This is a genomic window from Desulfohalobium retbaense DSM 5692 (assembly GCF_000024325.1).
GTDB classification, from domain to species: domain Bacteria; phylum Desulfobacterota; class Desulfovibrionia; order Desulfovibrionales; family Desulfohalobiaceae; genus Desulfohalobium; species Desulfohalobium retbaense.
In genome coordinates this window covers 2,150,970-2,208,640 of the sequence record NC_013223.1, presented here as the reverse complement: position 1 = coordinate 2,208,640, position 57,671 = coordinate 2,150,970, and the positions used below count along the sequence as shown (strand labels likewise).

Annotated in this window: 48 protein-coding genes and 1 tRNA gene (2 of these 49 cut by a window edge); 34 read left to right on the top strand and 15 right to left on the bottom strand. The window is 58.2% G+C overall.

The genetic code is table 11. The annotated features are described in order from the left end of the window. Positions 1-1,103: the 3' portion of an ATP-binding cassette domain-containing protein gene (locus DRET_RS13090; RefSeq protein WP_015752354.1), read on the top strand. It extends 322 nt beyond the left edge of the window; 1,103 of the gene's 1,425 nt are visible here — the last part of the coding sequence; its start codon lies beyond the left edge, outside the window; the stop codon is at positions 1,101-1,103. Positions 1,104-1,204: 101 nt separating this feature from the next. After that, a tRNA-Ser gene (locus DRET_RS09615) sits at positions 1,205-1,296 on the top strand. Positions 1,297-1,397: 101 nt separating this feature from the next. Here DRET_RS09615 and DRET_RS13085 read toward each other — a convergent pair. Next, a complete protein-coding gene (locus DRET_RS13085) occupies positions 1,398-2,807 on the bottom strand; it encodes a cell envelope integrity TolA family protein (protein ID WP_015752353.1) in 1,410 nt (469 codons plus the stop codon). 365 nt (positions 2,808-3,172) lie between these two features. On the opposite strand from DRET_RS13085, the gene DRET_RS09605 reads away from it, so the two are divergent. After that, positions 3,173-3,649 carry a hydrogenase maturation protease gene (locus DRET_RS09605; RefSeq protein ID WP_015752351.1) on the top strand — a complete coding sequence of 159 codons (477 nt, stop codon included), beginning with the start codon at positions 3,173-3,175 and terminating at the stop codon, positions 3,647-3,649. A gap of 156 nt (positions 3,650-3,805) precedes the next feature. Here DRET_RS09605 and DRET_RS09600 read toward each other — a convergent pair whose 3' ends face one another. Beyond that, positions 3,806-4,270 carry a CBS domain-containing protein gene (locus DRET_RS09600; protein ID WP_015752350.1) on the bottom strand — a complete coding sequence of 155 codons (465 nt, stop codon included), beginning with the start codon at positions 4,268-4,270 and terminating at the stop codon, positions 3,806-3,808. Between the two features lie 194 nt (positions 4,271-4,464). Between DRET_RS09600 and DRET_RS09595 the strand changes: the two genes are divergently transcribed. From DRET_RS09595 to DRET_RS09450, 30 genes are all read left to right on the top strand, one after another. Further along, positions 4,465-5,127, top strand: a complete 663-nt coding sequence (locus DRET_RS09595; protein WP_015752349.1) for a protein-L-isoaspartate(D-aspartate) O-methyltransferase — start codon at positions 4,465-4,467, stop codon at positions 5,125-5,127. A 202-nt stretch (positions 5,128-5,329) separates the two neighbouring features. Next, a complete protein-coding gene (locus DRET_RS09590; protein WP_052293295.1) occupies positions 5,330-6,157 on the top strand; it encodes a DUF368 domain-containing protein in 828 nt (275 codons plus the stop codon). After that, entirely contained in the window at positions 6,150-7,040 is an 891-nt protein-coding gene (locus DRET_RS09585) for an Mrp/NBP35 family ATP-binding protein (protein ID WP_015752347.1), read from the top strand. The genes DRET_RS09590 and DRET_RS09585 overlap by 8 nt, the downstream gene beginning before the upstream one ends. Positions 7,041-7,155: 115 nt before the next feature. Further along, positions 7,156-7,755: a lytic transglycosylase domain-containing protein gene (locus tag DRET_RS09580; RefSeq protein ID WP_015752346.1), complete on the top strand. Its 600-nt coding sequence runs from the start codon at positions 7,156-7,158 to the stop codon at positions 7,753-7,755. Next, positions 7,736-8,296, top strand: coding sequence for a CDP-diacylglycerol--glycerol-3-phosphate 3-phosphatidyltransferase (pgsA, locus tag DRET_RS09575; protein WP_015752345.1), 561 nt, complete (start codon positions 7,736-7,738; stop codon positions 8,294-8,296). The genes DRET_RS09580 and pgsA overlap by 20 nt, the downstream gene beginning before the upstream one ends. A 48-nt stretch (positions 8,297-8,344) precedes the next feature. Beyond that, positions 8,345-9,427 carry a type IV pilus twitching motility protein PilT gene (locus DRET_RS09570; RefSeq protein ID WP_015752344.1) on the top strand — a complete coding sequence of 361 codons (1,083 nt, stop codon included), beginning with the start codon at positions 8,345-8,347 and terminating at the stop codon, positions 9,425-9,427. A 2-nt stretch (positions 9,428-9,429) separates the two neighbouring features. Beyond that, entirely contained in the window at positions 9,430-10,611 is a 1,182-nt protein-coding gene (locus DRET_RS09565; protein WP_015752343.1) for a type IV pilus twitching motility protein PilT, read from the top strand. Between the two features lie 64 nt (positions 10,612-10,675). Then, positions 10,676-11,323, top strand: a complete 648-nt coding sequence (locus DRET_RS09560) for a zinc-ribbon domain-containing protein (RefSeq protein ID WP_015752342.1) — start codon at positions 10,676-10,678, stop codon at positions 11,321-11,323. Continuing rightward, a complete protein-coding gene (locus DRET_RS09555; protein ID WP_015752341.1) occupies positions 11,320-11,577 on the top strand; it encodes a hypothetical protein in 258 nt (85 codons plus the stop codon). Before DRET_RS09560 ends, DRET_RS09555 begins: the two co-directional genes overlap by 4 nt. Before the next feature lie 237 nt (positions 11,578-11,814). Continuing rightward, on the top strand, positions 11,815-12,171 hold the full coding sequence (locus DRET_RS09550) for an FtsB family cell division protein (RefSeq protein WP_083777224.1): 357 nt from the start codon (positions 11,815-11,817) through the stop codon (positions 12,169-12,171). After that, positions 12,161-13,075, top strand: coding sequence for a tetratricopeptide repeat protein (locus tag DRET_RS09545; RefSeq protein WP_015752339.1), 915 nt, complete (start codon positions 12,161-12,163; stop codon positions 13,073-13,075). The genes DRET_RS09550 and DRET_RS09545 overlap by 11 nt, the downstream gene beginning before the upstream one ends. Positions 13,076-13,127: 52 nt before the next feature. Beyond that, the gene (locus tag DRET_RS09540) at positions 13,128-13,928 is read left to right on the top strand and encodes a hypothetical protein (RefSeq protein WP_015752338.1); all 801 of its coding nucleotides are present in this window, start codon (positions 13,128-13,130) and stop codon (positions 13,926-13,928) included. Then, positions 13,916-14,920: a class 1 fructose-bisphosphatase gene (fbp, locus tag DRET_RS09535; RefSeq protein ID WP_015752337.1), complete on the top strand. Its 1,005-nt coding sequence runs from the start codon at positions 13,916-13,918 to the stop codon at positions 14,918-14,920. The genes DRET_RS09540 and fbp overlap by 13 nt, the downstream gene beginning before the upstream one ends. After that, positions 14,920-16,005: a tRNA (adenosine(37)-N6)-threonylcarbamoyltransferase complex transferase subunit TsaD gene (gene tsaD / locus DRET_RS09530; protein ID WP_015752336.1), complete on the top strand. Its 1,086-nt coding sequence runs from the start codon at positions 14,920-14,922 to the stop codon at positions 16,003-16,005. Before fbp ends, tsaD begins: the two co-directional genes overlap by 1 nt. Before the next feature lie 113 nt (positions 16,006-16,118). Beyond that, on the top strand, positions 16,119-16,439 hold the full coding sequence (gene trxA, locus DRET_RS09525; RefSeq protein WP_015752335.1) for a thioredoxin: 321 nt from the start codon (positions 16,119-16,121) through the stop codon (positions 16,437-16,439). Between the two features lie 2 nt (positions 16,440-16,441). Continuing rightward, complete coding sequence (trxB, locus tag DRET_RS09520; protein ID WP_015752334.1) at positions 16,442-17,374, top strand: thioredoxin-disulfide reductase; 933 nt, start codon at positions 16,442-16,444, stop codon at positions 17,372-17,374. After that, positions 17,364-18,098 carry an outer membrane protein assembly factor BamD gene (locus DRET_RS09515; RefSeq protein ID WP_015752333.1) on the top strand — a complete coding sequence of 245 codons (735 nt, stop codon included), beginning with the start codon at positions 17,364-17,366 and terminating at the stop codon, positions 18,096-18,098. Before trxB ends, DRET_RS09515 begins: the two co-directional genes overlap by 11 nt. A 565-nt stretch (positions 18,099-18,663) precedes the next feature. Continuing rightward, positions 18,664-19,530: a hypothetical protein gene (locus DRET_RS09510; RefSeq protein ID WP_015752332.1), complete on the top strand. Its 867-nt coding sequence runs from the start codon at positions 18,664-18,666 to the stop codon at positions 19,528-19,530. Continuing rightward, a complete protein-coding gene (gene fusA / locus DRET_RS09505; RefSeq protein ID WP_015752331.1) occupies positions 19,527-21,575 on the top strand; it encodes an elongation factor G in 2,049 nt (682 codons plus the stop codon). Before DRET_RS09510 ends, fusA begins: the two co-directional genes overlap by 4 nt. Positions 21,576-21,999: 424 nt before the next feature. Then, positions 22,000-22,833 (top strand): trehalose-phosphatase, encoded by an 834-nt coding sequence (gene otsB, locus DRET_RS09500; RefSeq protein WP_015752330.1) that lies wholly within the window; start codon positions 22,000-22,002, stop codon positions 22,831-22,833. Positions 22,834-22,938: 105 nt separating this feature from the next. Next, the gene (locus DRET_RS09495) at positions 22,939-24,426 is read left to right on the top strand and encodes an alpha,alpha-trehalose-phosphate synthase (UDP-forming) (protein ID WP_015752329.1); all 1,488 of its coding nucleotides are present in this window, start codon (positions 22,939-22,941) and stop codon (positions 24,424-24,426) included. Then, entirely contained in the window at positions 24,423-25,241 is an 819-nt protein-coding gene (gene rsmA, locus DRET_RS09490; protein WP_015752328.1) for a 16S rRNA (adenine(1518)-N(6)/adenine(1519)-N(6))-dimethyltransferase RsmA, read from the top strand. The genes DRET_RS09495 and rsmA overlap by 4 nt, the downstream gene beginning before the upstream one ends. Before the next feature lie 748 nt (positions 25,242-25,989). Beyond that, the gene (locus DRET_RS09485; RefSeq protein WP_015752327.1) at positions 25,990-26,262 is read left to right on the top strand and encodes an HU family DNA-binding protein; all 273 of its coding nucleotides are present in this window, start codon (positions 25,990-25,992) and stop codon (positions 26,260-26,262) included. Between the two features lie 15 nt (positions 26,263-26,277). Next, positions 26,278-26,451 (top strand): hypothetical protein, encoded by a 174-nt coding sequence (locus DRET_RS13835; RefSeq protein WP_015752326.1) that lies wholly within the window; start codon positions 26,278-26,280, stop codon positions 26,449-26,451. Between the two features lie 149 nt (positions 26,452-26,600). Then, positions 26,601-26,801: a 30S ribosomal protein S21 gene (gene rpsU / locus DRET_RS09480; RefSeq protein ID WP_015752325.1), complete on the top strand. Its 201-nt coding sequence runs from the start codon at positions 26,601-26,603 to the stop codon at positions 26,799-26,801. A 582-nt stretch (positions 26,802-27,383) separates the two neighbouring features. Then, entirely contained in the window at positions 27,384-29,687 is a 2,304-nt protein-coding gene (locus tag DRET_RS09475; RefSeq protein WP_015752324.1) for an endonuclease MutS2, read from the top strand. A gap of 516 nt (positions 29,688-30,203) precedes the next feature. Beyond that, positions 30,204-31,925 carry a DNA primase gene (gene dnaG, locus DRET_RS09470; RefSeq protein ID WP_015752322.1) on the top strand — a complete coding sequence of 574 codons (1,722 nt, stop codon included), beginning with the start codon at positions 30,204-30,206 and terminating at the stop codon, positions 31,923-31,925. Then, a complete protein-coding gene (gene rpoD / locus DRET_RS09465; RefSeq protein WP_015752321.1) occupies positions 31,918-33,681 on the top strand; it encodes an RNA polymerase sigma factor RpoD in 1,764 nt (587 codons plus the stop codon). The genes dnaG and rpoD overlap by 8 nt, the downstream gene beginning before the upstream one ends. Positions 33,682-34,410: 729 nt before the next feature. Next, entirely contained in the window at positions 34,411-34,689 is a 279-nt protein-coding gene (locus DRET_RS09455) for a hypothetical protein (protein ID WP_015752319.1), read from the top strand. Next, positions 34,658-35,011, top strand: coding sequence for a helix-turn-helix domain-containing protein (locus tag DRET_RS09450; protein ID WP_015752318.1), 354 nt, complete (start codon positions 34,658-34,660; stop codon positions 35,009-35,011). The genes DRET_RS09455 and DRET_RS09450 overlap by 32 nt, the downstream gene beginning before the upstream one ends. A gap of 503 nt (positions 35,012-35,514) precedes the next feature. On the opposite strand, the gene DRET_RS09445 is transcribed toward DRET_RS09450, so the two are convergent. The 3 genes from DRET_RS09445 to DRET_RS09440 all read right to left on the bottom strand — a co-directional run bounded on the left by DRET_RS09445 (position 35,515) and on the right by DRET_RS09440 (position 38,314). Then, positions 35,515-36,189: a thermonuclease family protein gene (locus tag DRET_RS09445; protein WP_015752316.1), complete on the bottom strand. Its 675-nt coding sequence runs from the start codon at positions 36,187-36,189 to the stop codon at positions 35,515-35,517. Positions 36,190-36,353: 164 nt separating this feature from the next. Beyond that, the gene (locus tag DRET_RS13445) at positions 36,354-36,869 is read right to left on the bottom strand and encodes an REP-associated tyrosine transposase (RefSeq protein WP_015752315.1); all 516 of its coding nucleotides are present in this window, start codon (positions 36,867-36,869) and stop codon (positions 36,354-36,356) included. Between the two features lie 338 nt (positions 36,870-37,207). Beyond that, on the bottom strand, positions 37,208-38,314 hold the full coding sequence (locus tag DRET_RS09440; protein WP_015752314.1) for a tRNA adenylyltransferase: 1,107 nt from the start codon (positions 38,312-38,314) through the stop codon (positions 37,208-37,210). 898 nt (positions 38,315-39,212) lie between these two features. Here DRET_RS09440 and DRET_RS09435 point away from each other — a divergent pair. Continuing rightward, positions 39,213-40,235 (top strand): nucleotidyltransferase family protein, encoded by a 1,023-nt coding sequence (locus DRET_RS09435; RefSeq protein ID WP_015752313.1) that lies wholly within the window; start codon positions 39,213-39,215, stop codon positions 40,233-40,235. A gap of 841 nt (positions 40,236-41,076) precedes the next feature. Here DRET_RS09435 and DRET_RS09430 read toward each other — a convergent pair. The 10 genes from DRET_RS09430 to sfsA all read right to left on the bottom strand — a co-directional run. Further along, the gene (locus tag DRET_RS09430) at positions 41,077-42,327 is read right to left on the bottom strand and encodes a cytochrome-c peroxidase (RefSeq protein WP_015752312.1); all 1,251 of its coding nucleotides are present in this window, start codon (positions 42,325-42,327) and stop codon (positions 41,077-41,079) included. A gap of 1,185 nt (positions 42,328-43,512) precedes the next feature. After that, positions 43,513-44,379 carry a FixH family protein gene (locus tag DRET_RS13080; protein ID WP_015752311.1) on the bottom strand — a complete coding sequence of 289 codons (867 nt, stop codon included), beginning with the start codon at positions 44,377-44,379 and terminating at the stop codon, positions 43,513-43,515. A gap of 178 nt (positions 44,380-44,557) precedes the next feature. Next, positions 44,558-45,988, bottom strand: a complete 1,431-nt coding sequence (locus DRET_RS09420) for an outer membrane homotrimeric porin (protein WP_015752310.1) — start codon at positions 45,986-45,988, stop codon at positions 44,558-44,560. A gap of 142 nt (positions 45,989-46,130) precedes the next feature. Further along, positions 46,131-47,789 carry an FG-GAP-like repeat-containing protein gene (locus tag DRET_RS09415; RefSeq protein WP_015752309.1) on the bottom strand — a complete coding sequence of 553 codons (1,659 nt, stop codon included), beginning with the start codon at positions 47,787-47,789 and terminating at the stop codon, positions 46,131-46,133. A gap of 1,228 nt (positions 47,790-49,017) precedes the next feature. Continuing rightward, positions 49,018-50,700: a LysM peptidoglycan-binding domain-containing protein gene (locus tag DRET_RS09410; RefSeq protein ID WP_015752308.1), complete on the bottom strand. Its 1,683-nt coding sequence runs from the start codon at positions 50,698-50,700 to the stop codon at positions 49,018-49,020. 704 nt (positions 50,701-51,404) lie between these two features. Beyond that, entirely contained in the window at positions 51,405-52,574 is a 1,170-nt protein-coding gene (locus DRET_RS09405; protein ID WP_015752307.1) for a Fic family protein, read from the bottom strand. Between the two features lie 1,067 nt (positions 52,575-53,641). Further along, the gene (locus tag DRET_RS09400) at positions 53,642-53,956 is read right to left on the bottom strand and encodes an IscA/HesB family protein (RefSeq protein ID WP_015752306.1); all 315 of its coding nucleotides are present in this window, start codon (positions 53,954-53,956) and stop codon (positions 53,642-53,644) included. Between the two features lie 644 nt (positions 53,957-54,600). Next, positions 54,601-54,906 (bottom strand): IscA/HesB family protein, encoded by a 306-nt coding sequence (locus DRET_RS09395; protein WP_015752305.1) that lies wholly within the window; start codon positions 54,904-54,906, stop codon positions 54,601-54,603. 97 nt (positions 54,907-55,003) lie between these two features. After that, positions 55,004-57,517, bottom strand: a complete 2,514-nt coding sequence (locus DRET_RS09390; RefSeq protein WP_015752304.1) for a heavy metal translocating P-type ATPase — start codon at positions 57,515-57,517, stop codon at positions 55,004-55,006. 114 nt (positions 57,518-57,631) lie between these two features. Further along, positions 57,632-57,671: the 3' end of a DNA/RNA nuclease SfsA gene (gene sfsA, locus DRET_RS09385; RefSeq protein WP_015752303.1), read on the bottom strand. The gene runs 659 nt beyond the window's last position; the window shows 40 of its 699 coding nt (coding positions 660-699); its start codon lies off the right edge, out of view; it ends in the stop codon at positions 57,632-57,634.

The following is a 57,671-nucleotide window of genomic DNA, read 5'->3' as shown; positions in this document are numbered from 1 at the left end:
GGGAAGTGGTTGCCACCGGGCTCACGAACACCCCGTTTGTATACGTCCCTTTGTCTGAGGCCGACGCAATGCAGGTCTGGACCACCCTGGAGAGGTTCGGGCTGCAGGAGTTGGCCGAGCGTTCATTTGCCGGACTTTCGCAGGGGCAGCAGTGGCAGGTCCTTCTGGCCAGAGCCATGAGCGGTGGGCCGCGATTTTTGTTCCTGGACGAATGCACCTCGGGTCTTGATGGGCCATCGCGGGATCTGTTCTGGCAGGCCCTGCACACGGCGGTGCAACTGGGGGCCCATGCGTTATTGGCCACACCGCAGCCATGGGCTTGTCCGGAATGGATCGGGCGGACAATCACCCTGGATCAGGGGCGCATCATCGCTGGCCCGATGCGACAGACTGCCGAACAAGGGGCTGCAGCAAAACCGGGTGCATCTGCTGGGGCAACGACGGGGGAGCCGACGAATTCCCGTGTGCTGGTCCGCTTGAGCGGGGCCCGGGTCCGGCACGAGGGCAGGGATCTGCTGGGACCCGTCTCTTTGGCCATCCGGGCGGGCACGGTCTGGGCGGTGCGAGGACCCAACGGCGCCGGCAAGACGACATTGCTGCGACTTGTCAGCGGCGACGCCCCGCCATATGCCGGGCAGGGGCGAGAATACCCCTGTTTGCCGGCCCAAAGCGACAGGGCCAGACGCGAGACCCGAATCCGAGCGGTTTTTCCCGATCAACGGATCGAGCTGTTTGTCCGCAACCTCCCAGCCGGCGCTATTGCCGGGCACAACGCGGGAGAAACCCGGCAGTTGTGGTGCCGCTTCGGCTTGCAGGGACTCGAGGAGCGACCGTTTGCGCATTTGTCCTCAGGCCAACAGCAAAGGGTTCTTCTGACCAGGGCCTTGGCCGGAGCCCCGTCCCTGCTCGTTCTGGACGAGCCTTTCACGGCCTTGGATGCCTGGGGGCGGGCTGTCTGCCGCGAGGTGGTCCAGGAGCATATCGCCCGCAACGTCGCAGTCGTGTACAGCGCCCACGCTGAGGCCGATTGTTTTGCCGGGACCGATCACGTCCTGTGGGTCTCGGGGGGAAGAGTCCGTGATTCCGGCTTGCAATCGCGATGACCTCGCTTGAGGGAGGCCATCTCGGCCTGTCTTTCGTGCCTGACTCCTGCGCAGGCACCCTTGTCAGGAGAGCCTATTTACGCTAAGCACAAGCTCTTCACGGAGAGGTGGCCGAGTCCGGCTAAAGGCGGCGGTCTTGAAAACCGCAGACGGGGCGACCCGTCCGGGGGTTCGAATCCCTCCCTCTCCGCCACAACGACCACAAGGGGTTGGAGCCAGTTTGGCTCCAACCCCTTTTTCTATGCTGAGCATGGCGGATACGGTTGCGGAAGGCGGTGGTCTTGCAATCGTTTGTCATGAGGTGCCTGACGAATCCTGATCCGAGTGAGTCAACCAGGTGATGGCCGCGTCCAGGCGGCGGGGGGCACTGGCATCGTTGCCCCAGGGCAACAGCGTGATCTGCTCGGACTCAGCCTCGAGTCGCGGCCGCAACCGGGCGGTGCATGACGAGGCCTCTGCCGGCGGGAGCATCCAGGCCACCGGGGCGGACAGGCCGGCCCCCGTGGGGCACTCGTGAGGACAGGGCGCGTCAGGATCCACCTGGACCAGGACCCGCTTGACCTGGCGGGCCAGGCCAGCGGCCCGAAAACACGCCGGACAGACGCTCGGTTCGGTCCACAAGCAGATGTGCGCATTGCCGCCGGGATGCGTTTGGCGCACTGTTTTCATGGTTTGCAAAAGGTTGCGGGCTTGGCGCATGGTCCCGGGCAGCTCCTTGCCGTGGTGCCAACTCTGCTGGTTAACAGCACAGACCCGGAGGCCTTGGCTGGCCAGAAGGTGGGCCAGGGCCAACGAGCGGTTCCGGGTCCGCATGGCTACCAGGACCAGGGGGCGCTGCCGGGCCTGAGCCATATTGAAGACCTGGGCCGGAAGTTCGGTCTGCCCGTAGCGCACGGTTATTGCTGTCTGCGGCGGCTCGATCCGGTTGGGAAATTCCGCGGGTCCCTCTTCCGGGAGCCAGATGAACCGGGAGACATCGTCGTCGCTGGGGATAAAGGTCACTGAGCCCTGGATCGGTTCGTCGGTCAAAAAGGCGGGGCCGTAGGTGTAAATGTGTTTGGCAAAGGGCTTCAGGGTCCGCAGCAATCCGGTCTGGCTGTCGTAGAGAATGAGTCTGCCCCAGGTCTCTCGCCCATCAATAATACTCACCCGCCGTTTGCCGATGGTGCTGTAATGCCCGGCGTAATCTTTCGGCCGGTACTCTTTGGCCGCCAGGGCCTGGAGTCCCCGGGCTTCCGCACCGTGTTTGAGGCGGTCGCCGTGTTCATTTTTGACGACGACGCCTGTGGCGCTTTTGGGGAGCGGGGCCGTGTCGGCAGGCGGTGAGGCAGAAACAGGCGGAGCCGGTTCGGGCTCGCTCTGTGCTGGTTCGGCCGCAGCGATGTCCTTGGAGGCAGGGGGCGGCGGTGGCGTAGACCGGGGACTGGTCTTTGGCGACTCCGGCGCAAGGTCCGGTTTTTCCGGGGGAGGTGGTTTATCCGGCGGCTCAGGAGGGGGCTTCGGCGGTGCTTTCTCTGCCGCAGAGGGCTCTGGGGGCTGTGGCTGTTCGGTCCGCGCTGCCTGGGGTGCCGCCACCGGATCGACGAGGTCCATTTCCAGAAGCGGGCGCACGGAAGGCTGGGGCGTCAGCTCAACCCCGAAGAGCAGCACAGTGAGCAACCCGGCATGGAGGCCGAGGGAAAGTACGATGCACAGGAGGCGCATGGCCGCCTTCTCCTGTCCGGCGTCGCAGCGGGCCGGAAATTGGTCGAATCCGGGCTGGGCAAGGCCGGATTCGGCGGGTTGCTGCCCCAGCGGCCACGGGAATCGTGGTTCGGCTGAGGCACGGATTGACAGAGAGAGTCTACGCCGCTGGAGGCTGTTCGTCCATGGCCTCGGCCCAAGCCGTGGTCCTGCTCTGGACATTTGGGCTGACAGCGAATATGCCCGGATCCAAAGCCGTGCGGTCCTTTCCCCTGCCAGGGCATGCCTGAAGGCGGGAGGCGAACTGGGACGCGCGAGTTGCACCGGTTCCCAGGCCCGGCATGCAATGGGCCATACTGAACCTGCTTAGCTTATCGGGAGGGTGTATGTCAGAGCGAATCCTGGTCTTGGGGATGGGCGATGTCCTGCGCCAAGACGCCGGAGTCGGGGTGCACGCGCTCGAAACTCTCTATCGGGAAGGCTGGCCTGAGGAGGTGGTCTTTGCCGACGACAACGGTTTTTCGTTTCAGGAATTCGGAGCGTTGAAGGATTTTTCGGCGGTCCTGGTCCTCGACAGTTTCCAGGGCGGTCATGAGCCGGGGACCGTCTACCGGCTGGGTGAAGAGGATCTCGACGCCGGCTGGGGCGACGGGGTGTCCTGGTCTCGGGAGGATGTCCTGCACTGCTTGTACACCGCGGAACTCATGGGGCAAAAGCCTCAATTCTGTCTGCTCGGCATGGAGCCGTCGGGCTCGGATTGGGGGACCTCCCTGTCCGAGACACTCCGGGGCCATTTCCCGGCCTTTGTCGACCACGCCCGGGAAGAATTGCAGCGTTTTTTGCCGCAGCACCGGGACAGCTGAAACCGCAGCCTCCCAGCCGTCTGGTGCTGGTCGTCCACTCTGCGAGATGCGGAATTGATCACCAGCCAAAGCACGGGGGCTCGTTCCGGCAGCGCCTCGCGGCTGGCCGTGTTGCCCCGCCGGCCGGAAAATTTCCGGTCCGGCGGGGAGGTTCATTCAGGGTGTCCGCTGGGTGGGGGTGAACTCGGTGCTGCCGTCCGCGTCAAGGCTGTCCATGAGCTGCATGGTCAATTTGAGGAAATCCGCCTCGGTCAGGATGCCGACCAGGATTTCTCCTTCCACGACCGGCAGGCAGCCGTATTTGTGTTTGTAGAGGATTTCCGCTGCATCGCGCAGTGAGGTATCCGGGGTGACGGTCTTGACGTCGGTGCGTTTGATGGCCTCAATGGGAATGCTGGCGTCCAGCTCGGCCTGTGTGGAGTGGTCGACCTCCGCCAGTTTGGACACCGTGGCCTCAAGGATATCGCGATGCGTGACCAGGCCGCGGAAATGATTGTCCTCGTCGACGATGGGGATATGCCGGATACGGCCGAGTTGCATGATTGAACGTGCCAGGTAGAGGTCGTCCGAATCCCGCATGGCATACGGGTCGGGAGTCATGACATCGCGCACTTTCCACATAGTTGGCTCCTTGACGAAGAGATGAGAGGTGTCTTTCCTGACAGGGGCTGCCCCAGACGGGTCAGCCGGGATGGGGCCTCAGAGCGGTCCTTTCCTTTCGGACCGCTTCGGACCGGATGCTCCCGGCGCCTTGGGGCGGGCGGGAGCCTACTTTGCAAAAAACCGCATTTTTCCGGAGGCTGTCAAGGTTCTCCATGAATTCTGAATCTTCCCTTATCCCCGATCAACGCCGGTGCCGGGAGCGCATGGTGCGTGAACACCTCCTGGCCCGCGGTGTGGACGACCCGCGGGTCGTGGCGGCCATGTCCACCGTGCGCCGCCATCTTTTTGTGGACGAGGCCCTTCAAGGACAGGCCTACGGGCCGAACGCGCTGCCGATCGGCTGCGGGCAGACCATTTCTCAGCCTTATGTCGTGGGCATGATGACCATGTATCTTCAGGTCCAGTCCGGTCACAGAGTCCTGGAGATCGGGACCGGATCGGCCTATCAGGCGGCCGTTTTGGCGGAGATGGGAGCGGATGTTTTTTCCGTGGAGCGGATACGGCCTTTGTACCGCAATGCCTGGCGTCGGCTGCAGGCCCTGGGGTACCATCGGGTCCGGTTGAAGCTGGACGACGGCACGATGGGATGGCCTGAAGAGGCCCCATTTGATCGCATCCTGGTCACAGCCGGAGGACCGGAGATTCCTGTGCCGCTGTTGTCCCAACTCACCGACCAGGGCGTCATGCTTGTCCCAGTGGGCATCGGAAAGCGTCAGCAGCGTCTGGTCCGGCTTCGCAAAGACGAGGGCAAGGTGTTCAAGCAGGAACTCGGCAATGTCTCCTTTGTGGATCTGGTGGGGTCGCATGGGTGGTGATGCGAGGCAGTAGCCTCCCCGGTTCGGCAATTGCGCCCGCGTCCTGGGAAAAGAGCGTGAGCGGTGCCCCCAGCCAAGTGCGGGACTGTGACTTCAATAATTTTTGGGATTGAGAGTATCCATTTTGAGTGCAAACCGGAAAACGACCGCCAAGACCGCCTCGCTGCTTCCCTATGCCGGCACAGTCTGCAAGGGGTTTCTGATGGGCAGCGCTGATATCGTCCCCGGTGTCTCCGGGGGAACGATGGCCTTTATCACCGGGATCTACGAACGGTTGCTCAGCGCTCTGGCGGCTTTTGATTTCCGGTTCGTGCGCCTGCTTGCCGCGCGCCGTTTCCGCCAGGCCGCGGCCCATGTCCAACTCGATTTTCTTATCGCGCTCGGACTGGGAGTGGGGGGCGCTGTGGTTTCCATGGCTGGCCTGCTGCATACCCTGCTCCAGACCCACCGGGTTCTGGTCTTCGCCTTCTTTTTTGGGCTGGTCGTGGCCTCGGCCTGGGTGATCGGCGGACGTATCGTTGGCTGGCGGCGCAGCGTGGTGGCGACCCTGTTGCTGGGGATCATCGGGGGGTGGCTCGTGACCGGGCTGGTCCCGGTGGACGCCTCGCACGCGTGGCTGGCGGTGTTCTTCAGCGGAGCAGTGGCGATTTCCGCCATGCTCATGCCGGGGGTCAGCGGCGCGTTTCTGCTTTTGGTGCTGGGCCAATATGAATTTATCACCGGTCTGTTACGCGATCCATTCCGGCTCGAAGCCCTCCAGGGACTGGGCGCCTTTGCGCTTGGCTGTCTGTGCGGTATAGCTGTTTTTTCCCGGTTGCTGCGTTGGTGGCTGCGCCGTTTCCCGGCTGTGGCCCTGGCCTTTTTGACCGGTTTCATGCTCGGAGCTGTGCGGACCCTGTGGCCGTGGGCCGCGCCGGGCGCTGCAGATGTGTCCCTGAGCGTGATCGTTGTGTGTATGGGCGCAGGATTTGCCCTTGTAGTCAGTATTGCGCGTTTGGCGCATGGGAAGGAGAACAAGCAACATGAGTGAAACGGAACAATCGTGCGGCAGCTGCTCCAGCAAGCAGCAGGGGGGCGGGGCGAATCAGGCCCTGCAGGATCAGCTCATCGCCTCCACTTTGGACAAGATCAAATACAAGCTCTTCGTCATGTCCGGCAAGGGCGGGGTGGGAAAAAGCTCCGTGGCCGTCAATCTTGCGGCCGGACTGGCCCAACTCGGCTATAAGGTCGGGCTGATGGACGTGGACATCCACGGCCCGTCGGTTCCCCACCTCCTCGGGCTCAAGGGGCAGCTGGATATCGAACGGGGCCGGCTGCTGCAGCCCAAACGGTTCAACGACAACCTCGGCGTGGTTTCCATGCAGTCTCTGCTCCAGGACGACAACCAGGCCATCCTCTGGCGGGGGCCGATGAAAACGTCGGCCATCCGGCAGTTTATTTCCGATGTCCAGTGGGGCGAACTCGACTTCCTGGTCATCGACTCCCCGCCCGGGACCGGTGACGAGCCGATGACTGTCTTGCGGACCATTCCAGACGCCCTGTCGGTGGTGGTCACCACGCCGCAGCAGGTCTCGTTGACCGATGTGCGCAAGGCCTTGAATTTCTTGCAGCACGCCAAAGCCAATATCCTCGGGCTGGTCGAGAATATGAGCGGGCTGGTCTGCCCCCACTGCAGTCAGGAGATCGACCTTTTCGCCAAAGGTGGCGGTCGGGAACTGGCCGAGAGCCAGCATGTCCCCTTCCTCGGTGAAGTGCCTCTGGATCCGGCCAGTGTCGTGGCCGGCGACCTGGGCACGCCGGTGGTGCTCATGGACGAGGACCTGCCGAGCAAGCGCGCCTTTCAACGCCTCTCCGCCACTGTGGCCGAAGCAGCTCAGAACAGCCTCGAAGCTGTCTCTGTGCAGGGCCAATAGGGCTGCAAGGCCGGGGTGGCGGCTTTTCTCTGCCCTGGCCTTGCTTTCTTCAGGCAGTCCTGGCACTAAGAGACAAGGATTATTCTGAGAACGCCTCCTCGAGGAGCTGACAGATATGCGTTCGATTGTGCGCTGTATCCTTGCGGTGTGTTGTGCCGCCCTGCTGGGGGGGCCTCCCCTTCCGGCCCACAGCGGGTCCATATATTACTATCGCGATGAACAGGGCGTGACCCATTTCACCGATCTCCCCTCCTCGAACAAGTTCAAGCTCTATTCCCTGTTCGCCTCCAAAACGGGCGCCGACCGGACCGAAATTCTGGGGCTGGTCCGGAAATTCAGCCGCTTGCACGACGTGGACCACCATCTCATTCAGGCTGTGCTGGAAACGGAATCCGATTATCGGCCTCAAGCCGTGTCCACGGCCGGAGCACAGGGATTGATGCAGATCATGCCCGAGACGCAGCAGGATCTGGGGCTCATGGATCCTTTCGAACCTGCGGCCAATATTGAAGCTGGGGTACGGTATTTCAAGGGGTTGTTGGGCCAGTTCAGCGAACTCCCCCTGGCCCTGGCCGCATATAATGCCGGCCCGCAACGGGTGCGCCGTTATGATGGTATCCCCCCGTACAAGGAAACCCAACGGTATGTGCGTAAAGTGATGTCCCGCTACCAGGAACTCAAAGCCGGAAACGACCATGTTCAATCTCGCGAATAATCTGACCCTACTGCGTATCCTGACCGTCCCATTTCTCGTCGTGCTTTTGTATTTTCCAGGGCGAGGCGTCTGTGTGCTGGCCATGCTCCTGTTTGTCCTGGCCTCGTTGACGGATTTGTTCGACGGGTTGATCGCCCGCCGCTACAATCTGGTGACCACGATGGGCAAATTTCTGGATCCTCTGGCGGATAAACTGCTCATTGTCTCTGTTCTGGTCATGTTGGCCTGGCTGCATTGGCTGCCGGCCTGGATGGCGGTGGTCGTCATCTGCCGCGAACTGACGGTTACCGGTCTGCGGGCCATTGCCGTGGAACAGGGGACGGTCATTGCTGCGGACCGCTTCGGAAAATTGAAGACCATCGTCCAGATTGTCGCCCTCTGCCCGCTGTTGCTGCACTATACCTGGTGGGGGTTTGATCCCCAGCCGCTGGGCATGGGGCTCATGTGGGCCGCGGTCGTATTGACCGTTTTTTCCGGAGCGAATTATCTGCGCAATTTTTTTAAGAGCATGCGGGAGTCCGGGCAACTCGGGGCCGCTTGATGCCCGCCCATTCGTGATGCCGCTGGTGTGCAGCCTTGAGGAGGTGAAATGGCTCAAATCGATGCTTTTTTCAAAATGATGAACGAGTTGGGTGCGTCGGATCTGCACCTGTCGACCGGGTCCCAGCCGATCATCCGTCTTCAGGGCGAATTGCAGCGGATCAAATTCAAAACCCTGGAAAACGAAGAGCTGCGCAAGATGCTCTTCGAGATTACTCCTGAGCCGAAGATCAAAGAATTTGAAGAAACCGGGGACGTGGACTTCGCCTATGAAGTCCCGAACACCGCCCGCTACCGGGTCAATTTTTTCCGCCAGCGCCTGGGCGTGGGGGCGGTCTTCCGGGAAATCCCCCAGGAGATCTTGAGCATTGATGACCTCGGGTTGCCGCAGGTGTTGAAGAATCTCGCTGAACTGCCCAAGGGACTGGTCCTGGTCACCGGGCCGACCGGCAGCGGGAAGTCGACGACCCTGGCCGCGATCATCGACTACGCCAACCGCAACCGCCGCGATCACATCCTGACCATCGAAGACCCCATCGAATTTGTCCACCGGCCCATCAATTGCCTTATCAACCAGCGTGAAGTCGGACGGGATACCCTCAGCTTCAAATCCGCCCTGCGGGGCGCTCTGCGTGAAGACCCGGACATCATTCTGGTCGGCGAATTGCGGGATCTGGAGACCATCGAGCTGGCCCTGGAAGCCGCTGAAACAGGCCACCTTGTTTTCGGGACCTTGCACACCATTTCCGCGCCCAAGACCGTCGACCGGATCATCGAGGTCTTCCCCGGCGAGCACCAGGGGCAGATCCGTTCCAGTCTGGCCGACTCCCTGCGGGCCATCGTGGCCCAGAATCTGTTCAAGCGTGTCGATGTCAAAGGCCGAGTGGCGACCCTGGAAGTCCTGATCGCCACCCCGGCGGTGCGCAACCTCATTCGGGAAAACAAGATCTTTCAGCTCAATTCCGTGATTGAGACGGGGCGGAAATTCGGGATGCAATCCCTGGACGACGCCATTATGGAGCAGCTCAAACTCGGTCGTATCGATCCGGCAGCGGCCTACAACAAGGCCGTCAACAAGGACAAATTCAGGCCGTTTTTGACCGAGTCACCAGAAGATTTCACCGAGGTGTAGTCATGCTCAGGGCCCAACTCGACACGATCATTTCCCAAGCCATCGCCTATGCCCCTGACACGTCGGATATCCTCTTCACCGTGGGCAAGCCGCCGCAGGCCGAAGTCTACGGCTCGCTGACGGATATCCCCTTGCGGCCCAGCCTGGGTCCGCTTTTGCCCTTTCAGGTCGAGGAGATCGCGACCTGCATGATCGGGGACAATCTGCGGTTGTACACCGATCTGGTGCGCACCGGCTCCTGCGATTTGGCCTACGCCATCCGCGGCCAAGGGCGGTTCAGGGTCAATATTTTCCATCAGCAGGGCAATCTGGCCGTGGTCATGCGCAGGCTGCCCCACGACGTCCCGACCATCCAGGAAATGGGATTGCCGGAAATCTTTTACGAAGTCGCCCAGGAAAAATACGGCCTGGTGCTGGTCACCGGGGCCACAGGCACCGGAAAAACAACCTCTCTGGCAGCGCTGGTCAACGAGATCAACGCCACCATGCCGGGGCATATCCTGACCCTTGAAGATCCGGTGGAATATGTCCATCCCCACCAGCGCGGCACCGTCAATCAACGGGAACTCGGGGTGGACTTCGCGACCTTTGCCTCCGGGTTGCGGGCGGCGCTGCGTCAGGCGCCCAAAGTCATCCTGGTCGGGGAAATACGGGACCGGGAGACCGTGGGCATTGCCATGGATGCGGCCGAGACGGGCCACCTGGTCCTGGGGACCCTGCACACCAGCGACACCGGGCAGACCATCAATCGTATGATCGGTATGTTTGAACTCAGCGAGGAACGTCTGGTCCGGGGACGGCTGGCCGAGAGTCTGAAATTCGTCATCTCCCAGCGTTTGATGCCCCGCCAGGACGGGCGGGGCCGGGTGGCGGCTTTCGAAGTGCTGCGCCGCAGCCTGCGTATCCGCGATCTGATCATCAACGGGGAAGATGAGGAGCGCACCTTTGCTTCCGTGGTCGGCAGCAGTGAGGCGGTGGGGATGTTCAGCTTCGAGAAGTCGTTGCTAGATCTCTACCGCCGGGGCCTCATTTCCGAGGATGTCGCTTTGCTGCACGCCTCGGACAAATCGAGGCTGAAAAAACTCATCGACCGGATCAAATCAGAGCGGGGCGAGCGAGTCACGGACATCGATGGTCTCGAGCTGGACCTGGATTACGAGCAAAACGTGTTGAACGGCCCCTGATACCTCTGCGGCCCCAAGGCGAGTTCCTGGGGCCGTTCCCACTGTCACTCATTGGGGAGAGACCATGCAGGTTGAATGCGGACAATGCGGTCGGGAGATCAATCTTCCCGACGAGAAATTGCCTCAGGCGCCACGGTTCAAGTTTACGTGTCCGTCGTGTGGCAATAAGGTGGTGGTCGAACGGTCCGAGCCGGTGAGTGGAACGGAGCAGCCCCAAGAGGACGAGTTTTCCCCTGCGCCCGAACCTGATCTGCCCCCATTGCCGGCTGAGGACGAATATTTTCCGCCCGGCGCCGAGGTGCTCTTTGCCTTTGTTCAGGACAGCCGCTGGGCCGAAGCGGTGGAAATGTTCGCCAAGGAAAACGGTTTGTATCTGAGCCGCACGGATTCCGCCGAGCAGGGGGTGCTCAAACTGCGCTATACCGCCTACCGGGCGGTGGTTATTGAACAGGGAGCGGAATCTGCCGAGCTGCTCAACGAACTCGGCCGCGTGCAGGGCGTGACCCGCCGGCAGACCCTGTGCGTGCTGATAACCCCCGAAACGGCCAGTTTTGATCCCCAACACGCCTTTTTCCGCGGTGTGGATTGCTGCCTGAAACGGGAGGAGGCGGCCGAGGCCCCGACCCTGCTGGTTCAGGCCTACGAAGCTTTCCTGCGGCGCCTTGAGCCTTGGAAGGCAGCGGAGAAACAGCTGGAGGCGGCGAAGGTATGAGGAAAATCTACCAGGCCCGTCTGCAATTTTGTCTGCAGACTATCCTGGAATTGGAGCCGCAACTCGCGGAACTCGAACTCGATGAAGAACTGCAGGCCGATTTCCGGGAACTCAAGGAATTGATGCACAGGGTCCGGCGGCGGGAACTCAACGAAGACGAAGTGGTGCGGGTGGAAGAGGCGACGACAGTTTTTCTGGAAGAATTGCAGGATATCCTGGGGAGCTGGCCCTCTTTGGGTCCCCATTGCCACTGACCGGAGCCTCGGCCATCCCCCGGTGACAGACAGCGGCATAATGGGCCACACCCCATTTATGGATGCTGGGTGCGCTGCGGCCCTGGAGTATTTTGTGCTGGCCCCGAAGGTGTTGAGCGGGCTGCGAAGCCAGTATTTGCCAATACGCACGCCCCGGGGCGGTCGCGTTACCCTCGGTCGAGCTGAAGGTTTCGAGCCGAAGAAGACGGCGGGGGATGAATCGGTTAGAGGACGGTGATGGCGACAAAGGAGGCGACGACTCGAACCGGAGCGGAAGCGACCCCGATGCGTTGGAAAATCGGCGTCATTGCGGTCCTCGCAGTGAACGCGGCCTTGGCCTACACGCTGTGGACGGGTGACAACGGCATCATCCACTACCGGGATATGCGGCACAAACAGCAGACCCTCGAGAACCGGATCAGCGCTGTGCAGCAAGAAAACCGGCGCTTGAGCCGGGAGATCCGCCTTTTGCAGGAAAACAGCCGCTATCTCGCCTATACCCTGCGCGCCGAAGGGCGGTACGTCCATCCAGACGAAGTGTTGTATGTATTTCCCAGGCAAGCGCCCGACCGGGAGGATGCTCATGGACAATAAGATTTCGTGGTATGAAGAAATCCTCGCTTTGGAACCCCATTCCAAACTTTTTTATTCTTTGGCGGTTTTGTATCGCGACGCCGGCCAGCCGGAGAAGGCATTGACCGTGTTGGCCGACGGGTTGCAGAATCACCCTGAACATTTTCCGGCCCGCCTGCTCCAAGCGCAATTGTACTGGGAGCAGGACCGTCAGGATGAGGCGGCCCGAAGCTTGGAGCCGGTGCTGGACAACCTGGAGCGCACGCCGTGTTTGTGGCCGTTATGGGCGCAAGCCTGCGGCGAGGAAAACGCGTCCACCGCCCTTGCCCTGGCCGGTGCCGTCGTCCAGAAACAGGCAGGCAGCCTGGAAGCGGTGCTCCGGGCCGGACTGGACGCCGTGACCGAGCCCGCTGGACCTGCACCGTCGCCCCAGGAGCAAACGTCGCCGGAGAATGCGGACAATGCCGGGGCGCAGGAAGCGGTGGTCGAGGCCCCTTCGGCCGAGGAGGATTCTCCGGCTGCGCCCTCGGAGTCTCCCGCTGACTCGCAGAAGGCGACAGGCCCTGATGCGGATCCCGAATGGCCGGATGTCTCCTGGCCTGAGGAGACACCAGCGGCGGAGGAGCCGGATCCATTCGAGGAAGCCTATGATTCGGAGCGTGCCCCGGTGCGGACCAAGACGATGGCCGCGATTCTGGCTCAACAAGGGGAGTGCGCTGAGGCCGAGGCCATTTATAGCGATCTTTTGCAGCGGACATCAGACCCTGGCGAGCGTGAGGAACTGACCCGCCGGTTGGAGGAAGTCCGTCGCCAACGCCAGGAGAGCCAGGAACAGCAGGACAGTCAGGACCTTTTGAGCACCCTGCAGCACTTGGCCCAGCGTCTGGAGGCCCGCGGTTCGGAACCCGAGGAAAAACCGGAATAGCCGGGTGCTTGAGATCCCGGTTACAATGAAAAGCGTGGGGGGAGGCCCTTTGGTGCGTTCAATTCTTCTTTGCAGTCTCAGTGTCGCGGTTTTGGCCCTTATGGCCGGCTGCTCGACGTGGAACAAGACCGTGGAAACCACTCACGGCGTCTATAAATCGTATGTCAATGTCGATCCGGAGATCGATCTGGACAAAGAGGCGGACTGTGCCCCGAGTGAACGGGTACTGGCCCAGGCCTTCACCCCGGTCGACGCCCAACTCCACCAGGTGTTGCGGCAGATGGAAACCCAGGAGTCGTTTCCCTCAGACGATTGGCTCGCCTCCCAGATGGACCGGTTTTCCTGGCTCAACGGCATCGTGGTCATCGATCGCCAAGGGGAGGTCGTGCACCGTTATCCCGAGCAGCCGATCAAACAGATCACTACCGATTTCGTGCGCAATGACCAGGGCGATTGGGCGGAACGGCAGAATCGGCTGCTGGTCCAGCGCAATCCGTTGGGGGCCGAGTGCTGTCTGACGCAGCCGTTTTTCAAAGACAACGTCTGGCAAGGGCTTATCGTGGCCCATTTTGACCCGCGTAGTCTCGCCGGACAGAGCCCGTTGTCGACCCGATTGCTGTTTTTTACGCCCCAGGAATTGCTCTGGGCCGGTCCAGCCCTGACCCCGGAAGCGGTCCTGTCCCCGTCGTGGCAGGAGATATTGGCTGACAATGTGGCCGGTGAACTGGAGCACAACGGGCGTGAGATCGTGTGGACGGCCCGGTATATCGGTCCAGACCCGGTGTTGTATGCGGTGACCTCCCGAGACCAAGCCACTGCCCAAGCTGAGGAGACGGCCTCATGCGACAAGTAACCGTTACCGAACATCTCCTTGTGCACCAAAAAGAGTCCCCCATGGCCACCGGGCGGTTCACCCGCCTGCTCAATGAACTCATTTTGGCCGCCAAAATCATCTCCAGGGAAGTGAACAAGGCCGGACTGGTCAACGCCCTGGGGGCGACAGGGGATGTCAACGTCCAGGGCGAGCAGGTCCAAAGGCTCGACGAGTTTGCCAACAAGGTGCTCATCCACCGCATGGAGCGCGCGGGTATCCTCTGCGCTATGGTTTCCGAGGAAAACGCCGATGTGATCCCCATCCCGAGTCAATTCGCCATCGGTGACTATATCCTGGTCTTTGACCCCCTCGACGGCTCCTCCAACATCGACGTCAACGTGAGCATCGGGACGATTTTTTCCATCTACCGGCGGCGCTCAGGCGGTGGTGATCCCTGTGTCGAAGATGTGTTGCAGCGGGGCACCGAACAGGTGGCCGCCGGCTATTTCCTGTACGGCTCCTCGACTATGCTGGTCTACACCACCGGACGCGGCGTGCACGGCTTTACTCTGGACCCGAGCGTCGGCGAATTTCTGCTCAGCCATCCGGATATCGAGATCCCGCGGATGGGGAAGGTCTATTCCGTCAACGAGGCCTACTGGCCGCATTGGGACGAACAGACCCGGGCAGTGGTTACGGCATTGAAGGACCCGGACAATGCCTTCGGCGGGGCGAGCCTGCGCTATATCGGGTCGTTGGTCGCTGATTTCCACCGGACGCTTTTTTACGGTGGCATGTTTTTATACCCCAAGGATTATCGCAACCCCAAAAAGCCCAAGGGCAAGTTGCGTCTGCTGTGCGAAGCGGCGCCGCTGGCGATGGTCGTTGAACAGGCCGGCGGCATGGCCACCGATGGGGTGCGCCGGATCCTGGATATCGAGCCCGAAGAACTCCACGACCGGGTGCCGCTTTTTATCGGCTCCAAACGCAATGTGGTCCTGGCCCAACAGATTTTGGACCAAGGGACGTGATGCGCGTTCTGGGCATTGAGACCTCTTGCGACGAAACCGGCCTGGCCGTGGTTGAGGAGGGGCAGCTGATCGCCCAGGAACTGGCCACGCAAGGGGCGATGCACTCGGTTTTCGGGGGGGTGGTTCCGGAACTGGCCTCCCGGGAACACCTCCGGGTCCTGGACCCGTTATGGCAGTCCTTGTTGCAGCGCACCGGCCTGGCCCCGGAGGATTTCGACGTTGTGGCCGTGGCTCGCGGCCCCGGACTTTTGGGCAGTCTGCTGGTCGGTCTCGGCTTTGCCAAAGGGCTGGCCCTGGCGACTGGGGCGCGGCTGATTGGGGTCAACCATCTGCTGGGACACCTCCTGGCCCCGGGACTGGAGCGGGAGTTGTGTTTCCCCAGTCTCGGGGTGCTTGTTTCGGGCGGGCATTCGCAATTGTATGCCCTCAACAGCCCGACAGAGGCCACGATGCTCGGCTCGACCCTGGATGACGCGGCGGGTGAAGCCTTTGACAAGCTGGCGAAACTCCTTAATCTTCCGTATCCCGGCGGCAAGCACATCGATGAGTTGGGAGCGCTTGGTGTCCCGGATCCGGAACTTTTGCCCATCCCCTACGTGGACAACCGCAATCTGGATTTCAGTTTCAGCGGGTTGAAGACGGCGGCGGCCCAGCACATCCAGCGCCACCCGGACCTGCGGCTGCCCGCTATGCCCGACGTGGACGAGGTGACCGAAATCGGGCGGCAGCGGCCCGAGCTGAGCCGGCTGTGTGCTTCGTTCAACCACGCCGTGGCCCGCGCCCTGTGCATCAAGGCCAAGCGGGCCCTGGAGCGGGGCCCTCAGGCCCGGCAACTGATCGTGGCCGGAGGGGTGGCGGCCAACAGCGCAGTGCGACGGGAGATGGCTTCCCTGGCCCAGGAGATGGGTGTTGAACTTGTCTTGCCGTCGCTGTCCTTGTGTACGGATAATGCGGCGATGGTGGCCTATACCGGAGCCTTGTTCGCTGAGGCCGGACTGGGGCATGATCTCGATCTCGAAGCGGTCCCGCGGGGGCGGCAACTGCCTTGGGATTATTGTCGATTCCCGAACGCCGAAGCGAGTTGACAGGGCCGCATAACGACCCTAATTTGAATGCATTGCTTAGCTGACAGGTGTATTTGGTGTTCGAGTTAATGCGAGAAAGCCCATTGTGGGCAAAGAGCGAAAAGGAGATACCCATGGCCAATCAAGTGACTGATGCCAATTTTGAAAGTGAAGTGCTCCAGTGCGATCTGCCGGTCCTGGTGGATTTTTGGGCCCCGTGGTGCGGTCCCTGCCGCGCAATCGCTCCGGTTATCGAGGAGTTGGCCAAAGAATACACCGGTCGCGTGAAGATCATGAAGATGAACGTGGACGAAAATCCGACTTCGCCGAACAAGTACGGAATCCGGGCTATCCCGACGTTGATTCTGTTCAAAAATGGTGAAGTTGTGGAACAATTGACCGGTGCGGTTTCCAAGGCCAGCATCAAGGATCTTCTGAGCGAAAAGGCCCTGTAGGAATGCAAATATATGATGCCACTGTGATCGGTGGTGGCCCGGCCGGCATGACGGCACTGTTGTACCTCATGCGGGCCGGGCTGCAATGCGCCTGGGTGGAAGCCATGGCTCCCGGCGGCCAGGTGTTGCGCACCGAGCAAATCGACAACTATCCTGGTTTTCCGGAGGGAATCAAAGGCTACGAATTGGCCGATCTCTTCGCCAAGCATTTGGAACGGTTCTCCTATGACAGCTACACTGAGGAGGTGACCGGACTGGAGACGAACGGAGACGGCGTGCACACGATCCGTTTTCGAGACGACACCATCCAGTCCAAAACGCTTATCCTCTGTTCCGGAGCTGAATATAAGCGTCTGGGCCTGCCCCGCGAAGAGGAAATGACCGGCCGGGGTGTCTCCTATTGCGCACTGTGCGACGGGCAGTTCTTCAAAGACCAGACCGTGGCCTGTATCGGCGGCGGGAATACTGCCCTCGAAGACGCCTTGTATCTCTCCAAGCTGGCCCAAAAGGTCTATCTGATCCACAGGCGCTGCGATTTCCGGGGTTGCCAGTTCAATCAGGACCGGGTGCGGCAGGCTCCGAATGTGGAGATCCTGCTCGACACGGTGCCCACAGAACTGCTGGGCAGCGACGAGATCCATGGGTTACGGGTCCAGAACGTCAAGACCGAACAAACCCGCGATCTGGACGTCCAAGGGGTGTTCATCTTTGTCGGCACCCAGCCTTTGTCCGGATATGTCTCGGAAAATATCACCTGCGATCAGGCGGGATTCGTCGTTACCGATGCCGAGATGCGGACCAACGTGCCCGGCGTCTTTGCGGCCGGGGACGTGCGTTCCAAATTATGCCGCCAGGTTTCAACCGCTGTTGGCGATGGGGCTACCGCCGCCCACGCTGCCGGCCTTTACGTGGAAGAAATGAACAATGGGCAATAAAAAGACGTTGCTGACCGCTTTGCTGCTCCTGTTTCTCTGGGGCAGCATGGGTTGTGGCACGGTGGATTACTTCTTCTTGAAGCCTCCGGAAGACACAGCCCAGGAATTGGCTGAAGCCGGCCGGGCGGCTATGGCTGAGAAGGATTACGACGCGGCGATTGAGTATTTTACCAAACTCAAGGAACGCTACCCGTTTAGTCCCTATACACCCGACGCGGAACTCGCCCTGGGCGACGCCTATTTTCTGGACGAACAATACAAGGCCGCAGTGGACACTTATAAGGAGTTCGAGTCCTTACATCCACGGCACAAGGCCATTCCCCATGTTCTGTTCCAGATAGGCTTGGCGAATTTCAAGCAATTTGATTCCATCGACCGGCCGCAGACCAATATGGAAGAGGCATTGCAGTATTTTCGCCGTGTTCAGCAGGGATTTCCTGAAACCCCGTATGCCGAGAAGGCGGGTGACTATATCACTCAATGCCGCCGTTACCAGGCCGAGCACGAATTGTTCGTGGCGGATTTTTATTGGCGCCGAGAGGATTTTGGAGCAGCCTGGAAACGCTACGCCTATGTCGCTGAGGAATTTGCCGAACTGCCGAAAATCCAGGACTACGCCCGGGATCGACAGGAGATCGCCTATTTGCGCTACCAGCAGCATCGCTCGCAGACCAAGCGGGAAGAGGAGCAGGGCAGCTGGAAGCAGTGGTTCGATTGGCTCTAACAGCTCGTCACCACTGGTGCGAGGTGACACAGCGGGTGACCTTTCCCAGGCGGACACACGGAGTGATTCTTCGGTACCATCTTCTCTTCTTACCTGCAGACATTTCGGATTTCTGGCGGCATTGAGTTGTCGGATTCCGGCGATATCTCTATGGGATATAAAAAAGCGGCCTCGTGCCGCTTTTTTATATCCCGTGACCGGGCTGTATTGAACTAGGCTGAACCGGATTGGGGTGTGCTTGGGGCTCCGATTCCGGAATTTTGCCTCGGCCTGGAAAAAGGCGCGAGGTGTGGTTTGGGGTTGGGGGCTCGATCGTTCGGCGTTGCGCGTAGCGAAAGCTCCGATTGCTCACGGGCGCAGGAACTTTCCAGACCGGTGGCAAAATCCCGGAACCGGATTGGGGTGTGCTTGGGGCTCCGATTCCGGAATTTTGCCTCGGCCTGGAAAAGGGCGTGGAATACAGTTTTGTGCTTGAGGCTCGATCTGTTCGGCAAAAATTAGGCTCGGGAATACAGGTAGCGCACCACGTGCGTGGTGCGCTGGGACAAACGAGAAAGGACATGGTATGCAGTGGGGCACAGTACTAGAGCCGTACCTGGTTCCAGACACGCTTTTCGGGCAGGCGTATGAAGCGGTTGGCGATGTCCGCCGTTCCTGGCTCAAGACCCAGATCGCCAGACTCTATTCCTGGTATGGCCGTGGGCCTTGTGACGCAGGGTACAGGGAACGAAGGCACGCCGAAGGATTCATGACCTGCGTTTCGTGGCAGCCTCCGCAATGGGGGGTGGTTTGCCTGGACGCTTCTGTGCAGTCCCCGGCTGTGCTCCTCAGCGCAGTTGTGCCCCTGATCATGACCGGCTGTCCAGAAGTGGTCGTCATCCGCCATACGGATGCGGACTGGCCGGCTTCCCTGTTGGCCGCGTTGGAACTTGCCGGCATCGAATACGTGGCCGGAGTGCCGGCCTCATTTGCGATCCAGGAGACACTCCCTGCTGGGCCCGGAACAGTGGTCAGCGTCGGTGAGCAGGGGCGAGTGGCGGCACAGACAATCCAGAGCGTGTCGCCCGGGTGCCGGGGTGTTGATCACCCGGATCCGAAGCGGCTCGGCCTGTGGAATAGGGAGCAAGCCTCCTGGAATACAGAGGCGCTCAGTTGGATGTATGCCGGCTTGTCCCTTGATGTCTGGGGTCGGCCGGTGGATGATCTGTCCTGGGCAACGCCCCTTGAAGGATCCTGGGAAATGTTTTGCGCCCGGTCCTATGACGGGGTCTTCGTCCCCGAGGACCGGATGCGATCGGCCATGGCGCCGGGACGTCTGGTACTGACACCGGGATTTGAATATTGTTGGTGCGATCCGGAACTCGAGCTGGCAAGCCTGGGCCACAGGAGTCTGGCGTGGGCCGATACGCAGGCGACAGGAGAGGGCATATGAGCAAAGCGGCGGAAAAATATCTCCACAGAGTGCGCAATATCGGGATCATTGCCCATATCGACGCCGGCAAGACGACCCTGACGGAACGGATTCTTTACTATACCAAGCGGATCCACCGCATGGGAGAGGTCCACGAGGGAACGGCCACCATGGACTACATGCCCGAAGAACAGGAGCGGGGCATCACCATTACTTCGGCGTTCACCTCCTGTCAGTGGCAGGATAAGCAGATCAATATCATCGACACCCCCGGGCATGTGGATTTCACCATCGAGGTCGAGCGGAGTCTGCGGGTGTTGGACGGAGCTATCGGCGTCTTTTGCGCCGTGGGTGGGGTGGAACCCCAGAGCGAAACCGTTTGGCACCAGTCGGAGCGCTACCGGGTGCCCAAACTGGCCTTTGTGAACAAGATGGATCGCCTTGGCGCCGATTTCGAGGCGGTCTTGGAGGCCATGCGCGAACGCCTCGGGGCCCGTCCTTTGGCCCTGCAATTGCCCGAGGGGCAAGGCCGCGAATTTCAGGGAATTATCGATCTGATGCGCTGGGAATTTCTGGAATTCGACATCGAGAGCAAGGGGGAGACCTTTGCGCATAAGCCGTTGACCGCCGAACAGGAAGAACGGGCCCGCGCTTGGTGGGAGGCCCTGGTGGAGGCGGCTGCCGAAGAGGACGAAGCGGTCTTTGAGGCCTACGTCGAAGGCCAGCCGGTGGACACGGAAGCTGTGAAGCGGGCTCTGCGGTCGTTGACGCTCTCGCAAAAGGCGGTACCCGTCTATCTGGGGTCGGCCCTGAAATATATCGGGGTGCAGCCGGTGCTGGACGGCATCCGGGATTATCTGCCCAGTCCGCTGGACGTGCCCCCGGCCCAGGGGCTGGACCCGGAAACGCAGCATCCTAAAAGTTTTCCTGTCGCTGCGGAGAGCCCACTCTCGGCCCTGGTTTTTAAGGTAACGATGGAAACCGGCCGTAAACTTGTTCTGGCGCGGTTGTATTCCGGGGCTATCGAGCCCGGTGAGACCTTGTACAATGCGACCCAGCACATCGAAGAGCGCGCAGCACGGCTGTTCACCCTCCATGCCGGGCACAAGGACAAGCTGTCCCAGGCCCGGGCCGGAGAAATCGTGGCACTGGCCGGAATGCGCCAGACCCGCACCGGGGACACGCTCTGCCGACGGAGCGATCCGCTGGTGCTGGAACAGATCAGCGCCTACCGCCCAGTGCTCTCCCTGGCTTTGGAGGCCCGGACGACAAAGGATGAGGAAAAGCTGCTGGAAGCCCTCGACAAACTGCTCCAGGAAGATCCGACCCTGTTTTTACAGCGTGAGGAGGACACGGAACAGATTATTCTCTCGGGGATGGGCGAGTTGCACCTGGAGGTTGTCCTGGAGCGGTTGCGCCGAGAATACCATGTCGAATTGCGGGCCGGTAAACCGCAGGTGGTCTATCAGGAAACAATCGGCCAGCCAGCTGCGGCCACGGGGGTTTTTGACCGCGAGTTGGGTGAAAAGCCCCATTTCGGCCAGGTGGAGGTCCGTGTGGAACCGCGCCGGACCCGGCAAAGCGACAACGATATTGTCTTTACCCTCAACAGCGACGGCCTGCCGGAAAAGTGGCTTGATGCGGCCGCCAAAGGGGTTGAGGACGCCCTGCAAAGCGGGGTGGTGCTTGGGTATCCAGTGCACGGCGTCCGGGTGCAGGTCACCGGAATGCAGCACGGTCCGAACGGGTCTGAGGCCGGCTGTCACATGGCCGCGGTCAGCGCGGTCAAACAGGCCCTGGAAGCCGCCAATGCGAAGCTCATGGAGCCGATCATGTGGGTCGAGGTCTTTGTCCCCGAAGATTTTGTCGGCGATGTTGTGGCCCTTTTCGGCAGCAAGGGAGGCAAAATCGAGAACATGTTCGACCGCGGTGGACAGAAGGTGGTTCAGGCCTACAGCCCCCTGCGGTCGCTGTTCGGATTTTCCACGGATCTGCGCTCCTCGACCCAAGGCCGGGCGACGTTTGTGATGCGTTTCGATCGTTTCGATGTGCTTGAGAAGAATTGATGGATTGGGGGATTGGGGGATTGGGGAATTGAGGAATTGAAGGATTGAGGGATTGAGGGATTGGGGAATTGGGGGATTGAGGAATTCAAGAAGTGAACGATTAAAGAATTAAAGAAGTGGAAGATGGAAGGGCTGAAAAGGAGTGGGCTTGGGCAATGATTATCAGTTCAAAGGCCGGTGGCTATAGAGTTTGAACTTGAAAGCAGTGCCTGGTGTAAGCTATTGATGTAAAGTCTTTTGTGTGCAGTAGGAGTTCTTTTTGTCTGATTCTTTAAAAAAGGAATCGGGTATTTTAAGGTACGTATTATATGTTGCGAAGTTTTCTTCCTGTTCGAGGCTTTCAATCCTTCAATTCTTCAATTTTCTAATCTCTTAACCCCTCAATTCCTAGATCTTTCAATTCTATTACTGCAGAGCATCTGTCATGTCCGACACCCGAGAACGCGATATACATACATGGGGCAACTGGGGCCAGGGGCCTTCTTTCTGGCGACGCGTCGCCAAGGCTGACCAGCGGTTGCTGTTGCTGGACTATGACGGGACCCTGGCCCCGTTTACTCCGGAGCGGGATCGGGCCTTTCCGTATCCCGAAGTCCCGGAGCTGCTCCGGGCGTTGCAACAGGCGGGGCGGACCCGGGTGGTACTTGTCTCGGGACGGGAAAGTTCTGTGGTCGCCAGATTGCTTGGTCTCGATCCCCCCCCGGAGATCTGGGGCTGTCACGGGGGCGAACACCTCGCTCCGGATGGGACGTTGACGCCGGTCTCGCTCAGCGACACCCAGCGCGATGGCCTGCGTCAGGCCGCCGCTCTGGCGGATGAGGCGGGAGCTGGGACGAACCTGGAGTATAAACCCGGCTGCGTGGCCTTGCATTGGCGGGGGGCGCAGGAGGCGGGTTTGCGAACAACCGCGAACATGCTACATGAAAATTGGCAAAAGCTGAGCCAGACCTTTGCGCTCGCCCTGCACCCGTTTGACGGCGGCCTGGAACTCCGCGCTGCGCATTTGAGTAAGGCCCACGCCGTAAAAACACTTGTGGCGGAGGTCCCTGCGGCAACGAGTGCGGCGGCCTATCTCGGGGACGACCGGACCGATGAGGATGGTTTCGCTGCCCTGGGAGAGTGCGGCCTTTCGGTTCTGGTGCGAAAGCAGTGGCGACCGACCCTGGCTTCGTTGTGGCTCGTTCCCCCGGAAGAATTGCTCCAGTTCTTACGCCGCTGGCTCCAGGCAGCCCGGCACGGCGACGATGAGACTATTTGAAACTGCCGAAGGGCTGAGATCAGGGAGTGATTCCCGTTTCCGAGAGTACAAAAAGCTGGAGCGTGGCTGCACGTTACGGTTTTTGCAGGCAGAGATGGAGGATCTATGAGCTACTCAGACCAGCAACGTCTCATCGTTGTCTCGAACCGCCTTCCCATTGCCCTGAAATGGATGGACGACCATTGGGAAGTCAATCCCGGCAGCGGCGGTCTGGTCACGGCCTTGGCCCCGGTTCTGGGCAAGCGGGGCGGCATCTGGGTCGGCTGGCCCGGGACGGATGTCGAGGCCGATGTCTCGGCGCCGTTGGACCGCTTCTCCCGGGAGCAGGGGTATGATCTGGTCCCGGTCCCGCTCAGCGCCAGCGACGTCCAGGGCTATTACGAAGGATTTTCCAACGCCGTGCTCTGGCCCCTGTTTCATGATTTCCACACCCACTGCAATTTCCAGCCCGATTTCTGGCGGACATACGAGACGGTCAACAGCCGCTTTGCGGAGCGCATCCAGAGTGTCGCCCGGGACGACGACTACATCTGGGTCCACGACTACCATCTCATGTCCGTGGCCCGGAAGTTGCGGGAAAGCGGCGGAAAGCGGCAGTGCGGCTTCTTTCTCCATATCCCGTTCCCGGCTCCGGATACCTTCATGAAACTCCCGTGGCGGCGGGAATTGGTGCGCGACTTGTTGTCCTTTGACCTCGTCGGCATGCAGACCCAGCGCGATGTCAGCAATTTTGTCCACGTCATGCGCAGCCTGTGCTCCGACGTGGAGACCGAAGGGGGACGCAATTTCCAGCGCGTTTCCTGCGGCCCGTTGTCGACCAAGGTGGGCGCTTTTCCGATCAGCATAGATTTCAACGCCTTTGAAAAGCAGGCCTCCTCACGGGAGGTTTCCCAACGCACGGCAAGCCTGAACCGTCTCCACGCCAACCGGCAGATCCTTCTCGGCATCGACCGACTGGACTACACCAAAGGCATCCCGGCCCGGCTTGAAGCCCTGCGCCAGGCCCTGCTCCATTACCCGGATCTGCAGGGCAAGATCTCACTGGTTCAGGTCGTGGTCCCCAGCCGGGAGCATGTGCCCGAATACAAGAAGCTCAAGGTCGAGATCGAGCGCCTGGTCGGCGAAATCAACGGTCAATTCACCACGCCCGGCTGGATCCCCATCCACTACCTGTACCGCAGCCTGCCCAGGGAAGAACTCATCTCGTTTTATCGCTTTGCGGATATGGCCCTGGTCACCCCGCTTCGCGACGGAATGAACCTGGTGGCCAAGGAGTATTGCGCCTGCAACTACCGCGAGGACGGCGTCTTGATCCTCAGCGAATTCGCCGGTACGGCCGCCCAGTTTTTCGAGCACGCGATCCTGGTCAACCCGTATGACGTGGAGGGCATGGCCCGGGCCATCCGACAGGGCTACTATATGCCTCGGGAAGAGCGGCGCCATCGTATGCGCGCCCTGCGCAATCAAGTCGCCGGCGCGGATATCCACTGGTGGGTCGACTCGTTTCTGCACGCCACGGAGCAGGACCCCAAATCCGGCGGACCGCTTTCGGTTCAGTCCCTGCATTATCTGGCCTCAGAGGAGGTGTTTTGAGTACCGCGCCCTCCACAGGGGACCAGCCCCCCAACGCAGACGATCTGCCCCGGGCCAAACGGAGCCTGGGGCAAAACTTTCTGGTCGACCCCAATACGATTCGGGCCATCATTGGCGCCCTGCGCGCCTCCCCCGGCGACCGGGTCTTCGAGATCGGTCCCGGGCGCGGCGCTTTGACTGAAGAGATGCTCGGCCAGGGTCTGGAGGTGAGCGTCCTGGAAAAAGACCGCGTTTTGGCGCGATATTTGGCCGATCGGCACCCCCAACTCCGCGTCATCGTTGGTGACGCCATGCAATTCGCCTGGGAAGGGATACGTGGCGATTGGCGTGTGATCGGCAATCTGCCGTACAATGTCGCCTCGCCGATTATTTGGGACCTCGTTGCCCGAACTCCGGCCGCGCGGCGGATGGTGTTCACGGTGCAAAAAGAGGTCGCCCAACGGTTGTGCGCTGCTCCGGGATCGCGGGCTTACGGCGCCCTGTCGGTGTGGGTGCAGACCTTCGCCGGGGTCCATTACGAACGCACCCTGGGCGGCAATGTTTTTCGCCCCCGCCCGAAAGTGGATTCGGCGGTGGTCAGCCTGGACCCCGCGGGGCGGTCCCTGAGCCAAGCCCAACAAGAGGCGCTGGGACAGGTCTTGCGGGTGTGTTTCCAGAAACGTCGCAAGCAGCTCGGTTCCATTTTAAAATCGGTCTGGAGTCCGGAATTGGAGGCTTGGCTGGAGGCCCAGGGACTCGACCGCCGGGTCCGGCCCGAAGCCTTGTCGCCTGAGGCGTTTCTGGAGCTGGCGCGATTGGTTGGGGGGAAGATTTAGGTCTAAGTGTTAAGTTTTAAGTGTGAGGTTTTAAGTAATTTATATTATTGAGGAATTGAAGAATTCTGGAATCGAGGGATTGAAAAGAAAAAAGGCGTTTCGTAGGTCGGCTCCGGCGAAGCTGAAGCCGACAGGGATTTCACGAATCGACCCCGATCCCGATAGCGATTTCGATTCAGCGCTCTCAAGGCTTTTATGCCTTTTCCGTCACAGACACGGTCACTGTCGCGATCCCCTTTCCTCAATTTCTCAACATTTCAATTCGATAATCTTCCTAGCAACTTCATACCTAACACGTAACACTTCAAACCTGCTTTTCAAGTCCGTAGGTCGGCTCCAGCGAAGCTGAAGCCGACAGGGAGACTGAAACGTAAAACGTCCCCCAAATCAACCTGGCGTGGCAAACCCCGCTGTGACGGGCTTGGTCGGAGGCGCTCCGAAACCGCTGGCGGATACCCCGAAAGGGGCCCCTAAAAGGGCCGAACCCCAGAAAAGACCGGAAAATGGCGGGTTCAGGGGTTGACGTGAGCCGGATTTCCCTTCAAACAAGTGTTCAGGCGCTTTGGGCGCGAGTTTCAGGGCATTTCACCCCTGGACAGACGGCAGTGTTTGCTATAGGCAGCAAAGGAAGCTGGCCAAAGCCAAAACGACCTCGTTGCCTAGCAGAAAATATCGGCCATTTTTGTTTGCGGCCGGTCCGGGCAACCGGGAAGCCACAAGCCAAGCGAAACGCAAGAGGAGGAAAGGAATGACAAAGGCAGATCTTATTGGGAAAGTCGCTGAGAAATCCGGTTTGACCAAAGCTGACGCTGAACGTGCTGTGAATGGGTTTCTCGAATCCGTCGAAGACACCCTGGTAAAGGAAGGCAAGCTGACCATGACCGGTTTCGGCACCTTTTCCGTCGAGGAACGCAAGGCCCGCAAAGGCCGTAATCCTCAGACCGGGCAGGAGATCACCATCCCCGCCAGCAAAGTCGTCAAGTTCCGTCCCGGAAAACTTCTCAAGGATGCCGTCAAATAAGCAGCGGAGCTATCTATGATCCCAGGTGAAACTGTACAAAGTATGCTTCCTCAGGATTTGCCCTGGTGGCTTCCTGACCACGCGATCTTTTTTGGCGTCCTGTATGGAGTATTGCTCGTGATCGGTGCGGGCGTCGGGTTTGTTGTACTGCGCTCCCTGGCCCAGACGTTTGCGGACAAGCACCACTAACGTTCCGGGAATATGAGCTATTTGAGGGACTCCGTCTGAATCGAGGCGGGGTCCCTTTTTTGCTTGTCAAAATGGCTTTCCATGGCTATTATGAAATGTTTCTTGTCCAGGCAAGAAGTCCAAAATTTATGATGAGGGGGTGAGGCACTGTGCCCGGAGTAATTATCGGAGATCACGATAACTTTGAGGCTTCCCTGCGCAAATTCAAGAAGCAGGTGGAGAAGGCCGGCATTCTTTCCGAGCTGAAAAAGCGGCAACACTATGAAAAGCCGAGTATTCAGCGCAAGAAGAAAGAAGCTGCTGCGCGCAAGCGCTTGCTGAAGAAGATGCGCAAAATGCGTCTCCTCTAGAACCATTTCAATTGGCTGTAAGGTGCCGGCCTTGTGTCGGCACCGCCCAACACGACATCCAGGGTGCCGCCGGGCTCAGTCCGGGAGGCATCCTGGATAGTGGTGTTGTTGTATTTTTCCTTTGCCGGGGAGATGAGCCCGGCTACGTTCCCTGGCTCCCCGGATGGGCTCTGCCCCGAGAGCCGTGGGACATGCTCTCGCCACCTGGTCTCTCTGGCTGTTGAGAGGCTGTATCGCGCAGCCCGGACACAACTCCCCAGGGGCGGCGGCAAAAACGTTCAAGGGCCAGCTTTCCTTATGAAAGCGCTTTTCCATTCCCAAGGGTGCATATGCCTGAACGCCCAAAGGTGAACTTTTTGCCGTGCTTGTGCCAGTAGGGACACCCGGCTGCTGCGGCCCAAAAACGAATCCCGGTATATGGGCACTGTGACCCGCCCAGGCCTTGGACTGGGACTGGGAATCGTCGAAGCGCCTCGCCCCAGCGGCTTCCCCACGAAGGCTTGCGCTCCACGGCCACCCTTTCCCACCCGTCTCGGCGTGCGCCGTGCCCGATACGGACACAACGAACGGATCGACTCGCCAATGGAATCCCGTACGCTACGTTTATTGGAATTTCCCCAACTTTTGGAACACCTTGCTTCGCGGGCCCAGTCCGAAGCCGGGCAAGCGGCTTGCCGCGATCTGGCCCCGATGGCGGATCGCAATGCCTTGCACCACCGGCACGCTCTGGTCGCCGAGGGGCTGGAATGGGCCGGGCAATGGCTGAATGCCGTCCTGCCGTTTCCCGGACTGCAAGGTGTTTTCGAGTATGTACAGCAGGAAGACCGCTTTCTCGATGCCGATGGATTGTGGGGCGTGGCCCAGGTTCTTCAGCGTGCTGTCGCCGTCACCGAAGCCATCGAGACCATCAGTGACGAGAGGGCTGTGGCGCTGCACGCCTGGCGCGCCCGGTGCCCCTGGCCGGAGAAGCTTACTTCCGCGCTCAAGCGGTGTCTGGGACCCGACGGACGGCTGACCGACGAGAGTTCCCCCGGTCTGTTGGCCGTGCGGGTCGAATTGCGGCGCATCCAGCAGCAGTGCACAAAAAAAGTCCAGGATTCCCTGCACGATGAGGCCCTGTCGGCCTATCTCCAGGACGAGTATTTTACCGTCTCCTCGGACCGCTATGTGCTGGCCCTGAAAGCCAATTTCAAGGGCCGTATCCCTGGTATTGTCCACGACTACTCCCAAAGCGGGGACACCTGCTATCTGGAACCCTTTTTCCTGGTCGATCTCAATAACGCCCTCCAGGAACTCAAGCAGCAGGAACGTGAGGAAGAACGCGAAGTCCTGCGGTATCTGACCGGGCTATTGCATCAGGAACGCGACGAGGTGGAGGCGCTGTACGACTGGCTGGTGCAGACCGATGTCCTGGCCGCCAAGGTCCGCTTGGCCCAGGCGATGGACGGGGCCCCACTGGTACCCGACCCCGGCGCTGCCCTGCGTTTGAGCGAGGCGCGTCACCCTTTGCTCGCCCTGGGCGCTGAAACGGTGCAGCCGGTGGACATCGCCCTGCATGAAGGCCAGCGCGCCCTGGTCATCAGCGGGGGGAACGCGGGCGGCAAGACCGTCTGCTTGAAGACCCTGGGCCTGGTGGCACTCATGGCCCACGCCGGCCTGCCGGTCCCTGTGGCGGCCGACAGCACCCTGCCGTTGTGGGAGACCATATTTGCCGTTCTCGGTGACGAGCAGAGTCTGGAAGACCATTTGAGCACCTTCACCGCACAGATCGGCCATTTTCAACGCGCCTGGCCCCAGATGGGTCCCTCGAGCCTGGTCATTCTCGACGAATTCGGCGCCGGGACCGACCCGAGTCAGGGCGCCGCCCTGGCCCAGGCAGTCCTCGACGGATTGCTGTCCGCCGGGGCCTGGATCGGTGCCGCGACCCACTTCCCGGCCTTGAAGGCCTATGCTATGGGCACAGAGGGAGTCCGGGCCGCGTCGGTTCTCTTTGATCCCGATTCCCGTCGTCCGCTGTACCGTCTGGCCTACGACCAGGTCGGAGCGAGTCAGGCCCTGGATGTGGCCGAAGACCAGGGGCTGCCGCAACAGATTTTGGATCGGGCCAAGGAATACCTGCTTCTGGAAAGCGACGAGACCGACCGCCTTTTGGAGCGGCTCAACCGCTTGGCGGCCCGGCGCCAGGAGACCCTGGACGAACTCGAGGGTCAAAAGGCGCAGCTCGAACGCGAGCGTCAACGGCTACAGGACCGGTTTGAACGGGAAAGCCGTGCCCTGCTCAAAGATCTCAAGGCCGCCTCCCAGGAGATTGTCCGGGAGTGGAAGGCCGGCAAGAAAAGCCGGAAAAAGGCCCAGGAAGAATTGGCTCGGATGCGGCACCAGATCGAAGCCCAGGCCGAAGCCGAGGCGCAGTCCCAGCCGCTGACTCTGGAGGAGATCGAGCCGGGGCATCGGTTGATCTATGTGTCCTGGGGGAAGAAGGGCGCCGTCGAGGAGGTCGACAGCCGCAAAAAGCGGATCAAGCTCGATCTCGGCGGCGTGTCGTTATGGGCTTCACTTGCTGAGGTCCAGCGCGTTGCAGGCGAGGGCACGAAGTCGCCGTCTTCCTCGGTCCAATTCGTTCAGACCGAAGAGTCCGGCCTGCCTTTGCGCCTCGATGTGCGGGGCATGCGGGCTGAAGAGGCCCGCAACGAAGTCGAGCGGTTTCTGGATCGCGCGCGCCTCGAAGGCCGGCGCCATCTGGAAATCGTCCACGGCAAGGGCGAGGGGGTGCTGCGCCGCGAGGTGCAGGACATGCTCAGACGGGCGCCCGGTGTTGTCCATTTCGAACTCGGCCGCCCCGAGCAGGGCGGCGACGGAGTGACGCAGGTGGAATTGGGTGATTGAGGGATTGAAGAATTGGGGGATTGAAGAAGGGGATCGTGACAGTGACGGTGTGTGTGACTGGAAATACAGGGAAACCCTGAGGCATTCGAATCGAAATCGCTATCGGGATCGGTATCGAAATCGATTCTTGAAATCCCTGTCGGCTTCAGCTGCGCTGGAGCCGACCTACGTGCTGCTGAGTTTGTAGGTCTCTTTCTTGTGTTTTCCTTAACACTTAAAACCTAAAACTTAAAACGTCCTCATCCCCGTAGGTCGGCTGAAAGCGGAGCGTCAGCCGACGGAAGCGTTGGCTTTGATCCTTCCCTCAAATGCAACCGACATCGAAAATGGGATCACTCGTTGCACTCCACGTCAGCTTCGGCGTTGCCGACGTCAACCTCATACTGATTTTCCCGGTCCTGTTGTCGTTTTGAGGCCTGTTCTTTCCCTAATTTTTCAACCCCCGAATTTTTGCATCCCGCAATTCACAATTCTTCAATCCCTAACCGAGTCAAGTAGCGTAGCAGGAAGATCCCCATGGCCAGACGCAGCGGCGACACTATCGAGGCGATCAAGGCCCGCTTGAATATCGTCGACATTGTCCGTCGTTATGTGGATCTGCGCCAAGTGGGAGACCGCTGGGCCGGAGTCTGCCCCTTCCACCAGGAAACCAAGCCCTCCCTGAGCGTCCATCCGGAGAAAGGCTTCTTTTATTGCTTCGGCTGCCAGGCCAGCGGGGACCTGTTTGATTTTTACTGCATGATCAACGGCCTGGAGTTCCGCCAGGCCCTTGAGGAACTTGCCCGGGAAGCCGGGGTGACCCTCAATGACCGCCCCGACCCCCAGGCCGCCCAGCGCCAGCAGGAGCGCCGGGCCTGTCTGGAAATGCACTCCCTGGCCCAGAGTTTTTTCCAGCGCCAGTTGGAATCCGCCGAGGCCCGGCAGGCCCGGGAATACCTCGAAGCCCGGGGGGTGGACGAAACCATGCAGGACTATTTCGGGCTCGGCTATGCGCCGGAGCAGTGGCAAGCCCTGTGCGGCCACCTCCAGCAAAGCGGCTACAGTCCGCAAAAAGGGGTTACCGCTGGGCTGCTGTCCCAGAATAAAAAGGGCCGGATCTATGACCGGTTCCGGGGACGGGTGACCTTCCCCATTCACGATCTGGGCGGCAAGGTCATTGCCTTCGGGGGCCGGGTCATCGGCGAGGGTGAGCCGAAATATCTCAACAGCAGTGATTCGCCCATCTACAAGAAAGGGGCGCATCTCTACGGCCTGTACCAGGCCCGGCAGGCCGTGACCCAGTCCAAAGAGGTCCTGCTGACCGAAGGGTATGCCGATGTCATCGCCCTGGTCCGCTATGGCTTCACCAATGCCTGCGGCGTGCTGGGCACGGCCCTGACCGAAGAGCAGGTCCGGCGCTTGGCCGGTTTGGCCCGCCGGGTGACCCTGGTCTACGACGGCGACCGGGCCGGACGTCAGGCCGCGTCCCGCAGCGCGGAAATGCTTCTGCGGCAAGGGGTCCAATGCCGGGTGGTCAGTCTCCCCGATGGCGAGGACGTGGACAGTCTGCTCCAGGGCCAGGGCGCGGCCGGTTTTCAGCGGTATGTCCGCGAGGCAGAGGAAGGGTTGTCGTTTTGTCTGCGGGTGCTGCGCGAAAGCGGCGTGGCCAGGGAGATTCTGCGTTGGGCGACCGAGTTTTTGAACGGCCTGCACGACAGCACCTGGCAGGCCTATTTCCTGCCCCGTGTGGCCGCGGGCCTGGAGTTGTCCGAGACCGAACTGCGGCGCGCCGTGGACGGCAATCGGGAAGCGAAGACCAGCGGTGGCGCGCAGCAACGCGGCCAGCGATTGGAACGCACCTCTCCCGGGCAAAGGGACCGGGAACTCCTCCATTTTGCGATTTCTTTTCCGGCCTACACCAAGCGGCTCGACGTCCTGGGGCTGGACCACGCCCTGGCCACGGAGCGCGGCCGGCAACTGTGGCGGAAAATTCAGGCCTTTTCGCGAGAAGAATTGCTTTTACACCTGGACGAAGGGGAAAAGCGATTTTATATCCAATCTGAACTGGATCCTATCCCGGCGGAGCGTGAACGTCTCGTCTGGGAGGGGATCGAACAATTTTTACACAGGACGCGCCAGGATGAGAAGCTGCATGAGATGCGTACGGCACTCAAAAAGGCGCAGGAAGCTGGAGATGCGGAAGAAATGGACCGTCTTCTGCAAGCATATACCGACATGCTAGGGGGGCTCAATGAGTAACATCAAGGATGTCCAGCAGATTAAAACGCTCATCGCCGAGGGCAAAAAGAAGGGGTTTTTGACCTTTGATGAGCTAAACAAAGCCCTGCCCAACGAGGTGAACCAACCGGAGCAGATCGAAGAGATTATCACCATCTTCGACCAGTTGGACATCGCCATCGTGGACGCCCAGACAGGCAAAAATCTGGGCATGGTGGCCGGTGACTCCGGGGGAGATTCCGAGGAGGAAGAAGAACTCGAGATCACGGAAACCGAAGAGGTTGAAACCACACGCAGTTCCGATCCCGTGCGCATGTATCTGCGCGAGATGGGGATTGTGCCCCTCTTGGACCGCGAAGGCGAGGTCGAGATCGCCAAGAAGATCGAGGACGGAGAATTGGAGGTTCTCTACGCCTTGATCGAAGTCCCTGTGGCCGTGGAAGAACTGGTCGGGGTCGGCGACGACCTCCAGAAAGGGACCATCAAACTCAAGGATGTGGTCAAGACCATCGAGGAAGACGACCCGTCCGAAGATGAGATGAACCAGCGCGAGCGGGTCATTTACCTGCTTGAAGAGCTGCGCAAGCTCTATAAGAAACGCGTCAATATCTATTACAAGCTTGATGAGTGCGCGACGCTGGACAAGCGGGTGCGCGGCGTCCAGAACAAGATCATCGACTACAAACACGAAGTCGTGCAGATCCTGCGGGATATCAAGCTGGAAAAAACGCTCATCGACCGGGTTATCGAGACCCTGCACGATTACGTGCGCCAGATGCACAACTGCCGGCGCGACCTTTCCGCCTATGTCCTGTCTGTGGGCAAGACCCGGGGCGAGATCGAAGAGATCTTCGCCGAACTCGACCGGCGCGAGCTCAATCCGGTTATCGCTGCGGACAATCTGGGCATGACCGTGGAAGAGCTCTTTTCTTTCAAGGAGATGCTGGCCGGGAAGATGGAGATTTTGCAGCGCCTGGAAGAGAAGTGCTGCCATTCCGTGACCGACCTTGAAGAGATCCTGTGGCGCATCAACCGCGGCAATTACGACGCCCTGCGGGCCAAGCAGGAGCTTATCCGCTCCAACCTCCGTCTGGTGGTTTCCATCGCCAAGAAATACACCAACCGCGGTCTGCAATTCCTGGATCTCATCCAGGAAGGCAATATCGGCCTGATGAAAGCCGTGGACAAATTCGAGTACCAGCGCGGCTACAAGTTTTCGACCTACGCCACGTGGTGGATCCGGCAGGCCATCACCCGGGCCATTGCCGACCAGGCGCGGACCATCCGTATTCCGGTGCACATGATCGAGACTATCAACAAGCTCATCCGGACCTCGCGCTATCTGGTCCAGGAACTGGGGCGTGATCCTCAGCCCGAGGAAATCGCCGAGCGCATGGACTATCCGGTGGAGAAGGTCAAGAAGGTCCTCAAGATCGCCAAGGAGCCCATCTCTCTCGAAACGCCCATCGGCGACGAGGAGGATTCCAGTCTGGGCGATTTTATCGAGGACAAGAAAGCCGTGGCCCCGGCGGAAGAGGCGGTCAATTCCAAGCTGGCCGAGCAGATCTCCACAGTGCTTTCCGAACTCACGCCGCGCGAGGAACAGGTCCTGCGCAAACGGTTCGGCATCGGCGAGAAATCCGATCACACGCTGGAAGAAGTGGGCAAGCTGTTCAACGTCACTCGGGAACGTATCCGGCAGATCGAGGCCAAGGCGCTGCGGAAACTGCGCCACCCCGTGCGCAGCCAGAGCCTGCGTTCCTATTACGAATCCTAGCGCTACAATGCGCCACCCGGAACGGGCGGCGATGGGTAACGAATAAAGGCAGTCCTTCGGGGCTGCCTTTATTCGTGTTATGGTTTAGGAAAATTGAAGAATTGGGGAATTGGGGAATTGGGGGATCTAGGGATCTAGGAATTGAAGAATTCAGGAATTGAAGAATGGGTTTGACAACAGCTGTGGTTGAGCAGGCAGTTGCTGAGCAGCAGCCCCGCGATTAGCTTTGTCTGACAACCTTACCGGGGACGGTCCAACCACGTAGGTCGGCTGAAAGCGGAGCGTCAGCCGACGTAAGCGTTGATTAAGGCACGAGACCTCTACAAAGCAAAAAAGCCTTGAGGTTTTCCAAATCCAAATCGCTATCGGGATCGGTATCGAAATCGATTCTTGAAATCCCTGTCGGCTTCGGCAAGAGCCAGGCCGGCGCCTGGCGGTCCGGAGAGGCAAGCCGGAATAATGGAAACAGAAGAGGAAGCTGTAAAAATCAGCACATCCGATCCCGATTTCGATCCCGACTTGGAGAGGTCGTGCTGTTTTTCGTCTATTGCCTTTTTCCTCTTCAATCCTTCGATTCCAAAATTCTTCAATTCCTCAATCATCCTTGAGACTTAAAGCGTCCTCATCCCCGTAGGTCGGTTGAAAGCAGGGCGTCAGCCGACGCAAGCGTTGGTTGAGGCATTAAAGAGGGTATTGACAATATACCATAAGAGGGTATAGTCCCCTCGTATGGGCTGGAAGGTTCAAATCAAAAAGAAGGTTCGCAAAAAAGCACGTGAATTTCCGAGGGTAGCCAAGGAAAACCTTCTCACCTTAATATGGGAAATGGAAGAAGCTGGCCCGGTCAGAGGCAACTGGCCCAATTATTCAAAACTTGGCTACAACAGGCACCACTGCCATATTAAAGGTGGGCAGCCTACCTATATGGCTATATGGGAAGAAATTGAAGGAGATATCAATCTCATCGAGGTGACATATGCAGGAACCCACGAAAAAGCCCCCTACTGAGACTGTGGATATCCGCATCACAGGTCCAAAATGGAAAAAAGATGCCGTACTCCGGGATATCAAGAAGCATGGCTATGTGGACACTAGCGATTGTATCTCTTGGCAAGAACTCTTTCCCGAGCTTGAGGGTGAGCCCAAATATAGCATCGCCCTACGTGGGGCACGAAACAAGGAGGGCTTGACTCAGGTGGAACTTGCTGAAAAGACCGGCATCCCTCAAAGTCATATTTCGAGCATGGAAAACGGGAAAAAAGAAATCGGTAAGGAACGGGCCAAACGTTTAGCTGAAGTGCTGAACATTGATTATCGGGTCTTTCTCTAATTGGTAGTTCATATCTCCCGGCAAAGCCCTGGGCCTTTTAGCCTCGGGCTTTGTTTTTGTGCTGGCGCTGGAAAGCACTATAAGCGAGCTACGGATACCAACTGAAGGCGTAAAGGCTCCCCGCAGTGACGGTATCTGTGACTGGAAATACAGGGAAGCTCTGAGGGTTTCGAATCGAAATCGATTTTTGAAATCCCTGTCGGCTTCGGCAAGAGCCAGTCCGGCGCCTGGCGGTCCGGAGAGGCAAGCCGGAATAATGGAAACAGAAGAGGAAGCTGTAAAAATCAACACATCCGATCCCGATTTCGATCCCGATCCCGACTTGGAGAGGCCGTGCTATTTTTCGTCTATTGCCTTTTTCCTCTTCAATCCCTCGATTCCAAAATTCTTCAATTCCTCAATCATCCTTACCATCTAAAACTTGACACTTAAAACTTTTTCAAAGCCAGGCCAGCGCCTGCCACCCTTCCGGCCACAGCCTCCCGGCTCCCTCCCCGTCTTTTTTACTTCTCCGGCCATACCGTACACCGCCGACATGGCGCGAATCCGGCGTCAAACGCATCATAGAGCGAGCCGAAATGGCGTCGGTTTCCCTGCGCTGTTTTTAGCCCGAACGGACATTCCAGACGGTGGAAACGAAAACTTCGGGTGTTGCCCAAATACGGCTCGTCAGCCTCCGGCATATCGAGGATGCGCGGCCAAAAGCCGCGCCCGGCACGCATGGCTTCCTGTTGGGCCCGCAGGAGGCGGTCCTGGAATTTGGGATCCTGATGCGGATGGGGATAGAAAAAGGCCAGACCGTCGCGAACCAGCACTTCGTTGACCAGGCGTCCGTCGCTCAGAAAGCCACGCGCCAGGACTCGTCCATAACGGTCCTTGCCTTCCTGGGAGGGGACAAAACGCATCCCTTGCTCGACATACATCTGGAGCGCCTTTCGCGCTTCCTGGGCAAAATACTGCTCCGGTTGGTCGTCATGCCTGGTCTCGGGGGTGTCGATGCCTTGCAGGCGAATGGTGGTATCGTCTTCAAGAATGACCGTGTCCCCGTCCGGGATCCAGCGGACCTCAGCGACACGATGATCATCGGCGACAGCGGCGACCAAACCGCTCCAGAACATGACAACCACAAGAACAGCGATTATTCGGCACCACATGCGTCCGAACCGGCAAAAATTCATGGAGCGACTCCTTTGTTGGGAATATATCTCTGAATCTGAAGGCGAACAGGGGCGGAGGTCGACCGGCAGAAGTTGCGCATGGGCCCCGAGTGAAAACTTGCTATTCAAATCGGGATCACGAGCACAACAGATCATCTTCACAACCGACAAAAAATCTGGCCCAATCATTCCTTTCCGATATCATCTTCGAACCTTATCCCGTTGGTACCCCATTCTCGATCGTATTCACCACATTGCACATACTTATGAAAACTCGAATATGGCCAGTACCGTACAGATTTGACCCATCCATGCTTTACAGGATTATAATGAATGTATTCGACATGAGAACGCAAATCAAATGCATCACGAATCTGATGCTCCCAATAGCGAGATTGCCAAACGGAAATTGGAAAATTTGCAGTATTCACGGAATTTATTTTTTGGGTCACAGCTCTTTTGATCAATCTCCATCTCGTTGAATAGTCGGAGTCGCCTTTGGGTAATGTCCACAGACAATGGATATGATCGGGTAAGATGACAATAGCGTCCATTCTAAACGGTCTGTCAGTACAAATATTTCGAATCTCTTGACCAAGAATCTCCACATTTTTCGAATCGTTGAAAAATGGATATCGATTTTTGGTCACAAGAGTAAAGAAAAAAGTGCCTCCTGGAGCATAGGCACGTCGATACCGCATGATTATTCCTTTATTAAGATGTCGGCTTCGGCTGCGCCGGAGCCGACCTACGTATCGCCGAGTATGCGGGTATTGTCGCCACCTCGGCATCAACAAAACCATCATTCAAAATGGACCCACAGGGTCAGTAATCAGCTCCGCTATCGAAAATACGACATCCGCAGCAGTCACGTAGGTCGGCTGAAAGCGAAGCGTCAGCCGACAACAGGTACGACCCCGTTCAGGGGAAAGCTGTACAGTTTCCCACTCGGTCTCTTTTCCTTCTTCAAATTCTCAATCCCTTAATTATTCAATTTTTTCTTGGAGCTTAAAACCTCGCTCCATCTTCCAAACCGCAATCATCCCCCTCGTAATGCCCGGATCTGCAATTGGCGCAGGTACTCCCCGGAGGCCGGGCCCTGGCCTCGCTTGTTTGCTGGCAGGGACACGGCCAACACCCGCGTCAGATCCGCCTCCATGCGCGGCAAGAGCCCCGGTGATCCATCCGCCCGGGCCAGCTCGCAAAAGGGCTCGACCAAGCCAGCGCGGTGGAGCCGCAACACCAGGTCCAACTGGGTCCCAGCCCGCAGTGCGTCGTACCGTCCGGCAAGCATATGCCACCGTGCGGCTATCCCGCCAGCACGGATCAACCGTTTGGGCAGCCGCAACCGTTGCCCCTGCTGCCAGGCCATAGCCTCGCCCCGGTGTTCATGGCGGTAGTGGTGCGGCCAGAGTTTAGCAGGGGTCCCGGCCTTGCCCATGTCGTGGCACCACCCCATCCAGGCCGCTGTTTCCGAGCCGGCCAACTCGTCCACAACACGGCAGGTATGGGCCAGGACAGATCCGGAATGGTAGGCGGGTGGCCCGGCTGGAATGGCCTCGGCTCCCTGCCATTCAGCAAACCACGCTCCCAGGCAGCCGGTCTGAACGATCAAGCTGAGAAAACGGCCCGGGCGCACGCCTTGCAGGGCCCGCCGGACTTCCCCGCCGACCCGCTCGGCGGCAGGTTGGGACAAAAGCCCCGCCTGCCCCACCTCGTGCATCACAGCCAACAAATCGGAATGGACCCGCCACTCGGGCCAGCAGGCCGCGAAACGGGCCGCGCGGTAGACGCGAAGGGGATCGGCTCGAAAATTGGCGGCACACACGGGTCTGAGTACTCGCCTCTGCAGATCCGTCTCGGCTTGGGGATGGGCATACAGTGTTCCCGTCGCAACATCACGGGCGAGGGCGTTGACCGTCAGATCGCGGGTTTCCAGGTCCGCCGTGATGTCCGCGGCCGAGGACACGGTGTATTCGTCACCGTCGAGCAAAAAGACCGGACTGTCCCGGCCAACCCGCTTGGCCCGGGGGAAGCACCGCTTGAATTCGTCCTCGGTGGTCTGCAGAACAACGTAGTCCCGATCTTGGCGTGGCCGGCCGAGAAATGCGTCGCGGACGCTGCCGCCGACAAGATAGATGCGCATGGGGAGGCTCTAGCACAGGCGGGGGACATTGTGAAATCCAGGGATGAAGGGATTGAGGGATTGAGGGATTGAAGAATTCAGTGATTGAAGAATTGAAGAGAGGAAAGAGAGGATACGAAAAACAGCATGGCTACTCCAGACCGAGATCGAAATCAAGATCGGGAGGCGGTCTTTTCCAGTTTTTCTTAGTACTTAAAACTTAACACTTAAAACCTGCTTCCAAGCACGTAGGTCGGCTCCGGCGGAGCCGAAGCCGACAGGAAGTTCAAGAATCGATAACGATAGCGATCCCGATCCCGATAGCGATTTCGATTTGGATTCGGCACCGTCAGGGTTTTCCTGCTTTGTAGAGGTCTTGTGCCTCACCCAAGGCTTACGTCGGCTGACGCTGCGCTTTCAGCCGACCTACGGGGATGAGGATGTTTTAAGTTTTAGGTTTTAAGTGTTAAGGAAAACACAAGAAAGAGGCCTACAAACTCAGCAGTACGTAGGTCGGCTCCGGCGGAGCCGAAGCCGACGGGGAGTTCAAGAATCGATTTCGATCCCGATAGCGATTTGGATTCGGATTTGGCACCCCTCAAAGCTTCCCTGTATTTCCGGTCACAGACACGGTCACAGTCACGGTCCTATTCTTCAATTTCTCAATCTTCCTTAACACTTAAAACTTAACACTTAAAACCTGCTTCCAAGTACGTCGATCGGCTCCGGCGCCAGCCGAAGCCGACAGGAAGTTCAAGAATCGATTTCGATCCCGACTTTGGATTCGGCACCGTCAGAGCCTTAAAACCTTTACAGTCACAATGGACTGCACGGCCCACAGGTTTTGCTCTCCGGGTTACACCCCAAAAGTTGATTTTTGTATTTGAGGGGTGTAAAGCGGAACCTCAAGGAGGGGCTCATGAATCTTAGTATCGACAATATTTTGGACGAGAACATTGCCTATTACCGTGCAAGGAAGACCTCTCTTGTCGCGAGAGTGCTCATAAATGGCAGAGGCTCCATAAAAAGACGCACTTTGGGAGGGCACGTCTATGTATATCTTAGAAGAAATTTTCAGGGGACGAAAGTCGAGACGTATCTTGGCCCTGAGGGATCACTACCCTCAAATCGAGTTGAAAAAAAACTGCATAAGATAAAATTGACTATTGAGGAACTCAAAAAGTCACGCCATGCTTTAAGACGATTAGGAGTTGCCAATATGAATAAGGAGAATTTCAGCCAGCAGCTCAAAGACCTCTTTCAAATGATGGATGATGAGGGCCTCTGGGATGAAGGATTACAACTTGTTGGGTCTTGGTGTTTTAAAGTCTACCAGAATTTTTTCCAGGTCGAATATTTTCCGGAACGCACAATTGATGTCGATTTTGCCATTCCTATTCCCTACAAGGGAAATGCCACTGCGATAGGGGCTCAGCTCAAGAATATGGGGTTCGAAGAAGAGTTTAACAGAAAAGATGGAACTATTTCATATATCTCAAGCGATTTGAAAGTAGAATTTTTAAAGCCACGGCACGGCGACGGCAGAAAAGAGAGTGACCCGTATATCAAAGAGTTGGATATTGCCCCCCAGGCACTTCCGTTTCTGAATATCCTGCTGGAAAATCCTCGCACAGCAACGATTCGAGATCTGGGCAAGATCACAATCCCATCTATGGGAGCTTTTTTGATCCATAAGCTCATCGTTGCTGACCGGCGTCGGGATCAGGGAAAGAAGAGCAAGGATTACCGACAGGCATTTTTTGTGGCCCAGGCTGTCCTCCGTGATTCATCCGAGTTGGAGAATGTCGGCACCGTTTTTCAGAAGTTGCACAAGAAAAGGCAACGGTTGATGCTGAAGTCTTCGAAACATGCCGATATGTATGTCACCGGAGCCACAGAGGTATTTCAGGAAATCTGGGACGCTTTGCAACTTGATGTGTAGTTGGCCCTTTGTGCGTATTACGATCGGCCTGACGGTGATTGCCGGCAGCCCCCGGGAAGTTTTTCAGACAAAGCTGATCGCGGGGGGGGTGTAGAGCTTCCTGGGAGAAAGCGGAAAGTTCCATAGGCGTGGCCGGTACGTCGATCGGCTCCGGCGCCAGCCGAAGCCGACAGGGAGTTCAAGAATCGATTTCGATCCCGATCCCGATAGCGATTTCGATCGGCACCGTCAGGGTTTTTCTGCTTTGTAGAGGTCTCGTGTCGCAACCAACGCTTACGTCGGCTGACGCTGCGCTTTCAGCCGACCTACGGGGATGAGGACGTTTTAAGTTTTAAGTGTTAAGGAAAACACAAGAAAAAGGCCTACAAACTCAGCAGTACGTAGGTCGGCTCCGGCGCCAGCCGAAGCCGACAGGAAGTTCAAGAATCGATTTCGATCCCGATCCCGATAGCGATTTGGATTCGGCACCGTCAGGGTTTTTCTGCTTTGTAGAGGTCTCGTGTCGCAACCAACGCTTACGTCGGCTGACGCTGCGCTTTCAGCCGACCTACGGGGATGAGGACGTTTTAAGTATTAGGTTTTAAGTGTTAAGGGAAACACAAGAAAAAGGCCTACAAACTCAGCAGTACGTAGGGCGGCTCCGGCGGAGCCGAAGCCGACAGGAATGGGAAAGATCGATCCCGATCCCGATAGCGATTTGGATTCGGATTCGGCACCCCTCAAAGCTTCCCTGTATTTCCGGTGACAGACACGGCCACAGTCACGACCCCATTCTTCAATTCCAAGATCCCTCAATTTTCCAATCCAATACCCCTATCCCACGGTCTGGAAGCTCCCGTTTTTATTGAGAGTTCAAAACTTCGTCCATCCTCGGCGTGACATCGCTGGTCAGCGACTCCATAAAGGCGATCAGCGCGTCTTTTTTCTCTTCTGTCAGATCGGCGTGGGTCAGTTCAGGATTGGTCTCGCTTTCCTTGGCGTAGAAGTCGATGACTTCTTCCAGGGTCTCGATCTGCCCGGCGTGCATGTACGGCGGGCGGACAGCCACGTTGCGCAGTGTCGGGGTCTTGAAGGCCTGGCGGTATTTGTCCTGATCCGTGTCCATGAATCGCAGCGCCGAACACTCCTTGGGCTCGGCGTCGGAATAGTCCCCCATGCAGTTGAACATGTCGTGCTGGACCTGGGTAATGCCTTTGGCCCGTCCGGCATCGAATTCCGGACCGAAGGCCTCGTTGACGCCGGTGTCGTGGAAGCCGTCGTTGGTCAGCCGGGGACCGAAGTGGCAGCCGAAGCAGCCCGCATCGCCGATAAAGAGCTTCAGCCCGGCTTGCTGTTTTTGTGACAGATGGCCATCGGCCTGATTCTCGTTGCCGGCTGCCAAGTCGGCGGCGAAGCGGTCAAACGGCGCTTCGCTGGGCAGGATAACGCGGACATAGGCGGCCAGTGCCTTGCCGGTGTTGGCGAAAATGGTGTTGATTGTGTCCCGCACCGCCGGATCAAGCTCCCGCCACGCCTCGAGGGCGTCCTGATCGAATTCCACGGGCATGGCGATGGACGGGAGGTTGGCGGGCAGCTTGGGGAGCGGCCCGAAAACCGCCTCGTACTCGTCGCGGTATTGGGACCGGATCAACTCCACACAACCGGTCCGGCTGATACCGTGTTCCCGGGGGTTTTCGATCGGGGCCAGCGTCTGGCTCCAGAGGGTGTCCTTGCGTCCGTCCCAGAAAAACCAGTCGTTATAGGCCACAGCGATAAGCGGCATGGTCCGCCGCGTCACGCGGCCCACGCCGACGGCCACTGGACGCCCGTCCTGGAAGGATTTGTCTTCCGGGTGGCAGGTGGCGCAGGAAATCTTGTCGTTGGCACTGAACCGGGCATCGTGAAAGACCTTTTCCCCAAAGCGCGCCGCAGCCGGGTCCGTGTCCACATCATTCGACGGATCGTCCGGCAGGGGCGGCAGCTTGTCCAATTGCATGCTGGCGATAAGACGCTTCTCCTGGTCCGTCCATTGGATGTCCTCAGCGCCCGAACCAAGCGAGGGGAGAAGCAGGGCGAGGCAGATGGTGGTGGTCAGTACGACATTGAAGCGCATGGGGAGTCCTTTTGCTGGTGCCGAAATGGATGTTTGGGGTTGTAAGTTGTTAGGGGAATTGAGGAATTGAAGAATTTTGGGATTGAGGAATCGAGGAATTGAGGTATTGAAGAATTGAAGAAGGAAAAACAGTACGTCCTCTCCATATCGAGATTCGATCTTTTCCAGTTTTCCTAACAACTTAAAACCTCACACTTAAAACCTGCTTTCCCAGTACGTAGGTCGGCTCCGGCAGAGCCGAAGCCGACAGGGAGTGGAAAGAGCGATTTCGATCAAGCACCCTCAGGGCTTTCCTGCTTTGTAGAGGTCTTGTGTCTCACCCAAGGCTTACGTCGGCTGACGCTGCGCTTTCAGCCGACCTACGGGGATGAGGACGTTTTAAGTTTTAGGTTTTAAGTGTTAAGGAAAACACAAGAAAGAGGCCTACAAACTCAGCGGTACGTAGGTCGGCTCCGGCGGAGCCGAAGCCGACAAGGAGACAAAGTTCAGGATTTCAAGAGTCGATTTCGATCCCGATCCCGATATCGATTTGGATTCGGCACCCCTCAAAGCTTCCCTGTATTTCCGGTCACAGTCGCGGTCCCATTCTTCAATTCCTCAGTCTTCCTTAACACTTAAAACCTAGCACTTAAAACCTGCTTTCCCAGTACGTAGGTCGGCTCCGGCGGAGCCGAAGCCGACAAGGAGACAAAGCTCAGGATTTCAAGAATCGATTTCGATAGCGATCCCGATAGCGATTTCGATCAAGCACCCTCAGGGCTTTCCTGCTTTGTAGAGGTTTCGTGGCTCACCCAAGGCTTACGTCGGCTGACGCTGCGCTTTCAGCCGACCTACGGGGATGAGGACGTTTTAAGTTTTAGGTTTTAAGTGTTAAGGAAAACACAAGAAAGAGGCCTACAAACTCAGCAGTACGTAGGTCGGCTCCGGCGGAGCCGAAGCCGACGGGAAGACAAAGCTCAGGATTTCAAGAATCGATACCGATCCCGATCCCGATAGCGATTTGGACTTCGGATTCGGCACCGTCAGGGCTGTTCTGGATTTCCAGTCACAGACACGGTCACAGTCAAGACCCTATTCTTCAATCCCTCGATCCCTCAATCCGCCAAAGTCGCAGCGCACGTATATGTACGTAAGAGTTTGAACGTATTGCAGCAACGCAGCCATTGGGAGATTTTCAATGGCCTGCTACGGCAACATAAAATCAAATATCGCTCTGTCGTGGGTTTCCATTGTCCGGATGGTCAGGATCACCCGCCACCAGCCGGGCATGTGGAATTTCAGCCCTTCGACAAGGTAAACGCCGGTTTGCTCTGTGGTCGAAACCTCGGGGCGGGTGGGCAGGCCGTGGCCGTGTTGGGGCATATCCCCGTCGGCGGTGACAACGGCGCGGACCGGATCGCCGTTTTGATCCCGGACTGTGATTTCCCAGGAGTGGATCTGGTTCATCAGCACGCGGCCGGGCACAGGGGAGTAGGAGACCGTGAAGGCGCCGTCTTCACTCTGGACGGTCGTCGGAAATGTCTCCGGCGGGGTCATGTCCTGCATGCCGTGGCCGTGGTCCCCGTGGTCGTGAGCCATCTGATCCATCTGTCCCTGCTGCATCCCAGCGGCTAGATCGAAAACAAGGGTATCCGCAACACCGCTTTTGCTGGCCTTGACGATGAGTTGGCCCTGGAGTTCCGGTAGCTGGAGGTTGCGGATGAGATAGAGCCCGCTCATGACTTCCTGGACATCGGGGTTCAGTGCTTGGCGCGTACCATTTTTGGCCCAGGCGAATTCCAGGCTCAGACCGGGAACATCGGCGTCCTGGCGGTTATGAAAGATGAGGTCGGCGGTGTTGGCGCCGGCGACCAATTCCCCGCTGGCCGGAACCAGTTCGCCGCTGAGCTGGCAGTCTTGGCCGATGGCGAACACGGAGTCGGCGTAGTGAGGTGCAAAGGCGCCCTCGCACTCGTGTTGCGCGGAGGACTGCGGACCGGTTGTGGCGCACGCGGTCAGAAGAAACAGGGAACTGCACAGGGCGAGCAAACGGAACAGTGAACGAGCGGACATGGGGCGCTCCTTGGTTGGCGTGACAGTGAACGATTCTTATTCCTGTCTAGGCCGGAGCAGGGCGGGGTGTCAATTGGGAATGGGGAGTTCTCGGGAGTGGAGCCCGGAAATACCGATAAAAAAAGCCGGGGCCCAAATGGGCCCCGGCTGGAAGTGGCATCAGGCAAGCGAAGCGGTGCTAGAAGCTATAGCTCAAGCTGGCTTCCATTGTGGTGTAGGCATCGTCAGCGAAGTCATCGCCACGGTCACCAAGATCTTCGTCGTAGTCGGCCTTGGTGTAGGCAAAGAACAGGCCAGCGGACAGATTTTCGTAAACCTGGTAGGAGTTATCGAATTCAACGGTCCACATGGAGTCTTCTTCGGTCATGAAACTGTCACCATAGAAGTCAGCAGCTTCTTTGTCGGAGGTGCCTGCAACATAACCAATGGTCAGATCGTGAGAAAGTTTCTCGATAAAAGAGATGTCTTTCAGTTGAAAAGCCAAAGCCCAAAGGCCGGCACCAACTTCAGCCTGTGTGTCTCCATCGGCGTTAGTAACATAGCCGTTACCAAAGTCGTCTACAGCGTTAAACGGCTTATAGTTAGACACAACGGTGGGCAACATTTCACTACCATCGCTCGGATCATCATCATCGCCGCTTCCGTAGAAGAACACTACTCCAGGAGTAAACATGTCCATTTTGTAGTCAGCAGTGATTTGAGTGAACCAGCCAGCACGTTCGGCGGCGTCTTCAGCATCTTCACCTTCTACAGTGAAATTATCTTTAGTTTCAACACTGGATGTTCCATAAATGAAATCCGCACCAATGGTGATAGGATCAAACATGGTCACTTGGCCGTTAAAACCATACCAATAGGCGGTGTGATCATCAATTTCCCCAAAAGGGCTTCCGTCTTCGTCATAGAACGGCACTAAACTGCCAGATTCTTCGCCAATGTCAGACTCAGCGAACATGAAATACGGATTGAAGGCAACGCCATCCATGGTGATGGGCAATACTGCGTACACAGCACTTGTTTGCGCGGTGAATTCATTGTCATCGCCAGCATCAGTCGCGTTCCAGGCAGATCCTTGCTGATCCAACATGGCGTAACCGGCGGTCAGTCCAACCATGTCATTAAACGGCATGGAAACCTGGATGCCATTGGCGGTGTCATCAAACACGTTGTCCCCACCGGCTCCAGGGAGTTGAAAACCAAAATCACCGCCTTTTACACGAATGTCCGTATTCGGGACCATGAAATCCAAGTAGGCGTGTTCAATTTTCAAATTTTCGGTGCTATCTTCGCCGGCTTCACCTGGTCCAACACCCCAGTCTTGTTCTTGGTAGAGTTGGATGAAGGCTTTCAGGTTTTCGCTTTGAGCAATTTCAAAGCCGAGGTACCAGTCGGTTTCTCCAAAGAAATCGGCAGAATCATATTCGTTGTCGTTAAAGTCAGTGTTGTTTTCCCAGTAAGCGTAGTTGGCCACGTGGCCGTAAATGTTCATGTAGGCGGTGCCACCACCGGCTTCGCCGGCTTCACCCTGCTGCAGGTGCAGGGCGGAGGCGCTGCCAGCCATGCCCAGTACGAAAACCGCGACCAAGGCGAGCAATGCAATGCGTTTCATGTTTTCCTCCTTTTGCGTTCAAAAAATCCCGTGCCACTTCCAAAATCAGTTATCGTCTTAGGGGAAGCCGTGGGCCCCCGTCAAGACAAAATGGGTCAAATTTTGGCAAAAAGTATAATTTTTTTGACCCTAGGGAGTCGGCTTAGTTTGCGCTGTCCTGGGCCGCTTGGGGTGTGTTGCCATTTTTGTCCAAGTCGTAGCTCAACATCAGACTCCGTTTCTTCTGGAGCCCTGTGGCGCCGGGGTGGGTGATGACGCAGGCGTAGAGTTCCTGCCCGCCGTCGCCGTCGACGTCCTCTAACCCGTAGTCAATGACCGAGCCTTTGATGATTCGGGTCTTCCAGACGAGGTTCATGCCGATGCCATCCCAGGCCAACGCCTGGAGCGAGCCCTGGGGAAAGTTCCGGTAGCGTTGGAAGAACTGGGCGGATACGGAGACGGCGCGGTTGACCAGGAGTTCGGCGTTGCCGTCTTCATCCATGTCCGAGGGAACGAGGCGGGCTGGAACGTAAAAGAACTTGGCAGTGTAGCCGCCGCGGTCCTTTTGTTGGTCCATGCCGAGCATGGCCTCGTTTTTTTCCAGGCCCAGGCCGGTGGCGGCGTAGGAGCCGTCTGTGGAAGACTGGAAGTTGGCAGATTCGTTGTAGACCCGAAGGTTGTCGCGGAAGTCTACGGCCACAATCTTGTAACCGTCTTTTTGAGGCAGATAGCAAAAGTTGAAGATATTGCCGATGTCCGGGACGGTCAGTTTGGAGCCGAGTTGATACTCGCCGTTCATCTTGGTCACCTGATGGACGTTGTTGTGGTCAAACAAGCGTCCGTTGCCCTTCTTCTGGCCAACCAGGGTTTTGGTGAAGGTGGGCGGGGTGCGCAGGACATTGAGATAAAGATCGATTTTTTCCTCTTTGACTTCCAACTGGTCGTTTTTGAAATTGAGGATGAAGGAGCGGAGGAATTCGTCCATTTTGGCCGAGACCACGATTTCCTGATAACCGTCGCGGTTGGTGTCGATGAGATTGATGTTCAGGCATTGGATGCGGTGGCCGACGTCGTATTCAGCAATGGGGGCCAGGCGGCGGTCCTTGATGCGGTAGGCGCCGACGGTGTGGTCGGTGAGGATGAAAACCTCGGTGGTGCCGTCGCTGTCCGCGTCGCCAGTGATCATGCCGATGGCTTCGAAATTGAGCGATTGCGAGCGCCAGCGTCCGGGGGTGTTGGGAGAACCCTGGTATTCGAACTGCGGGTTGAGGTAATAATCGCCTTCACTGGACTCGTTGACCACGAAATTCGGGTTGGTGGGCCCGGATTGCTGGGTCTGGGCCTGTTCGGGCTCGGTCTGTTCCGCTTCCGGTTTGCCGAAGACTTCGTTGCTGAGTTCATTGGCGATCTCTTCCATGGCCGGAATGAGGTCGTCCAGTGCAGTCTGGCGGGTCTTGGTGGTCGTGGTTTCCGGGCCGAGCATGGAGGCATCCAGGCTGGCCTGCTCGCCCATGATGGTCGCGCTGCCCCAGACAAGGTAGTCGGTGCCGATTTTCTGGCGCAGGGCGCTGGCAGCGTCCTGACTGGTGATATCCTTGGCCGTTGCAGTGGTGCTGTCCGCTGGTGTGGATTCGAAGTTGTCCTCCCAGCCCAGGCGGGAGACGAGCATGGAGCGGATGCCCTCGGAGAGGTAGCGGTATTCCTGGGGGCCGTGGATGGCGAACGGCAGCACAGTATAGGATTTGACAGCGGCCTGCACGGGCAGGGCGGTGCACAGGATCAGCACAAGTGCCCAGAAGAGGACTTGAATATGACGGCGCATGGGCGATGAGCCTCCGGTTGGACGTTGGCGGGGCGGGCAGCGCCCCGGTGGGTTCATGTGTTAAGCACTCGGTTTATAATCAGGATGGGCGGCATTGACAAGGATTGGGATTTGGGAGGCAAGTTTTATGTTTTAGGTTTTAAGTGTTAAGGAAGATTGAGGAATTGAAGAATTGAGGGACCAAGTGATTGAGGGATCGAGGGATTGGGGAATTCAGGAATTGAAGAAAGGGATCGTGTCTGTGACCGTGTCTGTGACCGGAAATACAGGGAAGCTTTGAGAGGTGCCGAATCCAAATCGCTATCAGGATCGGTATCGGGATCGATTCTTGAAATCCCTGTCGGCTTCAGCTGCGCTGGAGCCGATCGACGGACTGCTGAGTTTGTAGGTCTCTTTCTTGTGTTTTCCTTAACACTTAAAACCTAAAACTTAAAACGTCCTCATCCTCCTAGGTCGGCTGAAAGCGGAGCGTCAGCCGACGTAAGCGTTTGTTGAGACTCTAGACCTCTACAAAGCAAAAAAAACTGACGGTGCCGAGTCCAAATCGCTATCGGTATCGGGATCGGGATCGATTTTTGAAATCCTGTCGGCTTCAGCTGCGCTGGAGCCGACCTACGTGCTTGGAAAACAGGTTTGAAGTGTTAGGTTTTAAGTTGTTAGGAAAATTGAGGAATTGAGGGATCGAGGGATTGGGGGATTCAGGAATTGAAGAAAGGGATCGTGACTGTGACCGTGTCTGTGACCGGAAATACAGGGAAGCTTTGAGAGGTGCCGGATCCAAATCGCTATCAGGATCGGTATCGGGATCGATTCTTGAAATCCCTGTCGGCTTCAGCTGCGCTGGAGCCGATCGACGGACTGCCCCCGACTTGGAGAGAGCGTCCTGTTTTTCATATTTTGCCTTTTTCCTCTTCAATCCCTCGATTCCAAAATCCTTCAATTCCTCAATAATATAAATTGCTTAAAACCTGAAACTTAAAACTCTTCTAGAGCCAGGCAGGCGCCTGGCGGTCCCGGAAGAGGGAAGCCGGAATAGCAAACGTCGGCAATCTTGTATCCAAATCGCTATCGGGATCGAAATCGAAATCAATTTTTGAAATCCTGGAGCCGACCTACATACTGACTTCGATTTGGAACGGACGTGCTGTTTTTTGTATTTTGCCTTTTTTCTCTTCAATCCCTCAATCCTAAATTCTTCAATTCCTCAATCATTCTTGGTATTTGCTTTTCACCCTCCCAAGATCCAGCACGGGCGGCCGGTGAGGTGGAGCAGGGCCGGGAGGTAGATATCGGTCCCGGGGGGAAAGATCAGCTCCGGGCCCTGGCCGCGGCGCAGGGTGCGGCAGCGAAAGGTGATGCCGATAGGGGCACCCGATCGGGGCAGAAAGAGGTGGCGCCGGGCGTGCATCCCGGACACGGGGACCCGTCCGCCGAATTCCTGCCGCAATTCGGCCATGCGCAGGTGGGGGACGAGGATCTGCTCTTGGGGCGGCGGCTGGACCGGCAGGAGTTCCTGGGAAGGGGCGTCCCATGTGCTGAGAATGATGTTGCGTTGTTGGAGCAGCCCGGCCAGGACTCGGGTTTCGAAACTCACCTGGCGCTGGGGATCGATCAGGACGTAGATGCGCGACGGGGTCTGTCCCTTGTCGACAAAGATCCATTTGCCGCGCAGTTCCAGGCCGAGGTGGCGGCGGTGAGTGATAAGCGGTCTGTTGCGCGGCCAGAGCTGGACCAGTTCAGGATCGGTCCGGTCCAGGGCTTTGAGGGCGTCTTCGGTCTCCCAGTTGGCGGGAACAGAAAGGGGCGTCAGACCGGCGTCTGCATAGCGTTGGGTATCCTCTCCGGGGACGAGGATGAGGGTCTCCCCGGAGGGGGTCTTGAGAAGCGGAGTGCGCTCGGTGTCGATTTGCAGCCAGCCTTTGTCAGTGGGGAAGTATCGAGTCCCGCCGCGAACGGGCTGGTAGCCAGCCTGTTTGGCCAGGGCATAAAAAGCGTCGTTGGGCTCAGCCTGGGAAGGTGCAGACTCGGACGAGCTAGCGGCAGCAGTTTGAGCCGGAGTGGGCGAAGCGGCGTCCGTGGTGGTGCGGGGTGCGTCAGGGCCTTCTGGCAGGGGCGCGCCGGCTGCATTGGGCGGAGGTGGCGCCGAGTCTGCACCGGTCGTCGTTTGTGAACCGGCTCCGGGTTGCGGCCCCTTGCCCACGGCGGTGGCCAGGTCGGCGTCGGAGGGTGTTCTCTTGGGTGTTGTGACCGTGCTGTTTGAACTCTTGGGCGAAGCTGTAGGGGCGGCAGTCGGCGTGGAAGGCTCGGTGGCGTTGGCGCTTGCACGGGGAGATGGCGACGCTGGGTCGGGGGCTGTGCTGTTTGTCGCTGCGTCCGAGGCGACGGGCGATGGCTTGGGCACCGGGAGCCGCAGTTGCTGACCGGGATAGATGCGGTCGATATTGTCGAGTTCAGGATTGGCCTGGCGGAAATAGTCGAGATAGCGGCGGTGGATGGCACGCACGGGCAGGTTTGTCCGGCGGCGCAGAATGGTGAAGACCGTGTCCCCGGGCTGGACGGTATACGGCACCTGGCTGACAGAGTCGGGCAGGGTGGGGCCTGGGGCCGAAGGGGCTTCGCCTCGCGGGGGAGGCAGGAAGATGCGCTGTCCGGGCCGGAGGGTGTCCAGATCCGGGATATGGGGGTTGGCGCGGTCGATGGTGGGCAGGGCGTGTTCGATGGCGGCGTTGTCCCAGCCTCGACCGCGCATGATGCGGAACAATGTGTCCCCAGCCTGGACGGTGTAGAGTTGGTAGCCGGCCGGAGCGTCGACGTTTTTGTTGAAGAACAGGCGCGGCGCTGTCCGGGCCGGAGCGGCTGACAGGAGGATGGCTCCCAAGAGAGCGAAAACAAGGGGGATCGACCAGCGCATGCCTCTTTGTTGCCAAGGACGGGGCTGGGGTCAAGTGCAATTGTCGGGAGGCAGTGACCGTGTCTGTGACGGGGAAGGCAGGGAGGGTGTGACCGTGTCAGTGTCTGTGACTGGAAAGGCATAAAAGCCTTGAGGGCGCTGAATCGAAATCGGTATCGGGATCGAAATTGATTTTTGAAATCCTGTCGGCTTCAGCAAGAGCCAGGCAGGCGCCTGGCGGTCCCGGAAGAAGGAAGCCGGTAGCCGGAATACGGAAGACGGATAAAGAGACGGCAAGAAACACCAATTCCGGTCACGATCCCGATTGCGATCCCGATACCGATTTGGAGCGGACGTGCTGTTTTTTGTATCCGGTTTTTCCGCTCTACATTTTCCCAATTTTCCAATCCTTCAATTCTTCAATTTCCCCAATCGTTATTAATGCGGCAACGCAGGCAGTTTTGCTGGATTGCCCGGTATCAATGGCCTGTGCTGAACTCAACGCAAGGGACCGGGCAATGACGGGAACAACTTCGTGTGTGGCGATCAGGAGGTCGTGCCATATGAGTAAGTACCGCAGGAACGGCGATGGCGCTGGAACCAGATGCTGGGGGGCCATGAAGAGGGCGTATTGTGACGCAGATCGCGCAAATCTGCGCTGATAAGGAGACGCAAAAAGGCAAAGTCTGGCTCGAGGCATGCGGTAGTTGATCGCAAAGGCAGTTTCATTCAGGCAAAATTTCTGTCCCCCGGTTCAAGATCGAGATATATTCATGGTAGCTGAATACGCGATTGCGTTTGTGCCCGGTCGTTTCACGGACAATTCCAATTTGCTCAAGAGACCTGAGTGACTTGTTGACAGTGGCTGGAGAAAGACCCGTCTTTTGAACGAGCCATTGCGAGGTGGTCAAGGGGTGTTCCATGAGTGCACGGTGGATGAGCAGGGTGCTTGCTGCAGAACGTCCCAAGTGCTTGATTGCTTTCTCGTCTTTTTGAGCCAAGCCGACTAATTGCTCAGCTGTCTCGACCGCTTGTGTGGCGGTGACGATAACGGCTTCGGCAAAAAAATCGAGCCACCTCTCCCAGTCGCCCTCTGTTCGTACTGTGTTCAGGAGATCGTAATAATATTGACGGTGTGTTTTGAAATACAGGCTCAGATAGAGCATTGGCTGCTGGAGTACTTGGCCTTGGCAGAGAAGAAGGGGTATCAGAAGCCGTCCCAGTCGACCGTTGCCGTCCAGAAAAGGGTGGATAGTTTCAAACTGGACGTGGGCCAGCGCGGCCTTGAGAAGAACCGGTGTGGGCCAGGGGTGGTCGTGGAGGAAAAGTTCAAAATCGTTCATACACGCCAGCATTTTTTCAGCAGGCGGAGGCACAAAGGCGGCATTGTTCGGGGTGGTCCCGCCTATCCAGTTCTGGCTGCGTCGGAAGGCACCAGGGGTTTGTTGGCTTCCCCGTCCCTGCGCCAGCAATACAGCGTGAATTTCTCGCAATAGGCGTAACGAGAGAGGAAATCCTTCCTGAAGGCGGCGTAATCCATGTTCCTGGGCGGCAACATAATTGCTCACTTCGCGAACGTCATCGAGAGGAACGCCTGGATCTTGGTCAAGTTCGAACAGGAGCAGGTCAGTAAGGGAGGATTGGGTCCCTTCAATCATTGACGAAAGGACCGCCTCTTTTCGGATGTACATGTACAAAAAGAGCGAGGTGTCTGGGAGCAGAAGGGATACACTGTCGAGCCGGCCCAGCGCCAGGAGCGCTCGGTCAAATTTTTCCCGCAACTCCGGCGACCACTTGATATCCGGGTGGGGAGGAAGTGGCGCTGGGACAAAGGCCTGGGCCGTAATCCCCGTGGTGGAAATGGGGACATAGTGCCCTTGGAGTGCTCGTTTCATTATGCAGCCCCCGAAAGGTAAAATATGGATTTGTGGTATTTTAGTTTAGTCGGGCAATGTAAAATAAGCCAAGAAGGCGGCCGGTGCAAGGGGAAGGCGAGCTTGGAGTGGGGTTGTTTAAGTGTCTATAATGAATGACTTGTTTGCTGGATGGCAACGAGCGGGGATCGTGACTGTGATGGAAAAGGCAAAGGGAATGTGACTGTGACCGTGTCTGTGACGGGAAAGGCAGGGAGGACCTGAGCGTGCCGGATCGAAATCGCTATCGGGATCGGTATCGGGATCGAAATCAATTTTCGAAATCCCTGTCGGCTTCAGCTGCGCTGGAGCCGACCTACGTGCTGCTGAGTTTGTAGGTCTCTTTCTTGTGTTTTCCTTAACACTTAAAACCTAAAACTTAAAACGTCCTCATCCCCGTAGGTCGGCTGAAAGCGGAGCGTCAGCCGACGTAAGCGTTGGGTGAGGTGTCCAGAACTCTGGAAAGGCAGGAACGCCCTGAGGGGGCAGAATCGAAATCGGTATCGGGATCGGGATCGGGTTCGATCCTTAAACTCCTGTGCTTTGTCTCTCCGTCGGCTTCGGCTCCGCCGGAGCCGACCTACGTACTTGGAAAGCAGATTTGAAGTGTTACGTGTTAAGTTTTAAGTTATTAGGAAGATTGAGGAATTGAAGAATTGAGGGATTGAAGAAAGGGGTCGTGACTGTGACCGTGTCTGTGACCGGAAATACAGGGAAGCCCTGAGGGTGCCGAATCGAAATCGCTATCGGTATCGGGACTGGAGTCGAAATCGATTCTTGAAATCCTGTCGGCTTCAGCAAGAGCCAGGCCGGCGTCTGGCGGTCCCGGGAGAGGGAAGCCGGATAACGACGCGGCAAGAACCAGCAACTCCGATCCCGATTTCGATCCCGATCCCGATTTGGAGAGGATGTGCTGATTTTGGAATCCGGTTTTCCCGCTCATCAATTTTGTAATTCCTCGATCCCTGAATTCGTAAATCACTAAACATCCAAAAAAAGCCGCCTCCCGGAGGAGACGGCTTGCTGCCAATGGACGTTGGGTGGGGCGATCAGCCGCAGCCGCTGCAGCCGCTGCAACCGGCACCGCCGCCGGCGGTCATTTCCAGGTTCGAAGAAACGGAAAAGCCGTATTGGGCGGCGTCGATGGTGATCGGCGAGGCCGCAATGACCAAGCTCTTGTCGACCACGAATGAATACCCTTCGACGTCGAAGACGTCGTCGGTTTCCTGCTTTTCATCCAGTCCAAGCGCCAGGCCGGGGCCGCTGCAGCTCGAGGCCATGTAGACGCGGATGGATGGTATACTTTCCTGGCCCTCGAAGTGTTTGTCCAACTGGGCCTTGGCGTCCGGGGTCAATTCAACCATATGGTGTCCTCCTTGCGTGTTACGTGAATAGTAAGAGTAAGAGCGGCCAAGTGGGGTGTCAATGAGGTTTTGTGTTTTGTTTGCGAAGTCGTTGGGAAGATTGGGGAATTGGGGGATTGAAGAAAGGGATCGTGACTGTGACCGGAAATACAGGAAAGCCCTGAGAGTGCCGAATCGAAATCGGTATCGGGATCGGTATCGATTCTTGAAATCCCTGTCGGCTTCAGCTGCGCTGGAGCCGACCTACGAACTCGGAATGCAGATTTGAAGTGTTACGTGTTAGGTTTTAAGTTGTTAGGAAGATTATGGAATTGAAGAATTGAGGGATTGAAGAATTGGGGAATTGGGGGATTGAAGAAAGGGATCGTGACTGTGACCGGAAATACAGGAAAGCCCTGAGAGTGCCGAATCGAAATCGGTATCGGGATCGGTATCGATTCTTGAAATCCTGTCGGCTTCAGCTGCGCTGGAGCCGACCTACGTACTAACCCCGATTTGGAGAAGACGTGCTGATTTTGCGTATTCTGCCTTTCCGCTTTTCAATTCCTGAATTCCTCGGTCCCTGAATTCGTAAATCACTAAATATACAAAAAAAGCCGCCCCCCGAAGGAGACGGCTTTCGTGACGTCACAACGTCCTGCTTCTTAGCAAGAGGTGCAGCTGCTGCATCCTCCGCCACCCATGTCGATTCCGGGAGAAGTCACGGAAAAGCCATAGGGAGAGGCGTCGATGGTGACCGGTGAAGCGGACTGCATCAAGTTTTTGTCCGCGACAAAGGTGTACCCTTCTACTGTAGCGACGTCGTCGGTTTCTTTTTGCTCATCCAGAGCAAGTGCCAGCCGGGGGCCGCCTCAACCGGCAGCCATGTAGACCCGGATGGCCGGGATTTCTTCTTGGCCCGTGAAATGCTTGTCCAGCTGGGCCTTGGCACCAGGTGTCAACTCAATCATAAAGTCCCTCCTTCAATATGAACTCAAGCTTTCCATAATTACGCATCAAAGACGGGATTGTCAATGATCATGCCCGGCGTGCCGGGCTTTCCAGCCGTTAGCGCATGGCATACGAGGGCTGGAAAAATCGGAGTCGCAGGGCGTTGGTGACCACGGAGACCGAACTCATGGCCATCGCCGCCCCAGCGATCATGGGGTTCAAAGTCGGGCCGCCAAAGGCGTACAGCAGGCCGGCTGCGACCGGGATCCCCAGAATATTGTAGAAAAATGCCCAGAAAAGATTCTGCTTGATATTGCGCACCGTGGCCCGGCTCAGCTCCAGGGCGTCGAGTACGCCGGTCAGGCGCCCCTGCATGAGCACGACATCACCGGATTCAATGGCCACATCAATGCCGGTACCCATGGAGATGCCGAGATCGGCTGCGGCCAGGGCCGGGGCGTCGTTGATTCCGTCGCCGATCATGGCCACTTTGTGCCCTTGCTGTTGCAGATCCTGGATGGCGGCGGCCTTGTTTTCCGGCAGAACCTCGGCCACGACGTCGTCGATCCCGATGCGCTCGGCGATGGCACGGGCCGTGCGGCTGTTGTCTCCAGTGAGCATGATCACTTTGAGGCCGAGATCGTTCAGACGGTGGACGACTTCACTGGCCTCGTCCTTGACGGTGTCGGCAACGCCAAAAATGGCCGCTGCTCGCCCGTCCACGGCAATGGCGATCGGTGTGGCGCCCTGATCGGATTGCTGGCGGATGGTCTCCTGGCTGGACGGGTCATCGATGCCCGCGATGCCTTCGTCTCTGAGGAAGGCCGCATTCCCGATGAGCACATCATGTTCTGCGATCCGGGACCGGATACCTTTGCCCGGCACGGCTTCAAAGGAATCCGGGCGGGGCAAAATGGCCTCTTCCTGGCTCAGCCCTCGGACCAGGGCCTGGGCCAGGGGGTGCTCGGACTCCTGTTCCACCCCGGCCACCAGACGAGCGATGGTCGTCTGGTCCAACCCGTCCTGCTCCATATAATCGGTGTGCACCAATTCGGGGCGTCCGAAAGTCAGGGTCCCGGTCTTGTCAAAGACAACAGCGCCGACTTTGCGGGCCATTTCCAATGCCGCGCCGCTTTTGATGAGCACGCCGAGTTGAGCGCCGCGTCCGGTGCCAACCATGATTGCTGTCGGCGTAGCCAATCCGAGGGCGCAAGGGCAGGCGATGACCATGACGGCGATGAAGATGCGCAGGGCAAAGGTGAATTCGGTCTGGCCCACAAAAAACCAGGCCAGGCCGGCGGTCAGGGCGATGGCCATGACTGTGGGCACGAAATAGAGACTGACCGTGTCCGCCAGGCTGGCGATGGGGGCCTTGGAACCCTGGGCTTCCTGAACCAGCTGGATGATCCGGGACAGGGTTGTATCCTTGCCGACCTTGTCGGCCTGCATGCGCAGGGAGCCGTGGGCGTTGTAGGTGCCGCCCACCAGAGCGTCGCCGATCCGTTTGCCGACCGGGAGACTCTCGCCGGTGAGCATGGATTCGTCGACGCTGGAGTGCCCCTCGACCACCGTGCCGTCCACAGGGATCCGTTCCCCGGGGCGCACGAGCAGGGTGTCGCCGGGCCGGACATCCTGGATGGGGACGCTGACCAGTTCCTCGCCGCGGACCAGAGTGGCGGTCTCAGGCCGCAGCTGCATGAGTTCCTTGATGGCGTCCGAAGTCCGCGCCTTGGAACGGTTTTCGAGATATTTCCCCAGCGAAACCAGGGTCAAAATGACGGCGGCGGATTCAAAATAGAGATCCATAGCCCGGCTGACCGGACTGTTGCCGATCATGATCTCCAAAAGATTCCACGTGGAGTAGACAAAGGCGGCGCTGGTCCCCACCGCGATGAGCGAGTCCATGTTCGGTGCCAGCCGGTACAGATTGGGAAAACCGTGGAGGTAGAAATCCCGGCCGGCCCAGAGGACGGGCACCGTGAGCACGAACTGGGTCAGGGCAAAATTGAGCGGGGCGTGCTGGGGGCTGAGCCACACGGGCAGGGGCAGACCGAGCATTTCGCCCATCGACACGATAAGCAGGGGAATGGTGAAGGCGACGGCGACCCACAACCGTTGGCGCATGGTGTGCAGGCGGTCGAGAAGCTCTTGCTGGCGCTGGTCTTCGGCGGAGTCGCTGTCCTCCATTGCCACAGCTTCGTAACCGGCGTCGGCCACGGCTTTTTGCAGATCGGCAAAGCGGAGTTTGTTCGGGTCCAGAGTCACGCTGGCGGTTTCTGCGGCCAGATTGACCTGGGCCTGGTCGACGCCGGGCAGCTTGCCCAGGGCCTTTTCGACCCGCGCCGAACAGGCGGCGCAGGTCATGCCCCGGATGCCGAGTTGGAGTTGCTGGTGGCTGGAGGGCGGCTGGGCGTTGAACCCCGCGTCTTTCACGGCCTGGACGATGTCCTCGGCGGAGACGATCACCGGGTCCCAACTCACCTGCATGGTTTCCGCCGCCAGGTTGACCGACGCTTCTTGGACGCCTTCCATTTTGTTCACGGTCCGCTCAATACGGGAGGAACACGCCGCACAAGTCATGCCGGTTATGGAAAAAGTGCCCTTGTGAGGGGTGGAAGTGGAGGCGTCCATAATGTCTCCTTGCCTTGTGCTGGTGACGGTTGGGAGCAGAGGGAAAAACCTTTGCCGCAACCGGGAACCCTCAAGCGTTGCCTGTCGCCCGGATCTGCTTTTGGCTCAGGATCCTCACGGGGTCAGGATCGGGATGGCGTTGGCCAGGGTGATG

Coding starts and splice junctions, on each gene's coding strand:
- DRET_RS09560 (WP_015752342.1), top strand. CDS start 10,676: ATGCAGGTTGAATGCGGACAATGCGGTCGGGAGATCAATCTTCCCGAC.
- DRET_RS09545 (WP_015752339.1), top strand. CDS start 12,161: ATGGACAATAAGATTTCGTGGTATGAAGAAATCCTCGCTTTGGAACCC.
- DRET_RS09565 (WP_015752343.1), top strand. CDS start 9,430: ATGCTCAGGGCCCAACTCGACACGATCATTTCCCAAGCCATCGCCTAT.
- DRET_RS09605 (WP_015752351.1), top strand. CDS start 3,173: ATGTCAGAGCGAATCCTGGTCTTGGGGATGGGCGATGTCCTGCGCCAA.
- DRET_RS09600 (WP_015752350.1), bottom strand. CDS start 4,270: ATGTGGAAAGTGCGCGATGTCATGACTCCCGACCCGTATGCCATGCGG.
- DRET_RS09405 (WP_015752307.1), bottom strand. CDS start 52,574: ATGAAACGAGCACTCCAAGGGCACTATGTCCCCATTTCCACCACGGGG.
- DRET_RS09440 (WP_015752314.1), bottom strand. CDS start 38,314: ATGCGCATCTATCTTGTCGGCGGCAGCGTCCGCGACGCATTTCTCGGC.
- dnaG (WP_015752322.1), top strand. CDS start 30,204: ATGGCCAGACGCAGCGGCGACACTATCGAGGCGATCAAGGCCCGCTTG.
- DRET_RS09555 (WP_015752341.1), top strand. CDS start 11,320: ATGAGGAAAATCTACCAGGCCCGTCTGCAATTTTGTCTGCAGACTATC.
- DRET_RS09585 (WP_015752347.1), top strand. CDS start 6,150: ATGAGTGAAACGGAACAATCGTGCGGCAGCTGCTCCAGCAAGCAGCAG.
- tsaD (WP_015752336.1), top strand. CDS start 14,920: ATGCGCGTTCTGGGCATTGAGACCTCTTGCGACGAAACCGGCCTGGCC.
- DRET_RS09445 (WP_015752316.1), bottom strand. CDS start 36,189: ATGAATTTTTGCCGGTTCGGACGCATGTGGTGCCGAATAATCGCTGTT.
- DRET_RS09410 (WP_015752308.1), bottom strand. CDS start 50,700: ATGCGCTGGTCGATCCCCCTTGTTTTCGCTCTCTTGGGAGCCATCCTC.
- DRET_RS13080 (WP_015752311.1), bottom strand. CDS start 44,379: ATGTCCGCTCGTTCACTGTTCCGTTTGCTCGCCCTGTGCAGTTCCCTG.
- DRET_RS09590 (WP_052293295.1), top strand. CDS start 5,330: ATGGGCAGCGCTGATATCGTCCCCGGTGTCTCCGGGGGAACGATGGCC.
- trxB (WP_015752334.1), top strand. CDS start 16,442: ATGCAAATATATGATGCCACTGTGATCGGTGGTGGCCCGGCCGGCATG.
- DRET_RS09515 (WP_015752333.1), top strand. CDS start 17,364: ATGGGCAATAAAAAGACGTTGCTGACCGCTTTGCTGCTCCTGTTTCTC.
- DRET_RS09415 (WP_015752309.1), bottom strand. CDS start 47,789: ATGCGCCGTCATATTCAAGTCCTCTTCTGGGCACTTGTGCTGATCCTG.
- DRET_RS09450 (WP_015752318.1), top strand. CDS start 34,658: ATGCAGGAACCCACGAAAAAGCCCCCTACTGAGACTGTGGATATCCGC.
- DRET_RS09400 (WP_015752306.1), bottom strand. CDS start 53,956: ATGGTTGAATTGACCCCGGACGCCAAGGCCCAGTTGGACAAACACTTC.
- DRET_RS09475 (WP_015752324.1), top strand. CDS start 27,384: ATGGAATCCCGTACGCTACGTTTATTGGAATTTCCCCAACTTTTGGAA.
- fusA (WP_015752331.1), top strand. CDS start 19,527: ATGAGCAAAGCGGCGGAAAAATATCTCCACAGAGTGCGCAATATCGGG.
- DRET_RS09570 (WP_015752344.1), top strand. CDS start 8,345: ATGGCTCAAATCGATGCTTTTTTCAAAATGATGAACGAGTTGGGTGCG.
- DRET_RS09435 (WP_015752313.1), top strand. CDS start 39,213: ATGAATCTTAGTATCGACAATATTTTGGACGAGAACATTGCCTATTAC.
- trxA (WP_015752335.1), top strand. CDS start 16,119: ATGGCCAATCAAGTGACTGATGCCAATTTTGAAAGTGAAGTGCTCCAG.
- DRET_RS13835 (WP_015752326.1), top strand. CDS start 26,278: ATGATCCCAGGTGAAACTGTACAAAGTATGCTTCCTCAGGATTTGCCC.
- DRET_RS09495 (WP_015752329.1), top strand. CDS start 22,939: ATGAGCTACTCAGACCAGCAACGTCTCATCGTTGTCTCGAACCGCCTT.
- DRET_RS09430 (WP_015752312.1), bottom strand. CDS start 42,327: ATGCGCTTCAATGTCGTACTGACCACCACCATCTGCCTCGCCCTGCTT.
- DRET_RS09550 (WP_083777224.1), top strand. CDS start 11,815: ATGGCGACAAAGGAGGCGACGACTCGAACCGGAGCGGAAGCGACCCCG.
- DRET_RS13085 (WP_015752353.1), bottom strand. CDS start 2,807: ATGCGCCTCCTGTGCATCGTACTTTCCCTCGGCCTCCATGCCGGGTTG.
- DRET_RS09390 (WP_015752304.1), bottom strand. CDS start 57,517: ATGGACGCCTCCACTTCCACCCCTCACAAGGGCACTTTTTCCATAACC.
- DRET_RS09455 (WP_015752319.1), top strand. CDS start 34,411: ATGGGCTGGAAGGTTCAAATCAAAAAGAAGGTTCGCAAAAAAGCACGT.
- fbp (WP_015752337.1), top strand. CDS start 13,916: ATGCGACAAGTAACCGTTACCGAACATCTCCTTGTGCACCAAAAAGAG.
- rpoD (WP_015752321.1), top strand. CDS start 31,918: ATGAGTAACATCAAGGATGTCCAGCAGATTAAAACGCTCATCGCCGAG.
- DRET_RS09510 (WP_015752332.1), top strand. CDS start 18,664: ATGCAGTGGGGCACAGTACTAGAGCCGTACCTGGTTCCAGACACGCTT.
- DRET_RS09420 (WP_015752310.1), bottom strand. CDS start 45,988: ATGAAACGCATTGCATTGCTCGCCTTGGTCGCGGTTTTCGTACTGGGC.
- pgsA (WP_015752345.1), top strand. CDS start 7,736: ATGTTCAATCTCGCGAATAATCTGACCCTACTGCGTATCCTGACCGTC.
- DRET_RS09580 (WP_015752346.1), top strand. CDS start 7,156: ATGCGTTCGATTGTGCGCTGTATCCTTGCGGTGTGTTGTGCCGCCCTG.
- otsB (WP_015752330.1), top strand. CDS start 22,000: ATGTCCGACACCCGAGAACGCGATATACATACATGGGGCAACTGGGGC.
- DRET_RS09595 (WP_015752349.1), top strand. CDS start 4,465: ATGAATTCTGAATCTTCCCTTATCCCCGATCAACGCCGGTGCCGGGAG.
- DRET_RS13445 (WP_015752315.1), bottom strand. CDS start 36,869: ATGCGGTATCGACGTGCCTATGCTCCAGGAGGCACTTTTTTCTTTACT.
- DRET_RS09485 (WP_015752327.1), top strand. CDS start 25,990: ATGACAAAGGCAGATCTTATTGGGAAAGTCGCTGAGAAATCCGGTTTG.